General features: G+C 55.9%; 55 protein-coding genes and 2 tRNA genes (1 of these 57 running past the window's edge). 20 read left to right on the top strand and 37 right to left on the bottom strand.

The genetic code is table 11. The annotated features are described in order from the left end of the window. From serS to HPY71_00255, 7 genes are all read right to left on the bottom strand, one after another. Positions 1 to 396: the beginning of a serine--tRNA ligase gene (serS, locus tag HPY71_00285; GenBank protein ID NPV51947.1), read on the bottom strand. Its footprint begins 879 nt before the window's first position; only the first 396 of its 1,275 coding nucleotides appear in the window; the start codon lies at positions 394 to 396; its stop codon lies off the left edge, out of view. A gap of 904 nt (positions 397 to 1,300) precedes the next feature. Next, positions 1,301 to 1,391 (bottom strand) — tRNA-Ser (locus HPY71_00280). 166 nt (positions 1,392 to 1,557) lie between these two features. Beyond that, entirely contained in the window at positions 1,558 to 2,508 is a 951-nt protein-coding gene (locus tag HPY71_00275) for a pyruvate ferredoxin oxidoreductase (GenBank protein NPV51946.1), read from the bottom strand. A gap of 25 nt (positions 2,509 to 2,533) precedes the next feature. Next, complete coding sequence (gene porA, locus HPY71_00270) at positions 2,534 to 3,793, bottom strand: pyruvate ferredoxin oxidoreductase (protein NPV51945.1); 1,260 nt, start codon at positions 3,791 to 3,793, stop codon at positions 2,534 to 2,536. 53 nt (positions 3,794 to 3,846) lie between these two features. Then, positions 3,847 to 4,257 carry a 4Fe-4S binding protein gene (locus tag HPY71_00265; GenBank protein NPV51944.1) on the bottom strand — a complete coding sequence of 137 codons (411 nt, stop codon included), beginning with the start codon at positions 4,255 to 4,257 and terminating at the stop codon, positions 3,847 to 3,849. Positions 4,258 to 4,394: 137 nt separating this feature from the next. Beyond that, complete coding sequence (locus HPY71_00260; protein ID NPV51943.1) at positions 4,395 to 4,973, bottom strand: pyruvate synthase; 579 nt, start codon at positions 4,971 to 4,973, stop codon at positions 4,395 to 4,397. Positions 4,974 to 5,420: 447 nt separating this feature from the next. After that, positions 5,421 to 6,806, bottom strand: a complete 1,386-nt coding sequence (locus tag HPY71_00255; protein ID NPV51942.1) for a serine hydroxymethyltransferase — start codon at positions 6,804 to 6,806, stop codon at positions 5,421 to 5,423. Positions 6,807 to 6,958: 152 nt separating this feature from the next. On the opposite strand from HPY71_00255, the gene HPY71_00250 reads away from it, so the two are divergent. Continuing rightward, positions 6,959 to 7,813, top strand: a complete 855-nt coding sequence (locus HPY71_00250) for a hypothetical protein (protein ID NPV51941.1) — start codon at positions 6,959 to 6,961, stop codon at positions 7,811 to 7,813. 74 nt (positions 7,814 to 7,887) lie between these two features. Here HPY71_00250 and HPY71_00245 read toward each other — a convergent pair. From HPY71_00245 to HPY71_00200, 10 genes are all read right to left on the bottom strand, one after another. Beyond that, a tRNA-Ala gene (locus HPY71_00245) sits at positions 7,888 to 7,963 on the bottom strand. 203 nt (positions 7,964 to 8,166) lie between these two features. Further along, positions 8,167 to 8,823: an MBL fold metallo-hydrolase gene (locus HPY71_00240; GenBank protein ID NPV51940.1), complete on the bottom strand. Its 657-nt coding sequence runs from the start codon at positions 8,821 to 8,823 to the stop codon at positions 8,167 to 8,169. A 157-nt stretch (positions 8,824 to 8,980) separates the two neighbouring features. Then, on the bottom strand, positions 8,981 to 10,687 hold the full coding sequence (lysS, locus tag HPY71_00235) for a lysine--tRNA ligase (GenBank protein ID NPV51939.1): 1,707 nt from the start codon (positions 10,685 to 10,687) through the stop codon (positions 8,981 to 8,983). Between the two features lie 186 nt (positions 10,688 to 10,873). Beyond that, a complete protein-coding gene (greA, locus tag HPY71_00230; GenBank protein ID NPV51938.1) occupies positions 10,874 to 11,353 on the bottom strand; it encodes a transcription elongation factor GreA in 480 nt (159 codons plus the stop codon). 241 nt (positions 11,354 to 11,594) lie between these two features. After that, positions 11,595 to 12,815, bottom strand: coding sequence for a hypothetical protein (locus HPY71_00225; protein ID NPV51937.1), 1,221 nt, complete (start codon positions 12,813 to 12,815; stop codon positions 11,595 to 11,597). 270 nt (positions 12,816 to 13,085) lie between these two features. Further along, positions 13,086 to 13,988, bottom strand: a complete 903-nt coding sequence (locus HPY71_00220; GenBank protein NPV51936.1) for a quinate 5-dehydrogenase — start codon at positions 13,986 to 13,988, stop codon at positions 13,086 to 13,088. A 156-nt stretch (positions 13,989 to 14,144) separates the two neighbouring features. Continuing rightward, positions 14,145 to 14,669, bottom strand: a complete 525-nt coding sequence (locus HPY71_00215; GenBank protein ID NPV51935.1) for a transcriptional regulator — start codon at positions 14,667 to 14,669, stop codon at positions 14,145 to 14,147. A gap of 226 nt (positions 14,670 to 14,895) precedes the next feature. Then, the gene (gene dusB, locus HPY71_00210; GenBank protein NPV51934.1) at positions 14,896 to 15,897 is read right to left on the bottom strand and encodes a tRNA dihydrouridine synthase DusB; all 1,002 of its coding nucleotides are present in this window, start codon (positions 15,895 to 15,897) and stop codon (positions 14,896 to 14,898) included. Between the two features lie 39 nt (positions 15,898 to 15,936). After that, positions 15,937 to 16,755, bottom strand: coding sequence for a type III pantothenate kinase (locus tag HPY71_00205; GenBank protein ID NPV51933.1), 819 nt, complete (start codon positions 16,753 to 16,755; stop codon positions 15,937 to 15,939). Between the two features lie 83 nt (positions 16,756 to 16,838). Further along, positions 16,839 to 17,132: a TMEM165/GDT1 family protein gene (locus HPY71_00200; protein ID NPV51932.1), complete on the bottom strand. Its 294-nt coding sequence runs from the start codon at positions 17,130 to 17,132 to the stop codon at positions 16,839 to 16,841. Positions 17,133 to 17,626: 494 nt separating this feature from the next. Here HPY71_00200 and HPY71_00195 point away from each other — a divergent pair, with 494 nt between their 5' ends. Both HPY71_00195 and HPY71_00190 read left to right on the top strand, forming a co-directional pair. Then, on the top strand, positions 17,627 to 18,928 hold the full coding sequence (locus tag HPY71_00195) for an MBL fold metallo-hydrolase (protein NPV51931.1): 1,302 nt from the start codon (positions 17,627 to 17,629) through the stop codon (positions 18,926 to 18,928). A gap of 299 nt (positions 18,929 to 19,227) precedes the next feature. Beyond that, positions 19,228 to 20,673, top strand: coding sequence for an MFS transporter (locus HPY71_00190; GenBank protein ID NPV51930.1), 1,446 nt, complete (start codon positions 19,228 to 19,230; stop codon positions 20,671 to 20,673). Positions 20,674 to 20,733: 60 nt separating this feature from the next. Here HPY71_00190 and HPY71_00185 read toward each other — a convergent pair whose 3' ends face one another. The 5 genes from HPY71_00185 to HPY71_00165 all read right to left on the bottom strand — a co-directional run bounded on the left by HPY71_00185 (position 20,734) and on the right by HPY71_00165 (position 29,405). Beyond that, positions 20,734 to 21,909, bottom strand: coding sequence for a Gfo/Idh/MocA family oxidoreductase (locus tag HPY71_00185; GenBank protein NPV51929.1), 1,176 nt, complete (start codon positions 21,907 to 21,909; stop codon positions 20,734 to 20,736). Positions 21,910 to 22,176: 267 nt separating this feature from the next. Continuing rightward, complete coding sequence (locus HPY71_00180) at positions 22,177 to 22,977, bottom strand: hypothetical protein (GenBank protein NPV51928.1); 801 nt, start codon at positions 22,975 to 22,977, stop codon at positions 22,177 to 22,179. A gap of 67 nt (positions 22,978 to 23,044) precedes the next feature. Then, positions 23,045 to 23,722, bottom strand: coding sequence for a CpsD/CapB family tyrosine-protein kinase (locus HPY71_00175; protein NPV51927.1), 678 nt, complete (start codon positions 23,720 to 23,722; stop codon positions 23,045 to 23,047). Between the two features lie 35 nt (positions 23,723 to 23,757). Further along, the gene (locus HPY71_00170; protein NPV51926.1) at positions 23,758 to 25,224 is read right to left on the bottom strand and encodes a hypothetical protein; all 1,467 of its coding nucleotides are present in this window, start codon (positions 25,222 to 25,224) and stop codon (positions 23,758 to 23,760) included. A gap of 44 nt (positions 25,225 to 25,268) precedes the next feature. Further along, a complete protein-coding gene (locus HPY71_00165) occupies positions 25,269 to 29,405 on the bottom strand; it encodes a hypothetical protein (protein ID NPV51925.1) in 4,137 nt (1,378 codons plus the stop codon). Between the two features lie 400 nt (positions 29,406 to 29,805). Here HPY71_00165 and HPY71_00160 point away from each other — a divergent pair, with 400 nt between their 5' ends. The 3 genes from HPY71_00160 to HPY71_00150 all read left to right on the top strand — a co-directional run bounded on the left by HPY71_00160 (position 29,806) and on the right by HPY71_00150 (position 30,841). Further along, on the top strand, positions 29,806 to 29,949 hold the full coding sequence (locus tag HPY71_00160) for a hypothetical protein (GenBank protein NPV51924.1): 144 nt from the start codon (positions 29,806 to 29,808) through the stop codon (positions 29,947 to 29,949). A gap of 306 nt (positions 29,950 to 30,255) precedes the next feature. Beyond that, the gene (locus HPY71_00155) at positions 30,256 to 30,567 is read left to right on the top strand and encodes a hypothetical protein (GenBank protein NPV51923.1); all 312 of its coding nucleotides are present in this window, start codon (positions 30,256 to 30,258) and stop codon (positions 30,565 to 30,567) included. Further along, positions 30,542 to 30,841 carry a hypothetical protein gene (locus tag HPY71_00150; GenBank protein ID NPV51922.1) on the top strand — a complete coding sequence of 100 codons (300 nt, stop codon included), beginning with the start codon at positions 30,542 to 30,544 and terminating at the stop codon, positions 30,839 to 30,841. Before HPY71_00155 ends, HPY71_00150 begins: the two co-directional genes overlap by 26 nt. A 52-nt stretch (positions 30,842 to 30,893) precedes the next feature. Here the strand turns inward: HPY71_00150 and HPY71_00145 are convergent, their stop codons facing one another. Further along, on the bottom strand, positions 30,894 to 32,885 hold the full coding sequence (locus HPY71_00145; protein NPV51921.1) for a polysaccharide biosynthesis protein: 1,992 nt from the start codon (positions 32,883 to 32,885) through the stop codon (positions 30,894 to 30,896). A 761-nt stretch (positions 32,886 to 33,646) separates the two neighbouring features. Between HPY71_00145 and HPY71_00140 the strand changes: the two genes are divergently transcribed. After that, a complete protein-coding gene (locus HPY71_00140) occupies positions 33,647 to 34,159 on the top strand; it encodes a nitroreductase (GenBank protein NPV51920.1) in 513 nt (170 codons plus the stop codon). Between the two features lie 190 nt (positions 34,160 to 34,349). Here the strand turns inward: HPY71_00140 and HPY71_00135 are convergent, their stop codons facing one another. The 3 genes from HPY71_00135 to HPY71_00125 all read right to left on the bottom strand — a co-directional run bounded on the left by HPY71_00135 (position 34,350) and on the right by HPY71_00125 (position 36,423). Beyond that, the gene (locus HPY71_00135; GenBank protein NPV51919.1) at positions 34,350 to 35,501 is read right to left on the bottom strand and encodes a DegT/DnrJ/EryC1/StrS family aminotransferase; all 1,152 of its coding nucleotides are present in this window, start codon (positions 35,499 to 35,501) and stop codon (positions 34,350 to 34,352) included. Positions 35,502 to 35,674: 173 nt separating this feature from the next. Next, the gene (locus tag HPY71_00130) at positions 35,675 to 36,130 is read right to left on the bottom strand and encodes a type II toxin-antitoxin system VapC family toxin (protein ID NPV51918.1); all 456 of its coding nucleotides are present in this window, start codon (positions 36,128 to 36,130) and stop codon (positions 35,675 to 35,677) included. Further along, positions 36,127 to 36,423, bottom strand: a complete 297-nt coding sequence (locus HPY71_00125; protein ID NPV51917.1) for an AbrB/MazE/SpoVT family DNA-binding domain-containing protein — start codon at positions 36,421 to 36,423, stop codon at positions 36,127 to 36,129. Before HPY71_00125 ends, HPY71_00130 begins: the two co-directional genes overlap by 4 nt. Positions 36,424 to 36,874: 451 nt before the next feature. Between HPY71_00125 and HPY71_00120 the strand changes: the two genes are divergently transcribed. Both HPY71_00120 and HPY71_00115 read left to right on the top strand, forming a co-directional pair. Then, complete coding sequence (locus HPY71_00120; protein ID NPV51916.1) at positions 36,875 to 37,189, top strand: type II toxin-antitoxin system MqsA family antitoxin; 315 nt, start codon at positions 36,875 to 36,877, stop codon at positions 37,187 to 37,189. Positions 37,190 to 37,206: 17 nt separating this feature from the next. Further along, complete coding sequence (locus HPY71_00115) at positions 37,207 to 37,521, top strand: nucleotidyltransferase domain-containing protein (GenBank protein NPV51915.1); 315 nt, start codon at positions 37,207 to 37,209, stop codon at positions 37,519 to 37,521. Between the two features lie 1,148 nt (positions 37,522 to 38,669). On the opposite strand, the gene HPY71_00110 is transcribed toward HPY71_00115, so the two are convergent. Together HPY71_00110 and HPY71_00105 are read right to left on the bottom strand one after the other, a co-directional pair. After that, entirely contained in the window at positions 38,670 to 39,584 is a 915-nt protein-coding gene (locus HPY71_00110; GenBank protein ID NPV51914.1) for a nucleotidyl transferase AbiEii/AbiGii toxin family protein, read from the bottom strand. Next, positions 39,584 to 40,183 carry a type IV toxin-antitoxin system AbiEi family antitoxin domain-containing protein gene (locus HPY71_00105; GenBank protein NPV51913.1) on the bottom strand — a complete coding sequence of 200 codons (600 nt, stop codon included), beginning with the start codon at positions 40,181 to 40,183 and terminating at the stop codon, positions 39,584 to 39,586. The genes HPY71_00110 and HPY71_00105 overlap by 1 nt, the downstream gene beginning before the upstream one ends. Positions 40,184 to 40,304: 121 nt before the next feature. Between HPY71_00105 and HPY71_00100 the strand changes: the two genes are divergently transcribed. Beyond that, positions 40,305 to 40,733, top strand: a complete 429-nt coding sequence (locus tag HPY71_00100; GenBank protein NPV51912.1) for a hypothetical protein — start codon at positions 40,305 to 40,307, stop codon at positions 40,731 to 40,733. Here HPY71_00100 and HPY71_00095 read toward each other — a convergent pair. Beyond that, positions 40,720 to 41,040: a hypothetical protein gene (locus HPY71_00095; GenBank protein ID NPV51911.1), complete on the bottom strand. Its 321-nt coding sequence runs from the start codon at positions 41,038 to 41,040 to the stop codon at positions 40,720 to 40,722. The two genes, HPY71_00100 and HPY71_00095, sit on opposite strands and share 14 nt — an antisense overlap. Positions 41,041 to 41,401: 361 nt before the next feature. Here HPY71_00095 and HPY71_00090 point away from each other — a divergent pair, with 361 nt between their 5' ends. Next, entirely contained in the window at positions 41,402 to 41,686 is a 285-nt protein-coding gene (locus HPY71_00090) for a nucleotidyltransferase domain-containing protein (GenBank protein ID NPV51910.1), read from the top strand. Between the two features lie 376 nt (positions 41,687 to 42,062). On the opposite strand, the gene HPY71_00085 is transcribed toward HPY71_00090, so the two are convergent. Together HPY71_00085 and HPY71_00080 are read right to left on the bottom strand one after the other, a co-directional pair. Next, complete coding sequence (locus HPY71_00085; GenBank protein NPV51909.1) at positions 42,063 to 42,470, bottom strand: hypothetical protein; 408 nt, start codon at positions 42,468 to 42,470, stop codon at positions 42,063 to 42,065. Beyond that, positions 42,446 to 42,880, bottom strand: a complete 435-nt coding sequence (locus HPY71_00080) for a hypothetical protein (protein ID NPV51908.1) — start codon at positions 42,878 to 42,880, stop codon at positions 42,446 to 42,448. Before HPY71_00080 ends, HPY71_00085 begins: the two co-directional genes overlap by 25 nt. A 1,183-nt stretch (positions 42,881 to 44,063) precedes the next feature. On the opposite strand from HPY71_00080, the gene HPY71_00075 reads away from it, so the two are divergent. After that, entirely contained in the window at positions 44,064 to 44,513 is a 450-nt protein-coding gene (locus HPY71_00075) for an AAA family ATPase (protein ID NPV51907.1), read from the top strand. Positions 44,514 to 44,701: 188 nt separating this feature from the next. On the opposite strand, the gene HPY71_00070 is transcribed toward HPY71_00075, so the two are convergent. Continuing rightward, positions 44,702 to 45,064, bottom strand: coding sequence for a hypothetical protein (locus tag HPY71_00070; protein ID NPV51906.1), 363 nt, complete (start codon positions 45,062 to 45,064; stop codon positions 44,702 to 44,704). A 436-nt stretch (positions 45,065 to 45,500) separates the two neighbouring features. Between HPY71_00070 and HPY71_00065 the strand changes: the two genes are divergently transcribed. The 6 genes from HPY71_00065 to HPY71_00040 all read left to right on the top strand — a co-directional run bounded on the left by HPY71_00065 (position 45,501) and on the right by HPY71_00040 (position 51,119). Further along, complete coding sequence (locus tag HPY71_00065; GenBank protein NPV51905.1) at positions 45,501 to 46,202, top strand: ABC transporter ATP-binding protein; 702 nt, start codon at positions 45,501 to 45,503, stop codon at positions 46,200 to 46,202. A 6-nt stretch (positions 46,203 to 46,208) separates the two neighbouring features. Next, positions 46,209 to 47,444: an ABC transporter permease gene (locus HPY71_00060; protein ID NPV51904.1), complete on the top strand. Its 1,236-nt coding sequence runs from the start codon at positions 46,209 to 46,211 to the stop codon at positions 47,442 to 47,444. 17 nt (positions 47,445 to 47,461) lie between these two features. After that, positions 47,462 to 48,715, top strand: a complete 1,254-nt coding sequence (locus HPY71_00055) for an ABC transporter permease (protein ID NPV51903.1) — start codon at positions 47,462 to 47,464, stop codon at positions 48,713 to 48,715. Positions 48,716 to 48,765: 50 nt separating this feature from the next. Continuing rightward, positions 48,766 to 49,557: an outer membrane lipoprotein-sorting protein gene (locus HPY71_00050; GenBank protein ID NPV51902.1), complete on the top strand. Its 792-nt coding sequence runs from the start codon at positions 48,766 to 48,768 to the stop codon at positions 49,555 to 49,557. A 268-nt stretch (positions 49,558 to 49,825) separates the two neighbouring features. Further along, positions 49,826 to 50,800 (top strand): hypothetical protein, encoded by a 975-nt coding sequence (locus HPY71_00045; protein ID NPV51901.1) that lies wholly within the window; start codon positions 49,826 to 49,828, stop codon positions 50,798 to 50,800. A 64-nt stretch (positions 50,801 to 50,864) separates the two neighbouring features. Then, complete coding sequence (locus tag HPY71_00040; GenBank protein NPV51900.1) at positions 50,865 to 51,119, top strand: hypothetical protein; 255 nt, start codon at positions 50,865 to 50,867, stop codon at positions 51,117 to 51,119. 399 nt (positions 51,120 to 51,518) lie between these two features. Here HPY71_00040 and HPY71_00035 read toward each other — a convergent pair whose 3' ends face one another. The 3 genes from HPY71_00035 to HPY71_00025 all read right to left on the bottom strand — a co-directional run bounded on the left by HPY71_00035 (position 51,519) and on the right by HPY71_00025 (position 54,629). Continuing rightward, on the bottom strand, positions 51,519 to 52,511 hold the full coding sequence (locus tag HPY71_00035) for an AAA family ATPase (GenBank protein ID NPV51899.1): 993 nt from the start codon (positions 52,509 to 52,511) through the stop codon (positions 51,519 to 51,521). After that, positions 52,508 to 52,822 (bottom strand): hypothetical protein, encoded by a 315-nt coding sequence (locus HPY71_00030; GenBank protein NPV51898.1) that lies wholly within the window; start codon positions 52,820 to 52,822, stop codon positions 52,508 to 52,510. The genes HPY71_00035 and HPY71_00030 overlap by 4 nt, the downstream gene beginning before the upstream one ends. Positions 52,823 to 53,204: 382 nt before the next feature. Further along, positions 53,205 to 54,629: an ATP-binding protein gene (locus tag HPY71_00025; protein ID NPV51897.1), complete on the bottom strand. Its 1,425-nt coding sequence runs from the start codon at positions 54,627 to 54,629 to the stop codon at positions 53,205 to 53,207. A 533-nt stretch (positions 54,630 to 55,162) separates the two neighbouring features. On the opposite strand from HPY71_00025, the gene HPY71_00020 reads away from it, so the two are divergent. After that, the gene (locus HPY71_00020) at positions 55,163 to 55,486 is read left to right on the top strand and encodes a hypothetical protein (protein NPV51896.1); all 324 of its coding nucleotides are present in this window, start codon (positions 55,163 to 55,165) and stop codon (positions 55,484 to 55,486) included. Here the strand turns inward: HPY71_00020 and HPY71_00015 are convergent. Together HPY71_00015 and HPY71_00010 are read right to left on the bottom strand one after the other, a co-directional pair. After that, on the bottom strand, positions 55,432 to 55,890 hold the full coding sequence (locus HPY71_00015; protein NPV51895.1) for a DUF86 domain-containing protein: 459 nt from the start codon (positions 55,888 to 55,890) through the stop codon (positions 55,432 to 55,434). The genes HPY71_00020 and HPY71_00015 overlap by 55 nt on opposite strands. Then, on the bottom strand, positions 55,883 to 56,398 hold the full coding sequence (locus HPY71_00010; protein NPV51894.1) for a nucleotidyltransferase domain-containing protein: 516 nt from the start codon (positions 56,396 to 56,398) through the stop codon (positions 55,883 to 55,885). Before HPY71_00010 ends, HPY71_00015 begins: the two co-directional genes overlap by 8 nt. Positions 56,399 to 56,822: 424 nt before the next feature. On the opposite strand from HPY71_00010, the gene HPY71_00005 reads away from it, so the two are divergent. After that, a partial coding sequence (locus tag HPY71_00005; protein NPV51893.1) for a hypothetical protein occupies positions 56,823 to 57,671 on the top strand: 849 nt, incomplete at its 3' end.

Here is a 57,671-nt window from a genome sequence, read left to right as displayed (position 1 = left end):
GAACTCCCGTGGCTTACCCCAGCGCCTCACCTCGATATTCTCGGTCTCATCCTTACCCACCGGCACGCTCTCGTGCGGGATATTGGGGATTGCCAGCAAGAGCTCTATGATCCTGTCGTCCAGGGCTCTAACCCTTTCATCCATGGCCTTGATCTTATCTGAAACCTCCCGCATCTCGACGATCAGCGCGGAGGCGTCCCGCCCATTCCTTTTCATCTGCGCGATCTCCTCGGAGACCTCGTTTCGCCGGCGCTTTAGCTGCTCGACCTCATAGAGTGTCCCCCGGCGCTCCTCGTCGACTTGCAACAGCTCATCGAGGGGGGCATCCTCTCCCCTCTTGCGCAGTGCATCCCTTACTATATCAGGGTTTGACCTTATAAGCTTGATATCCAGCATCTATAGATCAGCTCCCTCACATGATCTTGCTACGCCGCAGCATCATGATATGTGCCACGGCGTAACGTCACGATATGATGTCAAGGCATGACGCCACGATATAAATTAAGATCATGAGTCATGAGACCCAACTTAGGGGAATCCCGCCTAAAAAATAAACCCCTCGCCCCGGTACGCCGCATGCAATGATATGCAATATTGCGGAGCACCAGGGACGAGAGGCGATAAAGTCTCCCGCGTTGCCACCCCAGTTTGACCCGGGTATATCGATCATGATCGCATAATCAATTCCGGGCCCACTCAATTCATCCTCATTAACGAGCCTGCCGCCCGTCACGGCTTACTCGAACCGGACCTGTCATATCTGATCCAGCATCTGATCCAACCTTCTGACTGATCCAGCCTTTCACCGTGCCGCTCCAGGGTGGATTCGGCTGCGTCCCTCCGCCGGTTCCCACCAACCCCGGCTCTCTGCCCGAGGGACCTCATCTATGTAAACTTGCCTTAAACTTATGCGAACCTACTTTTCCCCTTCATCGCGTTTATGCGCTACGTTGGTTATGCGCCACACCTGCTATGCGCTACGTTGCCACGCGCTGCACTCGCTATGCGTTGCGTTTGCGGCAGAGGCATTTGCGTGCTTTGCGCGTATACTGGTCATTCTATTGTCGCAGGTCAACCTACTTCACGGATTAACCACACAACGATTTGATTCACAACGATTTGATTATAGCAAAGGGTCCCGAGCATTGCAAGCACTTTAAATGCAGTCTGGAAGTCTGGGATGCCAGACCCCCATGCCGCATAGGCGGCACCACCAGAGGATGAAAACGGCTTTAGCTGGGGTAATATTTATTCTCTGGGTAGTGACCCCTGAATGCCTAAAAAACTAGGGGCATAAAAATGGCGGAGAGAGTGGGATTCGAACCCACGGGGGGCTCAGCACCCCCAACGGTTTTCAAGACCGCCGCATTCGACCGCTCTGCCATCTCTCCGCCCACTATTATACCATCACAAACGATGGATTCCAAGAGGCATTTTGCAGGTTTGCAGGTACAGGGTGCATCTCGTAGGACGCATCCTGTACTTGCAGGGCGCATCCTGCAGAGGCCATTTCATAAAGACCATACCATCTCCTAAAGCGGGGAGACGCGAGACGCCCTATTCACGAGGCATCATACCCGCCCCGCCCACCTCACACCTCTTTTGAAGCATCTCCCACCTGCGGTCCACGTCGGCCTGGATCTCCTCTATGATCTTCTCATTTCCGGGCTTGAATAGGTGGCGGAACCTACCCTGGGGCCTCAGCCACTCCGTAATGGGCTTTTTCTCCTTTGGCTTCACGGTTATCTTCCACACCCCGTTTTCTACCTCGTAGAGCGGCCAGAAGCAGGTATCCACCGCCTTCCTGCATATCTCGATGCTATCAGCGGAATCGATCTGCCATCCGAGCCGGCACGGGGCCAGGATATTCACAAAGGCCGGCCCCTCTACAGCAAAAGCCTTCCTAACCTTGGTTATGAGATCGTTCCAGTGGCTGATCGTGGTCTGAGCCACATATGGAATATCGTGGGCCGCCATCACAGCTGTAAGATCCTTGCGATACTGACTCTTGCCTCCCGTAGCCACCCTCCCGGCAGGGCTCGTAGTGGTCGCCGCCCCCCTGGGCGTGGCGCTAGACCGCTGGATCCCTGTGTTCATATATGCTTGATTGTCATAACAAATATATACCATATCGTGGCCGCGCTCCATAGCTCCAGATAACGCCTGAAAACCAATATCATAGGTGCCGCCGTCTCCCCCAAAGGCTACAAACTGAATATCCCTCTGGATCCTGCCCTGACGCTTCAGAGACCTGTAAGCCGCCTCAATGCCGCTCACCGTCGCAGCAACATTCTCGAAGGCGCTATGGATAAACGGGACATTCCAGGCCGAATACGGGTAGATGGTCGTGGTCACCTCCAGGCAGCCTGTGGCGCATCCTACTACCACGGGCGTGTCCACAGCCTTTAAAACCTGCCTCACGGCCACCGGCGCCCCGCACCCAGCACAGGCCCTGTGCCCGCCGGTGAGCAGCTCATCCTTGCGAGATAACTCCCTCAAATTGGCCATGGTATAATAACACCCCCTGTCTCCTTTATTCCCTTACCCCCAGGTAGCTGACACACTGGCCGGCCTCCCCGGTGGTCGCTATTGCCTGGAGCCTCTCATAAACCTTGCGAATTTGCTCCAGGTCAATATCCCTCCCGCCGAGCCCGTAGATGTAATTTACTATAACCGGCCTCTGCGTAGTATCGCGCGCGCCAGTATCGCGGGCGTCACGGTCATGCGTAGAACCACGCACAGGGCCATGCACAGAGTCATCATATACAGAGTCATCATATATGGGGGCATACATGGAGGCCTTGATGTCTATAAACACTGGCCCGCCCATGGTGGAGAAGGTATCAGAACGGTCGAGCACCGCGATGGCCTTCACGCCCGAAAGGACCCGGACGATTTCATCCCCGGGGAAAGGCCTGTAGAGCCGGATTTTGAGCACCCCCGCCCTGACGCCCTCTCGCCGCAGCTCATCGACTACCGCCTTCGCGGTCCCCGCGGTCGAGCCGAGCGCCACCACTGCCACCTCCGCATCGTCGAGCCTGTAGGCCTCAAACAACCCATAGCTCCGCCCCGAGAGCTTCCCATATTCCTCGCCGACCCTCCTGACCACTTCAGCTACGGGGACCTCAGCCGCGGCCTCCTGCCGCTTGTGTTCGAAATACCAGTCAGCGAAGTCCAGGGCTCCCACGGTTATCGGGTGGTCGACGTCCAGCAGCGAGTAAGCCGGTTCATACCCTCCTATGAACCCCCGGACCTCTTCATCCTTGAGCAGCTTGACGCTCTCCATGCCGTGGCTCACGATAAAGCCATCCATGCACACCATCGCGGGCAACAAGACATCCCTGGACTCCGCGATTCTGACAGCCTGGATCACGTTATCGTAAGCCTCCTGCGCATTCTCGGAGAATATCTGGATCCACCCGGAATCCCTGGCGCCCATCGTATCGCTATGATCGCAGTGAATATTGATGGGCGCGCTCAGAGCCCTGTTTACAACGGGCATAACTATGGGAAGCCTCAGGCCCGCCGCGATGTAAAGCATCTCCCACATCAGCGCAAAGCCCTGGGACGAGGTCGCCGTCATCGCGCGCGCACCCGCCGCCGCGGCGCCGATGGTTGCGCTCATCGCGCTGTGCTCGCTCTCGACGGTCACAAACTCGGTCTTCACGAGCCCATCAGCAACGAACGTCGAGAATATCTGCACGATTTCCGTCTGGGGCGTAATGGGGTAAGCGGCCACGACGTCGGGGTTGACCTGCCTCATGGCCTCGGCCACAGCCTCATTGCCCGTCATGGCAATGAACTTCACCGCTTCTCGCCCTGCCAATTCCCGCTCTGCTAGCTCTGCTACCACTTCACGCTCCCCCTTTCGCAGCCGGCTTTACCACAATCGGCTTTATCGCTGTCGGCTTCACCCCGGTTAGCCTCCCCGCCGGTTTCCTCATTCCCTTTCCCTCCATCTTCGGCCTCAGCCTCGCTCTCCAGCACCATGTTGATCGCCCTGACCTTAGACGGGCACTCGTGTGCGCATATGCCACACCCCTTGCAATGCTCCAGGTCTATGCCGGCCACTTTCCCATCCTTCACCTGGATAGCCGAATCAGGGCAGTAAATCCAGCATAAAAAGCAATTAATACACTTCTCGGGGTCCCAGACCGGGCGGTGGGTCCTCCATTCCCCGGTCTTATACCCCCTTGCCGTCCCGGGCTCGATGATGAGGCCCGCTATGGGCACATCCCTCCAGCCCTTTTCATCCATATTAACTCCATCATGCCATCTGTTTCCATTATTTCCGTTTCCACCCTTTACGTTTCCATTGTTTCCCTCGTTAACTTTATTCACTTCATCATCCACATCAACCCGGTTGTTTACTCCATTTCCCCTATTCGCCCGATTCACTCACCCCTCACCTCCTGGTAGGCCCGCTCGATGGCTTTGATATTGCCCTCCACGACGCCGGGCTTTGATCCAAACTTCTTCTCGAGCTTGCGCCTTGTATCCGCGACGAAGTCCTCGAGCTTCATGAGCCCGGTCGCACGGATCAGGGCCCCGATCATCGGGGTGTTGGGTATAGCCCGGCCAAGGCAATCCAGGGAAATCTGCATCGCATCCACCGTGAATACCTTCCCCGAGCGCACCCCCAGCTTCTTTCGCATTTCGGAGGGGTCCAGGGGGGTGTTTATGACGTAGACCGCATCCTCCGGCGCCCCAGCTGTAACGCTCCCCGTGCGTATCAAGGTGGGATCCAGCACCACAATTATCCCCGGGGAAGCGACATGACAGTGGACCGTGATGGGCTCGTCGCTGATCCGGTTAAAGGCCAGGACGGGGGCGCCCATCCTCTCGGGGCCGTATTCAGGGAAGGCCTGGATGTACTTGCCGGCAGCAGATGCCGCCTCACCGAGGAGAAGAGCGGCCGTCTTGGCGCCCTGACCGCCCCTCCCATGCCAGCGTATTTCCAAAACTTTTCCCATGCCCATGCCTGTGCCCATGCCCACAAACCCTCCTCACCGAAATTGGGTCCTGAGAATAACAAAAACCGTGAGCGTTAATAGAGCCTGACCAGTAAGCCCTGAGCCCGATAACGCAAGCACGGTCGCGAGATCGCGAGGTTGAACCATAACCATATCTATTCTACCACGAAACATATGCCAAACATGCATTTAAAAATATGCATAGTGACAAATTTCTTGGCGGTTTGCGCGTGGAGATGCCAAGATTCTTGGCAACTACTCAGTAACCCTGCCAATATTCTAGGCAGTTTACCCTGATCTAAGGTGAAAGTGCCAAGAATCTTGGCAGGTTACACGTAGAGGTGCCAGAATTTTTGGCAGTTTTGTCGAGTTTATAGGCTAATCTGCCTAATCTCTTGGCAGAGCGGCGGTGGGCCTGCCAAATTCCTTGGCAAGGGGGTGAGGAAGCTATAAGGAACTATAGAGTGGGAAGCTCTCACACAGAGCCTGAACCTTCTGCCTGGCTTCACCCATCGTCTCAGCGCTATCGGGGTTATCAAGCACCGACGAGATTATGCTGGCTATCTCCCTCATCTCTCTCTCCTTCATTCCCCGGGTTGTGACCGCCGGCGTCCCTATTCTTATGCCGCTCGTGGTAAACGGCTTCTCCGGATCGAATGGAATGGTATTTTTATTGACAGTTATACCCACATCATCCAGGAGCTTTTCGGCCCTCTTGCCGGTCAAGCCCTTCTCGATCAGGCTCACCAGCATCAAGTGGTTATCGGTGCCGCCCGATATAATCCTGAAACCCCGGGCCATCAACTCGCCTGCAAGGGCCCTGGCGTTTCTAACTACCTGGCCCTGGTAGGCCCGAAACTCCGGCGTCATGGCCTCCCGCAGGGCGACGGCCTTCGCCGCTATAACGTGCATGAGCGGGCCACCCTGGATGCCCGGGAAGACCGCCTGGTCGACCACCCTGGCGAAGCGCTCCTGGCAGAGAATCAACCCGCCGCGCGGGCCCCTTAATGTTTTATGCGTCGTGGTCGTCACAAATTCAGAGTAAGGCACGGGGCTCGGGTGGAGCCCTGCGGCCACAAGGCCCGCAATGTGAGCCATGTCAGTCATGACGTAGGCGCCGACTTCATCAGCAATCTCGCGTATCCTGGCGAAGTCGATGATCCTCGGGTAGGCGCTCGCCCCAGCCACGATCATTCTGGGCCTGTGTTCCTGCGCGAGGTTGCGGAGCTCATCATAATCAATGGTCTCGGTCTCCCGGGACACGCCATATGGAATGAATCTGAAATACCTCCCCGAAATATTGAGGTGCTGGCCGTGCGTCAGGTGCCCCCCGTGTGTAAGATTCAGACCGAGAACTGTATCGCCGACATTCAAGACCGCAAAATACACAGCGGTATTTGCCTGGGCTCCCGAATGCGGCTGCACGTTGGCGTGCTCGGCCCCGAACAGCTTCTTCGCCCGCTCGATCGCAAGGGTCTCGACAACATCAACAAACTCGCACCCCCCGTAATACCTCCGCCCCGGGTAGCCCTCTGCATATTTATTTGTCAGGGGTGACCCCTGAGCCTCCATAACAGCTCTGCTCACGAAATTTTCCGATGCGATCAATTCGATCTTGGAACGCTGGCGCCCTGTTTCATCCTCAATTGCCTTGGCGACCTCAGGATCGACCTTCCAGACTTCCTCTAACAATGGAATCACTCCTCTATGATTAAGCGACAGAAGATACCAACGAACACGGTCCGGCACCGCCCGGGCACCCCGGGAAGTTCCCGGGGAGTTGAATTTACGACAAACCAGGAAGCTAACCACTAATAGATCATTATCACTCATCAACATTGGATATTTTACTACATTGCCCCCCCAAACTCAAGATAATGAAATGAGATACAGGATAGCTAGATCGGCCGCATAATGCACACCATATAGTAAAGCAATAAGCAACTCAACCCCAATAATTAGGTAACAGGCAGGAGGGCGGGATAATGAACGGAACTTTTCTCAACTGGTTCTGGATACTGCTCCTGGTGTGGACCTTCCTCACGCCGGTCTACCGCCAGAAAAAGATCGAGCTTGCGCGCTATAAACTCATAAACCACTTCGAGCGCAAGAGGCGTTCCCGCGTCATCGCTATGATACATAGAATGGAGCTACTGAGCCTTTTCGGCCTGCCTCTATCGCGGCACATAGACATAGAAGACTCGGAACATATCCTCAGGGCGATACGCCTAACGCCTGATGACATGCCTATCGACATAATACTGCACACCCCCGGGGGCCTCGTGCTCGCCGCCGAACAGATAGCCCAGGCCATCAGGCGGCATAAAGCCAGGGTCACGGTGTTTATACCGCATTACGCGATGTCAGGCGGCACCATGCTCGCCCTCGCCGCCGACGAGATCGTCATGGACGAAAACGCCGTGCTGGGCCCGGTCGACCCGCAGCTCGGCAACTACCCGGCGGTATCCATCTTACGGGCCATCGAGCAAAAGGACAAAAACGAAGTCGACGATACAACCCTGATCCTCGGGGATATCGCAGCGAAGGCCATGGTCCAGGTGTATGAATTCGTGTTCGAGTTGCTCAAGGAGAAGCTGGATGGCGAACAGGCCGAGAAGGTGGCAAAGGCGCTCACCGAGGGGCGGTGGACCCACGATTACCCCATAACCCCGGATAAGCTCCAGGCCCTCGGCCTCCAGGTAAAGGTGGGCCTGCCGAGGGAGGTATACGAGCTGATGGAGCTCTACCCGCAGCCCGGGCAGCGAAGGCCATCTGTACAATACATACCCGTCCCCTACGAGCGGAGGGACGGGCCCGAGAGAAGGCCGCCGCCACGCTGATGCTGCCGGCGGCCAAGCTGCCGTATGTTGGCGCTGCTCTGTTAGGCATGAAAAAAAGCCGATAGAAATGAAAATGGTGGAGATGACGGGATTCGAACCCGTGGCCTCCTACATGCGAAGCAGGCGCTCTCCCAGCTGAGCTACACCCCCACAAAAGATCAGTGCTATGTCCTTTTTTGGCGTTTCCCGCATTCCTATATTGATTGTTGCTACGGTAACCGCTCCCTGCATCATATTAGCATAGAAAGAGGCACGAGTCAATAGCACCAAAGAAGCCGGCCACTAAGCTTATGGTATATTACGTTTTATTATGGAAAACCAGCATGGGTATGACTCATCCCGAAGCCATTGTGCTATGAGAAATTCCTCCAGAAACGAATCTCCGCTCCGATAGTCGTCTCCGGTCCGTGGCCGGGGTAGACGCGAGCTTCCTCAGGGAGCTTGAAAAGTCGTCCCTCGATAGACTGGATGAGCGCCTCCTCATCGCCGCCCGGGAAATCAGTGCGGCCCATCCCCGCCCGGAAAAGCGTATCGCCTGTGAAAACCTGTCCCGGACCTGGGACCGCATCCGAATGCGGGACCGAGACCAGGCAGATGCCGCCGGGGGTGTGCCCTGGCGTATGTATAACCCGTAGCCGCTCATCCCCAAATTGCACAACGTCCCCGTCGCGCAGCAGGATATCGGCCGGTGGGCCCGAAAACCCCGCCCTTCCGGGCCACATAAACCCCGCCAGATTCACGTCCGGCGAGAGCAGTGCCGGCGCATCATTCTCATGGATCGCGATCCTGGCGCCCGTCGCCCGCTTCAGGGCGCCGTTCGCACCGATATGGTCCGCGTGACCATGCGTGTTGACTATATATAAGCAGCTCAACCCCAGACCCCCGACCTCGGCCATGACACGCTCGGGCTCGGCGCCGGGGTCTATAATGATAGCTTCATGCGTCCTCTCGCAGGCCACGATGTAACAATTGGTCTCGAGCTCCCCGACAGCCAGGCACCTTACGAGCATACTCCCATCGCCCTCCGCGCCATCTTCCTGCCCTGCGGTCCACAGGTCTATAATCGAATGCCTATAATCAGTCTATAATCTATAATCCCCCTAAATCCCCCTACGACCTATGACCCTCCATTATCCTGCTATCCAGCCAAAATGGATCATTCCCGGCCTAACGCGGCCGCATAGTCGGGAATAGGATCACATCCCTTATGGAGCTCGAATCAGTCAGGAGCATGATAAGCCTGTCCACTCCTATGCCGAGCCCACCCGTGGGAGGCATGCCGTATTCGAGGGCCGTGAGGAAATCTTCGTCCATCATATGAGCCTCCTCATCCCCGGCCTCACGCTGGGCGAGCTGTTGCAAGAATCTCCCCTTCTGGTCGAGCGGGTCGTTGAGCTCTGAGAAGGCATTTGCAATCTCGCGGCCGCCGATTATCAGCTCAAAGCGATAGGTAAGCCTCGGGTCTTCCTTTTTCTTCTTGGCGAGAGGGGAAACCTCTATCGGGTAATCAATCACAAATGTCGGCTGGATGAGCGCTGGCTCAACCCGTTCCTCATAGATGGCAAAAAGGCAATTCCCCCATTTCGCATCGCCTGCAACCTCGATGCCGAGCCTGCGCGCAGCGTCCCGGGCCTCTGCATCGTCGCGGATTTCATTGAAATCCACCCCTATGGCCTCCTTGACCGCGTCTATCATGGTGACCCTGGGCCATGGAGGGGTGAGATCGATCACGCAGCCCGCACCCGCATCCCCTGTCGCGGGGCCAAAGCCAGAGCCAGAGCCAGGAAGATCAGTGATAGGGGTAATAGCAGCCTCGCTGCCGGTGGCGCCAGCGGCGTCGGTGGCGCTAAAATTATTGCAGGGAACCTTGCTCGTCCCCAGAGTGGCTATGCTCACGTGGTTGATCATATCCTCGCACAGTTTCATCATATCGGTGTAATCCGCGTAGGCCTGGTAGAGCTCGAGCATGGTAAATTCCGGATTGTGGCGCGTCGATATGCCCTCGTTTCGAAACACCCTCCCGATCTCATAAACCTTCTCGAGGCCGCCGACTATGAGCCGCTTCAGGTATAGCTCTATCGCGATCCTCAGGTAGAGGTCGATGTCAAGGGCATTGTGGTGGGTTATAAACGGCCGGGCCGCAGCACCCCCGGCTATTGGGTGCATGGCGGATGTCTCGACCTCGAGGAACCCCCGGCCATCCAGGAACTCCCTGATCGCCCGGATTATCCTGGTCCGCTGGATGAAGACCCGTCTGACCCCCGGATTGACTATCAGGTCGAGGTAGCGCTGCCTGTAGCGGAGATCGACATCCTTGAGGCCGTGCCACTTCTCGGGGAGCGGGCGAAGCGATTTTGTGAGGAGCTTGAATTCCTCGACATTGATGGTGATCTCCCCCCGCCTGGTCTTGAAGACCTTGCCGCGCACGCCGATGATGTCGCCGATGTCGAGGTCCGAGAAAAGCCGGTATGAGTCCTCGCCCAGCACATCAATCTTGGCATAAACCTGTATCCGGCCGGAGACGTCAAGTAGATCCGCAAAAGTGGCCTTGCCATGCCCCCGCATGGCCACGAGCCTCCCCGCGATGACAACCTCACCAGCCTCGCCGCCTTCCCGGCCATCCCGGCTCTGCAGACTTTGCAAGCTCTCGAAATTCTCCAGCACATCCGCGATTAAATGGGTTCGCTCGAACCTCCCCCCAAAAGGGTCTATCCCCGACTCCCTCAATTTGGCGAGTTTCCCCTTGCGAACCCGCATGAGTTCATTCAATTGCTCATTCGATTCCTCGCCCAATTGCTCGTCCAATTGCTCCGAACCCTCGCCGGCCAGACCCTCCTGGGCCAGACCCTCCCCTAAATCACCTTTGACATCCACCTGGCTTATCCACCTCGCACACCGGCCCTCAATATACAGGCCCACCACACAGGCTCACCATGCCCTATAAGCTCATCATACCTGGTAACCCCATTCCACCTATATCTACCCCGGGCCGTATTCACGCAGTCATGTCATTATGCGGTCATGTTATATGTTATGATATACAATTAATCCCCGCTGAAACTAGTCCCTGTTGACGTCCAGCACCTCGAATCTCAACGTCCCCACGGGCACATTCACCTCAACAATGGCGCCCTTCTTCTGCCCGAGAATAGCCTTCCCCACCGGCGACTCGTTGGATATCCTCAGGCGCGCAGGATCAGCCTCAGCAGAGCCTACGATCATATACTCAACCACGTCCCCCTCCTGGAGGTCCTTTAGTTTGACCCTCGAACCAAGCGCCACGGAATCCGTCGCGCCATCCTCGTCATCAATGACGCGCGCATTCCTGAGCAGCTTCTCGAGCTGGATTATCCTACCCTCTACGAAAGCCTGCTCATTCTTGGCGTCCTCATATTCGGAGTTCTCCGAAATGTCGCCGAACTCCTTCGCTTCCTTGATCCTCGCCGCAACCTCCCGGCGCTTTGTCGTCTTCAGATATTCAAGCTCCTTCTCCAGCTTCCGCAAACCCTCAGGAGTCAAGAGAATTTCCTTATCCCCCATAATGAACCTCGCTCCTTCGTCGTAGTTCCGCTATCCGCTATCACACCCGCCACACCAGCCCAGACATGTGGCAAGCCCGCCCATGAGGGCAGGCTGAACATTATGATATCCAGGTTTTGTCTATTTAATCATGCCATTATTATGTCAAAGGAGCTGGACCTTGTCAAGACTTATCGGCTTGCCTATTATTCCCTTAATATACTTCGCAAACCATATGCTGCTGATAACACGGCCACCTTCTCTATTTTGCATAGCCGCATTTCGCATGGCCGTCTTGCATCCCGCCGCGCATCATCGTGCCGCGTATCATCCCACCGCGCACCCCTCGCGAAATAGTCTGGCCATTCACCTTTGCCCCTGTAACCACGAAACCATGCTTCTCCGCTAGCCCGGTGACCTCCTCCACCCACCTCGCGAAGGCGATGTCGCCCTGCGGCGGCAAGTTATCAGCCTCCTCGACCCCCTCGAGGGCAAGTATCATGGGCTCGACCACGTAAGGGCTCCCCGTCTCGATCGGGAGCTCTATGGGGGGATCCATGCGAAAGTCGCCGGGGATTTGCAGTACGGCATCATCCATCACGTGCACACCTCCATATCCACACCTGGCGCCGCCATCGTTAATGGCACCGCCGCCGTTGAGCGGGGACGCTGCGGCATCAGCAGCGGCGCGCGACACATCCCTGCCCGGGAATATGCGAAATATGAGCGCACCCCGCCGGATCCTGAGTTCGCGCATAACCCCGGCCAACTGCTCTGAGGCGATGTCCGACGCGACAATCAAAATATCTGCGCGCTCGATCACGTCCCGAAATCCAGGATCCCCCGGCAGAGCAACCCTGGCCGCCAGCCCCGTCTCATGCAAAAGCCTCGCCGCAATGGCCCTGAGCCTCTCCGCGCTTTCCACCTGGAAATCTACGAGCGCGAGGTAGCGCACCCCCTTCGCCAGCAACCTTGAGCACGCAATGCCCGTCGCCGTCGCCGCACCGAGCACCACTATCCGGGCATCTACAGGGTCCACCTCGGCCGCCTCGTGGGCCGCGATCACAAGCCCCTTGAGCCCGCTGCCGATGGCCAGTCCGCGCCCTGTAGTAACGCGAACGCCGGACCCGTAATCTACCTGGATCCGGCGCCGCGCGAATATCGCATCCACCATGCCGACCCCAACCACTTTTGCCCCCACCCTCCGGGCCGCATTCAAGCCCTGCATAACCTTGCGACGTAAGAACTCGCCCGAATAGGTATCCATCTGGCGCAGGGTCAGGGGGCATGACACGATCCACCCCTCGGTTTCCCCGCCCGCCCTGGACCGCACGCCTGTGATTCGCGATGCGGGAAACGGCGGCACGAAACGCATGAGGCCCTCGACCGCCCGGGCATGCAGGCGCTTGAGGGCGGGAGGCTCGAGGACCACGCCCCGGACTCGGACCTCGTGAGGATGGGCAATGAACGCGAAGGTCTCCATCTGGCATCTATCCCGTCTATCTCAACCCCGTCTATCTCAACAAACAGACTATTTCCTCAGCAAATAGGCTATTTGCTCACCACACAAACTAATTATAGACTATTCTCTACGGACTATTTAGAGACTCCTATTATTTCCTATTACCTATTATTCATATTTTATTTAGAGATTTTTAGAGATTCCCGCCCTAAAAACAACCCTATATAAGGTTGTCTTCATCCTCTGTTGGTGCTTGTTGGCGCTGCCGCGGGCGGCGGCACGGGGGCCTACTCAATTCAAGTACTCAATCCTTGGGATGAACCCCACCTGCCCCATGAGTTCCAACACCTTCTCAACCCCAAGCTCCTCCGCCTTCTTCCCAGTAACGGCGGTGAGGACCGCCTCGAGCACGTTGGTCCCATATGACCTGCCGTCGAGCTCTGGCGTGCTGGTGACAAGCATCTTAACCCTTCTCTTCCTGAAAGCCTCAACATCATCCGCCGTCACCGTATTGGTTATGATGATCTTTCCCTCGAGCTTCTCGGGCATGTGGCGCTTTATGAAGTGGCAGTCTCCGCCGATTATATCTGCCCATTCATAAGCCTCTCTATATTTAGGCTTGATGACATCCTGCTCCTTCCCTGTCGGGTAGAGGTACTTTATTGGGATCCATGATATCACAGGCATCAATATCGTCGCGGCCAGATCCAGCGCGCGGAGGGACCTCAACCAGAAGGGTATCCCGAGCGCAAAGGCCAGATCGCCATAACGCATATTGCACCCGGACTCGGCAAGGGCTTCGGCCATTCCGAACCGGTCAATTGCGCAAACGACCAGGGCATTCCTGCCCCGGAGTTGAACCCCCTTCTCATCACGAATATATTCGACAGCTCTTCGTTCTATAATACCCTTCAGCCAACTCCCATCGACTATTGGCGTGTTTTCGGCGGCCCGGGCTATTTTTATGGAATCCCGCAGGAGATACCTCTTGTGTCCTGCAACAAAATAAAGATCAGTCCCGCCCATCCCAAATGCATCGACCTTGCCATCCAGGCTCTTGATTATATCTATGGCCCTGGCGATGTCCCCGTTTGTGCCGATGCGTTCAATGTGAACCTCCTCGCCCAGCACATTGACGGTCGCGGTATGATCCCTTTTGGATGAGCCAATGCTCACGCTGACAACCCGTTTCATCTTTCCCTGACCCACTCCCCCTGTACCGTCTTGCTCCCTTACACCACTCATAACTCATATGGGACTCATATCATGATTCGGCCTCCTGCGACATTTTGCAGCCTTCTATGGCCTTCTGTATGGCCTTCTGCGGACTAGCCTGGCCGTCTAGTCGCTTTAGCCGCGGAGCTCGCGGATGATGCCCCTGATCTGACCGGGATCCACATATTTGTCCTCTTTCATTGGAGACGTCCCGAGGATTATTGGTATTACCCGGTCTCCGAGTATTGACTCAGCGAGACCGACCCTGAGATCAGAGCCGAGGAAGATAACGGAATCGTAATGTTTCAACTTCATTATCAGGGCCATTACCTCGTTAAACAAATCAATGCCGCTCCGGTTTTTTACAAACGCCCACCTCTCCTCATCCGTTAGTATGAGGACGTAATCCACGCCCTCCTCCCTCGCCAGGGCCTCGAGCTCCGCCTTGTTTAATATGGGGAACCCCACAAGGGCAATCCTCCCCCCCTTCCTCACCTCGCCTAGGGTCTCGAGGCGGGAGATGAAGGTACGGTCGATGCCGAGCTTATCGGCGACCTCCTGCTGGGAGCCACCCCGACAGCGCATCTCGAGGATTCTATCAATGACCTTGTATATACGTTCTTTATCGATGAGCTTTTCACCGATCCGGACGAAATCCACCAACGCACCTCCCCTGCATGGCCCTGCATGTCAGCCCTCTAAATGCCAGCCCTTTAAATGCCTCTAAATGTTAGACCCGCATGCCGCAGTTTAGACCCGCATACCGTGGTGCGCGGCGCTACAGGCAATGAAAATATCGCCTGGGAATGAATAACTGGACAATTTTCAGGCTGAGCTAGCCACGCGCGCCGATAATGTTCACATTTCTGTGCACGACTACATTTTATCAAATCCCGCCGTAAAAGGCAAGAAAATCCTCCAGCAGCTTTATCATATCTCCCGCGCTCGTGGCAATATTTATGGCGTCCCTGACCCTCGCGGCACCACGAAGGCCCTTGAGGTACCAAGCGATATGTTTTCGCATCTGGAGGGCTGCCACTCGTTCACCCTTGAGGTCGACCTGCATTCCGAGGTGGCGGATAGCCATCCTTATGCGCTCCCCGGCACCAGGTTCGGGCAGTTCCTCGCCTGTCCTCAGGAAGTGCAACGACCTCTGGAATATCCAGGGGTTGCCAAGCGCCCCGCGCCCGATCATCACCCCATCGCAACCTGTTTCCTCGAGCATCCTCCTTACGTCTCCGGGCCCCTTTACGTCCCCGTTACCGATGACTGGTATGGTCACCGCGTTCTTTACGCTGGCGATGATATCCCAGTCGGCGAGCCCGGAATACAACTGATCCCGCGTCCGGCCATGCACTGCCACGGCGGATGCCCCGGCCCCCTCCACCGCCTTCGCAACCTCCACGGCATTCACAGTATGCCTGTCCCACCCTTTGCGCATTTTAACACTAACTGGAATGCCGCCAGCCGCCCGGACCACGGCCTCAACTATAGCCGCAGCCAGCCCGGGCTTTCTCATTAGGGCCACCCCCTCGCCGTTTTTCACGATCTTGGGGGTTGGACAGCCCATATTGATATCTATAATATCCGGCTCGAGCTCGCGCACTATTGATGCCGCCTCAGCCATGACCCCGGGCTCGCTCCCAAAAAGCTGCACAGCGACGGGACGCTCCTGATTGGAGAGGCTGAGCATCTCCAGCGTCCGCCTGTTGCCGAATACAAGGGCCTTATCGCTTATCATCTCGGTATATACAAGCGCGCAGCCCATCTCTCTGGCAATGAGCCGCGTAGGCAGGTCGGTGACGCCGGCCATTGGGGCCAGCACCAGCGGGTTTTGGATTTGGACCCCTGCTATACTGAATTCCGAGAATGCTTTTCCATCATTCATCATTCATCAATCCATCGATCGCCTCTCACCTGCCGCGCCTCACCCATTGCGCTCGCTGTTGTCATCGCATCCATCACGCCCGTCACGCTCATTGCGCTCATTGCGCTCATAGAGTATCCTCAGCCCATCCAGTGTGAGGTTTTTGTCCACCTTATCTATCTCCCGGGATTCGCTGGCTATGAGCTCCGCAAACCCCCCTGTGGCGACCACAAACGGGGCCGCCTGCATCTCCTGCTTGAAGCGCCGGATCATCCCGTCAACCTGCCCTACAAACCCGTATATTATCCCCGACTGCATGCTGACCACGGTATTCCTGCCGATGGCATTCCGGGGCTTCACCAGCTCGACGCGGGGGAGCTTTGCCGCCCTCTGAAACAGGGCCTCGCTCGATATGCCTATGCCGGGCGCTATGGCGCCTCCAAGGTACTCGCCCCTCGCCGAAATCGCGCAGAACGTTGTCGCAGTTCCGAAATCGACAACTATAAGGGGCCCACCATAAGCCTCATAAGCGGCGACAGCATTTACTATCCTGTCCGCGCCGACCTCCTTCGGATTCTCATACCTTATCACGATCCCCGTCTTAATCCCGGGCCCGACAATGAGGGGCACGATGCCAAAATACTTCCTGCACATCCCCTCAAGAGCCGAGATCACGGGCGGCACGACGCACGAGATGGCTATCCCGGTTATATCCAAAAATTTGAGGCCGCTGTAGCGGAAGAGATTATCGACCAGCATCCCGTATTCATCTGCCGTCTTGTACCTGTCGGTTGAGATCCGCCAGCTAACTGTAAGCTCCTTGCCCTGGTACACGCCCAGGACAATGTTCGTATTTCCAATGTCGATGGCGAGAATCAAGGGCACTCACCTCCAACTCCTTAAAAATGTCTTGACCTTAACCTAACCGCAGACAGCCCAAAACCAGGGATCTTGCTTAAAACCTAACCACGGCCAAAAATCTTGCTTGCCGCCTGCCACAGGATCAACGCGCCCATTCCCATGAATAACACCCCGGCGGCCGCCTGAAGGTATGCCGTTGGGATGTACCTGGATACAAACTGGCCCGCCGCCGCGCCCACAAGGGTCACGGTGACCAGTGCCAGGGAGGCGCCCAGAAAGATGGGTATAGGCGCCTTGTATTGCGCCACGAGGGTAAAAACCGCCAGCTGCGTTTTGTCCCCCATTTCAGCCAGGAGCAACATGCCGAACGTCAAGAAGAGAAGCTTCCAGTTCAAATGCGAATCACCTCTCGTATTAGAGGGCCTTGATCGCCCTTTTGGACCTACACCAGGCAGTCTACACCAGACAGTGGGCATTAATTTATTATAACCTTAAAGTTAAGCTGGAGAAACCTAAGCCGGGGAACCGGGGAATCCGAAAACGAAGAAGGCTTCGCCGGAACCCACCTTAATTCCTGCTTCAGCATCCCTACTTTAGCGCCCCGGTTTTGGTTTTCGCGTCCATGGGCTAGACGTGCATAAGCCGGGCGCATAGGTATCTGCGCAGGAAAAGACATAAGAAGCGACATAAATATTGGGCGACCCAAATATTATCGAATGGCTGGAGGAGTTCCCGGGCTGGCACAGAACTCAATCTTATGGAGAATCATCAGTAGAATGTGAGCGCCTAGGGGATTCTCGATAGCGGTCCTCGATAGCGGTCATAGAGGACCATGCAGTAGAGTATAGTAAGCTAAGCAAGCGGGATGGCAAGCGAGGGGAACGAAACCATGCATAGATTGGGTTATGCTGTAAACAGAAAACGCGCGCGGGCGATCTTAGTCATATTTGCCCTTATCCTCTGTGCACACCTTTATCTTGGGCCCGGGTGCAAATTCGAGCCGGCAAACACCGAAGCCGTATTCGCTGGTAACTCGCCCAGCTTATCCGCATCTGGCGCCTCACCGGGACTACCCGTCCTCAGCGTCCATTTCATCGATGTGGGACAGGGCGATTCGATCCTCGTAAAGGTGCGCGATGGCAAGACGATGCTGGTTGACGGCGGTGATACCGACGCCGGGGCGAGGGTCGTAAACTACCTCAAGAAACAAAAGGTAAGGCAGATAGACGTAATGGTGGCCACCCACCCCCACCTGGACCACATCGGGGGTTTGATCCAGGTCCTTACGGAGTTCCCCGTTAAAGGAGTCTACGACTCGGGAATGGTCCACACGACCCGGACCTTTGAGCGTTACCTGACCCTCATCGATAAGAAAAACATCCCATTTAAGCTCGCCAGGCGCGGCCAGGTCATCGATCTCGGCTCGAGCGTGCGCGCCCGTATATTGTCGCCGGCCGAGCCCCTTCCGGAAGACGCAAATAATTGCTCGGTCGTGATGAGGATTGAATATGGGAATATCGCCCTGCTCCTCGTGGGCGACGCAGAGGCTGCTGCTGAGGGGGAGATGATCAGCTCCCACCAGCCGCTTTCGGCTCAGGTCCTCAAGGTCGGCCACCACGGGAGCAGGACCTCATCAGCAACCATTTTCCTCGACGAGGTCAAACCGGAAGTCGCGATAATAAGCTGCGGGGCCGGCAATCCATACGGGCACCCGCACCCCGGGACCATCGCCGCGCTGGGTGCAAGGGGTGTGAAAATCTACCGGACCGATGTAAACGGGACCATAGTAGTGGAAACTGATGGCAAGGCCTATAGGGTAATACCCGAGCGCGCAAACGACAACGCGAATGGCAATGTAAACAGCAATGCTAAATCGGGCAACGGCAACACGGGCAAATCCCCGGTGACCGGAGATCCGGGAGCTTTTCCGGGGACTGGGGCTCCAGCGCCGCCGGCATCCCCGCCGTCATTATCAACGGAGCCCGGGGCCGGGGCATCGCCTGGGCCGGGGGCACAACCGCCGGCGCCGGCGCTAGTGGCCCGCTATGTCGCAAGTGCAAAATCGACAAAATTCCACTATCCCAGCTGTAAATACGCAAAGGCCATAAAGCCCGAGAATCTCGTAACCTTCCGTTCGCGGGAGGAGGCCATCGCCGCGGGCTATACACCGTGCGGCTTCTGCAAGCCGTAGAGTGTAATACCTGCAAGCCGTAAAGCTGTAATAAAGGATATACTATAAATATGCATGATAAGTTAAATATGCATGATAAATATACATGCGTAATATGCCCACGCCTCTAGAGGGGCGCGGGTGGTGGGCCTTTGTCGCGCCTTTGTTCCGCGCCATAGCATCCCTGGTGTTGGCTAAATGCCCACGTTTGCCGGGCAATACAGGGGCAGGGGTGCAGGCGTGTAGGGTTGGAGGCATACACCGAAATGAAAGAGGCAAGCCAACAGCAGGATCAAAAGGAAAGGCGAGAGGTGCACGAGATACAGCAATGGCAGGTAAACCGGTGGCGCACGCTTGCATCGGTCCTGGCTGCGACGGTGCTCGGGCCGATAGATGCGAGCGTGGTCAACATAGCCCTCCCAACCCTTGCGGCCACCTTCAAAGCGGACATGGCCACCATCGGCTGGGTTTCCATGGCCTATCTCCTGATGATAAGCAGCCTGCTCCTGTTATTCGGCCGCCTGGGCGATATGATCGGCTACAAGCGCGTGCTCCTCACCGGCATCGGGGTGTTCACATCGGCATCGCTCTTTTGCGGCGCGGCCGGAAACGTATACATGCTGATAGGGTTCAGGGCCCTGCAAGCCGTGGGCGCCGGGATGTTTATGGCGGTCGCGCCCGCTATAATAACTGCTGCGTTCCCTGCGGCCGAGAGGGGCAGGGCCCTCGGCCTCAACGCCATGACCGTTGCAGTAGGCCTGGCCTTTGGCCCATCGCTCGGGGGGTTTCTCGTCAACCATGTCGGCTGGAGGTCCATTTTTTATATAAACCTCCCGATCGGCATCGCAAGCCTCATCCTGTGCAACGCGTTTGTCCCGTCACCACCTGGTCGAACCCCCGGCCGCGCCCAGAGCGCCCAGAGGTTTGACGTGCCCGGCGCCGCGCTGGCCTTCGTAGGCCTGATAAGCCTCCTCCTCTTTGTCAGTAGGAGCCAGATATGGGGATGGACCTCAACGGCGGCCGCGATCACGGGCGTCACCGCCTGCGTGTCGGCTGTGGCCTTCATCTGGGTGGAGAGCCGCGTGGCGGAGCCAATGCTGCACCTCTCCCTCTTCCAGAGCCGCACGTTCTTCTTTGCGAACCTGGCCAGCCTCATGAACTACATGGCCCAGTATATAGTCGTCTTCCTCACGCCGTTTTTCCTCCAGGAGCAGCTCCTGCTGAACCCCGGCCAGGCCGGTCTCCTGATGTCGGCATCGCCCCTTGTAGTCCTGTGGGTGGCTCCCCTGAGCGGGGCCATCTCGGACCGTTTCGGGACAAGCTGGCCCGCCTTCGTGGGCGCGTCCGTGTCAGCCCTCAGCCTCGCCCTATTATCGGCTATGGGTACCACCAACCACCCGGCACGCCCGCTCGATATCGCCTGGCGGCTCGCCATCTTCGGCCTCGGGACGGGCATCTTCCAGTCGCCAAATAACAGCGCCGTGATGGGGGCGGCCCCGCGGCAACGCCTTGGCATCGCATCCGGCGTCCTGGCCATGACTCGAAATGTGGGCATGGTCCTCGGTGTGGCGACAGCGAGCGCTGTCTTTTCAAACAGGCGGGAGATATACTTCGCACGACTGAGCCGCCTGGGCCACGCCCTCCACGAGGCGAAGGCCGCCGCCTTTGTGGCCGGCCTTCGCGACGCCTATGCCGTGGGGGCAATCCTGCTCATGCTTGCAGCAGTCGCAAGCGTAGTGAGGGGGAGGATAGATAACCACAAATAGAAATGGGACGGGCCGGTCAGCCCATGGGAATCATGGGAACCGTGGGAACCATGGAATCGGTCAGTCCATCGAAACCCAGACACAGCCCTTCTTTGAGCTCTCGATGCACCTATTGATGAACCTCACCCCGGCGACTCCGGCCTCAACATCCGGGAAGTCGAGGTCCCCAGCGCTCAATGGCTGCCCCGCCTTCCTCTTGAGCAGAGCGCCCGCGAAGGCGGAATAGATGTTTGCGAAGGCTTCGTAGAAGCCCTCCGGATGCCCAACGGGGACCCGCGAGAACCTGGCCGCCTGGGGATACAAATAGCCAGCTCCCCTGGAGAGAATCTGCGCCGGCTGCCCGAGATAGGCCACCCTCAGGTAATTTGGGTTCTCTTGCTCCCACTCGATCGACCCTTTCGTGCCAACGATGCGAATCTTCAAGCCGTTTTCATGCCCTATAGCCACCTGGGAACACCAGTAGATGCCGCTCGCTCCATTATCGTATTTCACCAAAATCTCGGCGTTATCATCGAGCTCTCTGCCCTCGCCGAAGATATCCAGGTTCGCGCAGATGGATTTGATCTTCAGCCCGGTTATATAGGAGACTGTATTCTCGATATGGCTTCCGATATCTCCCACGCAGGCGGAACCACCGGACTGCCGGGGGTCCAGGCGCCAGACTGCCTGCTTCTGCCCGTCCTTTTCGATGGGCGCGGCGAGCCACTCTTGGAGGTACTCGCCCATGACCACCCTGATCTCCCCTATGTCGCCGCGGCGAACCATCTCCCGGGCCTGCTTTACCATGGGGTAGCCGGAGTATGTATAGGTTACGCCGAAGAGGAGGTCCTTTCCCCTGGCGATCCGGGCCAGGTCCTCGGCCTCCTCGACCGTGAACGTCAGCGGTTTATCGCAAACCACGTGAATCCCGCTGGTCAGAAAGGCCTTTGCAGCCGGATAATGGGCGTGATTCGGGGCCACGATGGAGACGAAATCGATCCCGTCCTCACGGGCGGCCTCCCCCTGAGCCATCTCCTCGAAATCCCTGTAAAGGCGGTCCGGGCTGATTCCGAGGGCCCGCCCGGTCGCCAGGGTATTCTCGTAATTTCTTGAAAACACGCCGGCCACCAGCTGCGCCTTCCCATCAAAGCTCGCCGCCTTCCTGTGGACGTCACCTATAAACGCGCCGGGGCCGCCCCCAACCATCCCGTAACGGAGAGTCCCCTCGTTCGACTGCATTTCTCTTCCTTTGACCATGATTTCATTCCTCCTGCAATTCAACGATCGCTACAGGCAATCACCATAATAGTCTGAAAACTACTCACCTACACAACCCGTCACCCGCCCTTTCCAATCCTAAACAACCCTAAAGCCCAGGGCCCATCCCAAATACTCCTCATATTCCTTTCCTTGATATATTCCTTATATACTTAATACTTAATACTTATGCTGCTATTACTTATGCTGCTATATTTATACTGTGCCCACCAGCAAATCCCTGCCATCCACCCAAAAAAGTCGCCCTTAACCCAGCGTAGCGCCCACCAGGCGCGCAAAGAACCCCTTGCGCCGCGAATAGGGCTTCGGGCTCTGCAGCGGCACATCCTCGCCGGCTATCACCTTCGCCGGGATATCCTCGACCATAGCCTCCGCCTGCTCCCGGCCCACCAGCCTCCTGGCCTCATTAAGGGCGGCGGCAAGGCGAAACGGCCTGTGCCTGCTTGAATGGGCATCGCTCGCAATGATCTGAACCATCCTGTGGGTGACGAGGACCTGCGCGGTCTCCAGCACCCGTCGCCCGAATTCCCCTATGAGGCTCCCCGCGTTTACCTGGGCCAGCGCGCCCCTCTCCACCAGCCTGTAAAGATTGTTTGGATCCCTGATAACATCCTCATTACGTTCAGGATGAGCTATGACGGGGGTAACCCCGTTGACAGCCAGCTCAAAAACCATCCGCTCCGCAGCCGCCGGTATGCCACCGAGGGGGAACTCAATCAAGGCGTATTTCCCTGCATTGCAAACGGAAGGCACCCTGCCTGATTTAATCGCCCCAACCAGGCCATCCTCAAAGAACACCTCTCCACCGGGCAACACCCTTATTTCGAGCCTGGAGCGGCTAAGCCTCTCCTGGAACTCTTGAACGCGCTCAGCCACTACCTCGCAGGAGTTTTCATACCTCCCCGCTATAACATGCGGCGTGGCTACAATGGTGGTGATGCCGTCCGCCGCAGCCTGCCGCGCCATCGCCAGGCTCTCGTCCCACTCTTTAGGCCCATCATCAAGCCCGGGCAGGATATGTGCATGGATATCAATCATACCAACCATGATCCAAACCCCCGTATAATCTAACCGCTCTTCCACAACATATCAGTTCGCCTGCAGGGCTTATGGGTTATTCTCCATAATAGTAGTAGTAATAATAATTGTAGCGGCCCTCGGGCTTTATTCCATTGACAACGACCCCGAGGACCCGGGCGTTGGCATTTTGGAGCAACGTCTTTGCCCTCATAACTCCCTCGCGGGCCGCCTGGCCGAGCCTCAGGACGAGCAAGACCCCATCCACCTTGGTGCCAAGCACCGCAGCATCGGTAACGGCCATCATGGGAGGGGTATCAAAGATCAAGAAATCAGCCTCCGCGTCAAGCGCCTCAACAACGCGGGTCATAGCTCCCGAACCGAGAAGCTCCGATGGGTTTGGAGGCAGGGCCCCGCTCGGCAGGAGCTTGAGACCCTCGACCCCCGTATCATGGAGCACCTCCAGGCCGGAGTTGCCCAGCAGGAGGTTTGTGAGACCTGTCCGGTTTGGGAGGTTGAACATCTTGTGCAGCTTTGGCCGCCTGAGGTCGGCATCGACGAGGATGGTGGATTTGCCTGCCTGGGCCACGGCGATTGCCAGGTTTGCAGCCACGGTGCTCTTACCCTCTCCTGGGGCAGTGCTGGTCACCGCAAGCGATCTCAAAGGGCTGTCAAGGCGCACAAACTGGAGGTTGGTTCTCAATGTTCGAAAAGCCTCCGAGACGGGCGACTTAGGGTCGCGCTCCATTATTAAGACGCGTGTATGGCCATCCATAACTTATCACCCCCATGCTTTCCATTTACGTCCCGTTACAGCCCGGGCTGGGCGCCCTCGTGGCCCAAATGCCCGCGCTTGCGGCGCCGGACGCGGTCCATGTGGGGTATAGTCCCAAGGACGGGCAACCCGAGGTATTTCTCAATCTCCTCAGGCGTCTTGAATGAATTGTCGATGTATTCCATTACGAATGCAAATCCGCAGCCGACAAACAGGGCGAGAAACGCCGCTATAGCTACATTTAGAAGCTTTCGTGGCTTAATCGGGCGCTCCGGGACTATGGCCGAGTCGATCTGCTGGATGTTTGCGAGCTTCATTGACTCCGTGATGCGCATCTCCTCATGCTTTGTGAGCAGCATGACATATATCTCCTCGGCAACGCGCTGGTCTCTCATGAGGCGTGCAAGGTCTATCTCAGTCTGCGGAAGCCGCTCGAGAGCCGCCTCCTTCCCCTTGATCAGCCTCCCTATGGCATCCCTTTTTGCCTCAGCCCCTATGATCTGAGCCTCAGCAGTGATCGCCCGGCCCATGAGATCCTGGTGGATAGGGTTGAGGGCCACCGTTTCGGCGCTCACGATCCGCGTCACCTCAGCGGACAGGCTCTTTTTCACCTCTTCGATCTCGGCCTTCAAGGCTATCACGGCCGGGTGCTTCCCAGTGTATTTCTCCTGCGCAGCCGCGAGGGATGACTCAAGCTCTGCGAGCCTGGCCTTGTACTCCTGCACCAGGGGGTTGAGGGATATGGTCTGCGAAGCCACGAGCTTCGGATCCTGCCTCTCAAGCTCCTTCCTCAATTGAGCAAGCGACGCCCTGGCCTCCTCTATATCCGTCTCAGCCTCGGCCTCGAGCTTCTGAAGGGAAGCTATCTCCTCGATCCTCGCCTTTGCCTCCTCCCCCGGCTCGATGACCACATGCGTTTTCTTGTATTCAAGCAACGCATCCTCAGCGCGTCCCAGGTTCTCCTTGGCCGTCTTGAGCTGCTGGCCGATGAACTCCCTCGCGCTCCGGGTCGTCGCCTGGTTTGAGCGCTGGTTCTCCTCGATAAACACATCCACAAGCGTGTTTGCAATCCTCGCAGCTTCGCCCGGATCGTCCGATTGCACGCTTATCCTGATGGCATCCGTCCCCTGGACCGGCTGGACGCTAACCGCGCTCTTGAGCCTTGCAAATGCCTCCGAGCCGACCGGCGCGTCCAGCCCGAGGCGCCTGACCACGTGCTCCATAAGGGTCCGGCTCTTGAGTATCTCCACATAGTTCTGCGCGGTTACCCCGGTTTGTCCGCCGAAGGCCTGCAAAAACGGCATATTTGCGGCCTCGGGGTTGTCCTTCACCAGGATCGTTGTGCTCGTCTCATAGATCGGCGTCATCCTGCCGCTTATAATGTAGCTGGCAGCAACCGCAGCCACCACGAGGATGAAGATGGACCACTTCCACCTCCACAGCGCACGCGCATATTCAAGCAGGTCTACTTCCTCGACGTTTGGATCTACCCCAACTCCCATTAGCTCCCATTCACCCCAATTTCTCCGCATGAAAACCCCACAGGTCAGGGCAAGATAAGGTCTTTCAGGAGTTTGAGACCTGACAAGAAGTTGAAAACCTTTGACCAGTCGGGCTTCTTCGTCTCCGGGACGTAGACGATGTCACCGCCGTTTATCACCGGGTTCTCCTTTACGTTGCCCTTGAACAGCAGGTCATCCATGCCTATGTTAACCTGCCGGGAGCTTGCGACCTTGCCCCCGCTGAATACACACACGGACTCCAGTGCAGCCCGGTCCGTCGGCCCGCCCGCAAGCGCTATCGCGTCCATGAGGAGAGCCCCCTTTCGCACCGTATAGATGCCCGGCTGCTTGACCTCGCCCACGACCAAGACTCGCCTCTCTGCCTCGGGCACCGAGATGATGTCGCCCTCCTTGAGCCTGTAGTCAGCGTCCCTTGCCCTTCCTTCGAGGATATCATCCACATTGACCACAAGCACGCGTGAACCCCCGTGCCCCTCTTCAACCATCCGCGTGAGCGAGACGCGCGAAGCATCCCCATCCTGTTTTATGCCGCCAGCCCTGGCTATGGCCTCTGTGAGCCTGCTGTTGGCCTTGAGGCGGTAAGACCCCGGGCTCGTGACCTGACCGAGCACCTGGACCTCGATGGCCCTGGGTATATAGATCACATCACCCTGGGATACCTGGCAATTCTCCGATTGCGGGTCGCCCGCGGCTATCCTGTCCAGATCGATATTCAAGACCGTCTTCTCGCCGCCCCGCCTCGTTGTAAGCGTCACACTGGTGGTATCGCCGTCGACCGCCGGGCCACCGGCCGCTGCAATGGCATCGAGCACCCGCATTTCGCCACGAATGGGATAGGTGCCGGGCCTCGCGACCTCGCCAAGGACCGTAACCTCCCGGATGCGCTCCGGCACAAAGATCGTATCCCCGTCAGCGAGCGGGGGGTTCGCGCCGCCGTCATCATCGCCGGTCAAAGCCCTCGCGATATTAACCACCCTCGCTGCCGGCCCCTTACCAGAGGACCCGTCGCCGGGAGGCTCGCCGGAGGTGCCCGCTTCCGGGGCGTGACCGGGACGCGTTAACATAACATTCTCAGGATCGCCGTCTTGTTTAAGGCCCCCGGCCCTGGCGATGGCATCCATAACCCGGCTCCTCGCCCTCAAGAGATAGACACCCGGGGCCTGCACCTGTCCTAGGACGCGTACCTGGATCGCTTTGGGGACGTAGACCACATCGCCCCTCTTAATTATGATGTTTCCCGAGCTATCCGCACCCCGCGAAAGCGCGTCCAGGTCGACTTTAAGGATTTGAGCCTGTGCGCCAGCGTCGCCAGCGTTGCCAGGACCGGTCATTCGCGTTACAGTCACGCTCGACGTATCGCCCTGGACGGTCGCCCCGCCGGCAGCAGCCATTACGTCAAGGAGGCGCGTCCCGGCGTAAACCCTGTAAACTCCGGGCTTTGCGACCTCGCCAAGGACGGACACCTCATTGGGAGCCTCGGGGATAAAGATCACATCCCCGTCGGAAAGCCGCTGGTTTTCGGCCGGGTCCCCCGAAAGCACCCCTTCCCAGCTGAGCAACTTCCCGGGGCGCCCCGGCTGCGTTAGCATTATGGCGGAGGTGCCTGCGTCAGGTTTGAGTCCTCCCGCTTCTCCAATTGCGTCTACGACCTTTGCATCCCTTCGCATAAAGTAGGTTCCCGGCGCCTGGACCTGGCCTAGCACCTGGACCTTTAATGCCTTAGGAACGGTGATAACATCGCCAGGGGCGAGCGCGGGGCTCCGGTCCGGGCCACCTTCCGGTCCATGCACCCCCTGCTCCGCTCCATGCACCCCCTGCTCCGGTCCCTGCCCATCCTGCGCTCTCTCCCTCCCCAGGAGCCTTTCCACATTTACGGTTATAACCTCATTTGACGCCTTCCGCATCAGGGCGACAGTCGTAGGATCCCCTTCCTTGCCGATCCCGCCCGCCTCTGCCAGTGCATCAAGTAGGCTGCTGCCCTTTTTCACCTGATAGACGCCGGGCTTCTGGACCTCCCCCAAAACCGAAACCCCGAAGAACGCCGGTGGGATGAATAGTATATCGCCATCCTCCAGTGTTACGTCCACCAGCGCCGGATTGGCCATAGCCGCCTGACCGGCCACGGTCGCCTCGCCTGCTTCCCCCGCACCGGCGGCGTTGACCAAAGCGTCGATATCGATTACGGTCCGGGTGCTCACCCCACCTCTCGTGCGCGTCAACGTCACATTCGTCCCGTCGCCGGTGGCCTTCACCCCGCCCGCCTTCGCGATGGCATCCGTCACGCTGCTCCTGGCACGCATGAGATAGGCGCCCGGGGTATAAACCTCGCCCAGGACCTGGACCCGGATAGCCTTAGGAACGCACACCACATCGTCGTCAACGAGCCGGAACCCACCACCCCTGCCCGTTTCGCTGGGGGTTTCACCAGAGGCAAGATCGAGATTCTCGATAAAAACGGCCTCGCCGCCCTGGGTCTTTCGCGTGATCCGCACGTTAGCGGTATCGCCCTCGGGGGTTGGACCGCCTGCCATAGCAATGATATCCACAAGCCGGGTCTTGCCCGCGCGGATCGGGTATACGCCCGGCTTTGCAACCTCTCCAATCACAGATACCTCCTGGATAAGCTCGGGGACGAACAAGATATCACCATCGGCCAGCTCGGGATTTCGCCTTTCATCGCCGCTCCCGAGCACCTCATCCAGGCTGAGCTGGGTAACGGAACCCTTATGCGTGAGCTGTATGCGCCCTGCATCCCCCTGGAGGGTGACGCCCCCTGCCCTGGCCAGGACATCGGAAACCCTGCTGCGCGCCTGAAGCCGGTAAACTCCCGGCGCCCCAACCTGGCCCAGGACCTGGACTCGTATCGCCCTGGGAACATAGATGGTATCTCCGTTCCTGAGAAGGTAATTCTCCCCGGGGCTCCGGCCCACGCCCTGGCCTGCAGCTTTATCCTGTTCACCCTGACCTGCATTCTGACTCACGTCATTCTGACTCTCGCTCTGGCCCATGTTCTGGCCTACATCCTGGCCAGGTTGACCTGCATCATACTGACCCGAAAGCCTGTCCAGATCGGCCTTGAAAGTTACAGTCATCTCGCCCTCACGGCGCACCAGCGTAATGCAGGTCGTATCCCCCTCAGGCGTCGGCCCTCCTGCCGCGGCGATTGCATCAAGCAGGCGGCTCCCGTCGTGAATAGGATACACCCCCGGGCGGTTCACCTCCCCGAGAACCGAGATCTCCCGCACCGCCGCGGGTACAAAGATGACGTCGCCATCCTCGAGGGGAATATTTGAGGCGAGATCACCGCCGGTCATGAGCTTCTCCAAATCCAGCTTAATTAGATTAATTGATGAAGGCCTGCGTTCATTTTGGGGCCGAGTCAGGGTCGCGCTGGAAGGGTCTCCATCAGGCTTCACCCCGCCAGCCCTCGCAACTGCATCCAGGAGGCGTGCTCCCCGGGGCAGGAGATAAGGCCCCGGGGCATATACCCAGCCCATAACCTGGACCTGTATGGTTTTAGGCACGAAAACGGTATCGCCATCCTGCAAGGGAAAACCACGCCCATCCATATCCTGCAGGGCCTTTGCCATATCTATCTTAGCGGACATCGCGCCCGAAGGCCGCATGCCTGATACCGTTATATTCATGTCATCGCCGCGCTCGGTCAGGCCCCCGGCCATGGCGATCGCGTCAGCCACCGTCTGGCCCTGCCTCAAGCCGTATACGCCAGGCACCTTCACCTCCCCCAGCACCCTAACGCTTATAACCCTTGGCTGCTTCAATATCACAGTCACGCTGGGGCGTTTGACGTATTCGGCGATCCCGGATGACATGTCGTCGCGCAACTGAGCTATGGTGCAACCGCTCGCTTGGATATCGCCTATGAGGGGGAAGGATACCTTGCCGTCCTGCCTGACGGTCACGACCGCGGCCAGGTCTTCATATCCCCAGACTGATATCTCGAGCACGTCCCCGGGGCCAAGCACGTAGTCATCGGAACCACCCGGCCCACCCCCACCGCCTGGATCGCCCGCGGCAGCCGCCGGTGCCCCCATATTAACTATGACGATGGAGGCGAACAATAAAAAAAGCCAGAGTCCTGGACGGAGCCAGCCCAGCAAACCGCCGCGCGAGCCCCTACAATGTATTCTACAGGGCATAATCCACCTGTTCTGCCAATGGAATCTCTCCATGCCTTTCACCCCAGCGATGAGAAGGAGCCCGTCCGTCCGCTGTTAGCGCGCCTGGAACCTAGGCCCAGGAATATCTCATAATACTGATACACATCCTGACTACACATACTGACCCACGGGATTCTACGACTAGCTATATGAATTTCTACATATCAAGACATATTCCTCTATGCGAAGAGAAATTTAACTATAAGCTAAGAATCTAACTAAAACCCTTGTTGACCTTATCCCCCAGCGGCCTGCCTGGACGACAGGTTTTGGCTAAATATTTTATTGCATAAGACAGATAATTTTATTTAGATTTAAGAAGGAGAATAATATGTCATATAGAATGAGTTATTATCAAGGTACAGGGTGGGGACTCCCTATGAAAAGCAGCCGGAGACTACGCCGCTGGTGGTATAAACAGCTTGCCATGAACTATGGAAGAGTCATGGCCTACCTTCTCACCATTATAATGGTATTCTCGCTAGTAGGATTGATGTACGTGCTGGCCCGCTTCATGGCGTAAAACTCAATCGCCGATTTCCCATTTACCTAAATAGGTAAGGGAATCCGCCTGCGCCCTCTGTGCTTGTTCCCCGCAATGTGCTTGTTCCCCGCAATGCACTTGTCCCCTGCAATTTACATAAGAAACATGCAGGAATCTCTCAACTAACGTCGAAAAATTGATTGACCAGGACATTATTATGCCCTGCCGAGGCCTCCACCAAAGCCTGATCATTAAAGCCTGATTATTAATGGTATTAAAGATGGCCTAGCGCTGTAATAGTTGGGGATATTTTCTGGGGGATATTTTTAAAGAGGTGAAACACATATGGATATCAGAGAAGAGCGTGCAGCTATGGATGAGAGGCGGCTTGCAGCCCTTGAGACCCTGTCATCGGTGGTGAGGTGGCTCAAGGAGACGAAACCGTCCGAGATATTTTACATTGAGGGCGAAGGCAAGGGGAAAACTCCGGCTCCCACCATGAGCGACGAGCATCTCAGGGTCATATGGCAACGGTGGGTCGCCAAGGCGAGCGATGTGATGGAGAGAAGCGCTATGATCCCGGACCTGCTCCTCTCCGACCTTGAGAGGCTCTTTAAAGGGACGAGTAAGGATGCCCAGGAGACAAGAACACCTTAACGCTGCCAAAATCCTGCTCGGGTATGCAGACCCGCTCGTCCACAAGCTAATGGACCAGTCGATCGAGAGGCTCGGCCCGAGGCATAGGTATGTTACGCATAACGTAGAATACATCCGGGCGATCCGGCAGCTCTTCGGGGAAAAGGCCGTGTTCGAGGCTACGCTGCATCTCTTGCAGGATTGGGGAATCATAGACGAAAGCGATTATGCTTTCGCACTGGTCAAACATCCCCGGCGGAGAAGGTCAACGGAGCCTCATGGATATCATGGATAAATAGAGTCTTATATGCGCTTTGGGGTAGAGCCTCGTCTATACCCCTGGGTGGTCAGCGGCCTGACCTCCCTTGGCTACTCGCTCCGGGATTGCCATTCCCCCGGGGGGTGCCGCTCGTCCCCGCCCTAAAATCGCCATTCGCCCAGTTCGTCCCGGCATCAGTCAACTGCCTTATCCAGCTCACAAGGGCATCCCCCGCGCCCTCGCCCGCGCCTGCGGTCGCGATCTGGCGGCAGGTTTCGAAGAATTCCTCGAGGGTCCCGTCGAAGGCCGGATTGCCCTTGGCGATGAATATCCGCTTATGCCGGGTAGCTACCGTGCCCTCCGCGGCCGTGAGAAGCTCCTCAAAAAGCTTCTCGCCAGGCCGCACCCCGACAAACTCGATCTTGATATCACGGTCCGGCTCAAACCCGGAGAGCCTGATGAGATCCCTCGCCATATCCAAAATCCTCACGGGTTGCCCCATGTCAAGCACAAATATCTCCCCGCCCTCCCCCATTGCAGCCGCCTGTATCACGAGTTGCACGGCTTCGGGGATGGTCATGAAATATCGCATCATATCGGGGTGCGTCACGGTGACGGGCCCTCCGAGAGCTATCTGCTTCTTGAAAAGCGGGACCACGCTACCCCGGCTCCCCAGGACATTACCAAACCTCACCGCCACAAATTTAGTCTTGCTTGTCCTGTTGAGCATCTGGATCACGATCTCGGCGGCGCGCTTCGTGCAACCCATTACGCTCGTTGGGTTTACCGCTTTATCAGTTGAAATCAACACAAATCTCTTGGCACCGTATCTATCAGCGGCCGAGGCTACATTCCAGGTCCCGAAGATGTTATTCGTCATAGCTTCGTCGGGATTCGCCTCCATCAAGGGGACATGTTTGTGAGCGGCCGCGTGAAATACCACATCCGGCCTGAACCGGCTAAAAACCTTGTCTATCTTATCCTGATCCCTTATATCGGCGATAACCGGGGCTATTCTGACATCAGGCCGTGTGGCCCTGAATTCCATCTCTATCTCGTATATGCTATTCTCGCCATGCCCCAAAAGAATGAGCTCCGCTGGGTTGAACCTTGCGATCTGCCTGGACAGCTCAGATCCTATAGAGCCACCAGCCCCTGTCACCAGCACCCGCTCGCCACACAGGTAACCGGCAATGCTCTTGAGATCCACCCTGATTTCATCCCGGCGCAGGAGGTCCTCGATCTGCACATCACGTATGGCCCTGACACTTACCTTGCCGTTGATGAGCTCGTACATCCCCGGCAGTGTTTTGAGGTTAACCCCCTGGCCTTTACATATTTCGACAATCTCCTTAACCACGCTGCCGGGGGCCGAGGGCATGGCTATTATAACCTCCCTGACGTTATGGCTCCTAATGATCCGGGGCAGGTCCCGGTGGGTGCCGAGAACGGGGAGGTCTGCTATCCTGTAACCCTGTTTAGAAGGGTCATCATCGATGAACCCCACGGCCTCGTACGGCAACTCCCTGTGGGAGCGCAACTCCCTCGCCACGATATTTCCGGCCTGGCCCGCCCCTATTATCAAAGTCCGTAGCCTGTGTGGCCCGCGCAGCCCCCGGAGCCAAATTTTGCTTCCACCATTGGAGCCATTGGTGGATCCACCGGTACCACCAGTAAGGCCCTTAGGGGCGAATTCGTGGCGAAAACGTATTAGGAACCTGATTCCCCCCACAAGGATGATGTTCAAGAGCCATATCAGGAGGGTAATGCTTCGAGGGAACCCCGTCTTCTGCAGGCTATGGAGGAAAAGCCAGTCCCCCAATGACGCGATAGTCCCTGCCTTGACAATGATCCATATCTCCCGGACGCTCGCGTATTGCCAGAGCCGGTTGTAGAGGCCGAAGATATAGTAACTTCCTATGCGAATCGGGATCAAAAAGGGAAGGGTGCGCGCGAACGTCCCAAAGAATTTCACCGGGATGACAAAGTCAAACCGGATCAGGAAGGCCAGTATGCTCGCGATTAGGATGCATATAAGGTCGCAGAATATAAGAAAGGCTGTCTTAAGGTTCCGGCTCATGACTATCCACCCCGAGCCCCCGCCCCCGCTTAATCACTTGATCATTGCGTTGCTGCCGCGATGTCATTATGTTGCTACCGCGATGTTGCTACCGCATTGCAGCTATGTCGGGCGCTCCCTTTATTATTCATCTTAAATCATTCAACCACTTAAATCATTTAGCCACCTAAAATTATTCGTCCACCCGTTTATCATTCCGAGTATCAATTATCGATCCGAACCTCTTCCCATTACGAGCCTCTTCCACTATTCGACATAAGTGGAATAATACCTCCTAAGATTTGAGAGGTTTCCACTTCTCCAGAACAGTTTCCACCTATCCAGAACAGAAATAGGGCAAAAGACCTGGTGCTGAGGCTGATGCTGAATGAACCCGGCAATCAGCCGGCAGCCTCCAACGTGTCATGCGGCAAAATCAGATTTTCAACTCATTCAGGATATGGTAAGATTTAAATACGAAACATGTGGGGATGCTGGCATGAGCACGTAGTTCAGGATGTAGTTCAGGGATGACAACACCCCACAAGGGAGGGTGCTGAGCGTGAGAATGAGAATAGGCTACCCGGGATGTCTGAGGAGGCTGGTTGCATTTGCCTGTGCCCTAGCAAATATAATATCTGTACCAGGAAAAAGCTCGAAAAGCCGGATGTGGATAGCTTTTCTCAATTCCTCGACAGGGTCCACCGAGCAGTAAAGGAATTTCCAAAAAAGATCGGTCCAGGCTATTTTTTATAATTATGATATGATAGGAGCGATTCTACATGGATACATATTCTATAGCCCTAATGAGGCGTAGCGTGCGTAGATATCTCGAAGAAGGCATACCTGATGATGACCTTGCCAAAATCTTAGAAGCCGGCCGGACAGCACCCTCAGCGGCCAACCGCCAGCCGTGGCGATTCGTGGTCGTCAGGGACCCAGAGATAAGACAAAGGGTGGCCCTTGCATGCAACGGGCAAACCTGGATGGCGGATGCCGCAGTTATACTTGCAGGAATAGGCGTGCCGAGCGAAAGTCAGAAGTGGTACGCTGTCGATGTGACTATCGCCATGCAAACCATGATCCTTGTGGCAAGCTCGCTCGGGTATGGAACTTGCTGGATCGGGGCTTTCGATGAGGATAAAGTGAAGGAGGTCCTCGGGATTCCTAGAGAAATGAGGGTTATCGCCCTCACACCCATAGGCAAGCCCGCTGAGACACCCCAAGCCCGCCCTCGCAAAGATAAGAGCAATGTCTTCTTCCTGGACGGCTTCGGGAAAGGCTTTACGTTTTAGCCATTATCCCGGGGATCCTAGGGCTCCGTTCGATGCAGCGCACTCTATACCTGGATAGAAGATGCAGCAGATGCGGGGAATACCTCAAAACGTATCTAACGAAAGCGTGAATCAAGCCAGATTATTGCAAGAATCCTCGAGTAGGCGCTCTATGCTCTGAATAAACTGCTGCATGACTACAAGTGCATCATCAATGAAACCACGCATCCCCCACCGCCCTCTCCAGCACCTCGGCCACATAGTCCATCTCCTCCGCCGTAAGATGGTTATGGAATGGGATGGCGATGCTGGTGCGCCCGGCGAGCTCGGTGATGGGGAAGTCTCCCTCTTTGAAGCCAAACTTGGCGCGGTAGAATGGCTGCAGGTGGATGGGGGTGAAGTACGGGCGGCAGCCGATCCCTGCCTCCTGGAATCGCTTCATGACATGGTCCCGCACGGCGGACTGGCGCTCAGGGATGGGCTCGCTCACGCCGACCCGAATCACATACACGAACCAGCTCATCCGCGTCACCTCGGGTGCCACGTACGGCAGGCGCACCCCCAGGATCCCGGCGAGCCGTTCCGCATACATCTCAGCCACGCGCTGCCGCTTCGCGACGATCTCATCAATGCGCGACATCTGTGCAACCCCGAGGGCAGCCGAAAGCTCGTCCATGCGGTAGTTGTAGCCCAGCCGCTCATGGGCCAGCCACACACCCGCCTCTCCCCTGCCCTGATTGCGCATGCTATGGCAGAGCCGCGCCACCTCATCGTCGTCGGTAACGATCATCCCGCCCTCGCCAGTCGTGATCTGTTTATTCGGGTAGAACGCAAACACCGCAGCATCAGAAAAGGCACCACTTCCAGCCTTAACACCCCTATATTCCGAACCTATAGCCTCGCAGGCATCCTCAATAACCACGAGCCCATGACACCTGGCGATCTCCCGGATCACGTCGAGGTGCGCAGGTTGGCCAAAGGCATCAACAGGCAGAATGGCCTTTGTCCGTGGGGTGATGGCGGCCTCTATGAGGCTGGGATCTATGTTGCCAGTATCGGGCTCGATATCCACAAAGACAGGTCTCGCCCGCTCATACAGTATGCAGTTGCTGGATGCGATGAAGCTGAACGGCGTAGTGATGACCTCATCGCCCTCCCCTATTCCGAACGCCCTCACCAGAAGGTGCAGGCCGCTGGTGCCGCTGTTCACGGCGATTGCATGCTTGCGCCCAACATAGTCCGCAACAGCTCGTTCAAACTCCACCATCTTCGGGCCGAGAGCCAGGATTGGGGAATGAATGACTTCATTGACGATGGTGATTTCCTTTTCGGTGATATCCGGTCGCGAAAGGTGAACTTGCACAAAAGGCGCCTCCTACCCGGTTAAGCCTATAATAGCCGCTGCCTCGCGGTTTTTCTGCTCTAAGGTAAGCCAAACGCTAGTGCGGGGTTTTCACGGACAGCACGATGCGCTTACGGTTCGGGTCACTCGGATTTTACCGCTCCTTTTGGCCAGATAGCCAAAATCTCCGCATATTATTTCCGCATATAATGAACCTTGACCTCTGCCACATCCCGCATCTCAGGATCGCCTGTCAGAAGTATGGCGCCCTTCTTTTGGGCGGTGACGATGGCGAATGCGTCAGCATATGATATACGATTTCTGATCTTTATACGTGCGGCATCAAAGACTGTCTCACCATCGGCTGGAACGATCTCTAAAGGCATGGCTTGAACCTGTCGTATAGTTTCGAAAGCGGTCCGCTCCCCGAGCTTTCTCCCCAGAATGTAGAACACCTCTCCAAGGTTTATGATATTGAGAAACACCTCTGGAGGCCCACCGGCCGGCTGAAATATGGATTCCAGGGACTCACCAGCTGAGGCCTCTCCCGTGCACCACATTAAAAGGTCTCTCACTATGCTGCCTGAAGGCTCACCTTGGAGCCATGCCAGGATGTCCCAGGAATCAAGGGTCACTCTAGATGGAGTCAAGGTTTTCGAACCCCCTTTGCGTTGGTCGACCTTCCGGAGGCCCTTCGCGGTGCCCCGATTTCGGAATCTCTCTGAACCTCGATCCGATGTTCAACTTCCAGATCGGCAATAAAGTCTTGACCCTTAAAGCGGCCATATAGGGCATCGACAGTTGCCGCACGCACGGGAGTAAGCAAGATCCCGCCTTCCTCCAGAGTAACTTTGAGTCTGGTTCCAACCCTAAGACCCGCTGCATCCCTAACCGCTTTTGGTATGACGACCTGCCCCTTTGATGATACATATGTGCCTTCCACTTTGGCCACCTCCCGGTTTTCTTACTCCATGGTAAGCCAAACAGGGCAAATAGTCAAGGGCAGCAATTTGGCGTATAGGAGGGTTTTCGGCACGTGAATTTCCGTAGATTTGCAGCAAATCATTATTAGCGGCCTTTTTATCCACGCGGGCATTGGGGCTGAAGTTAGCAGCATCGGACCCCCTGATGCTGCAGGCTGCAACACATCCCGCCAGAACATGCTGCGTAGTGCAGCATGCTTTTTAAAGATATGCTGCAAGATGCAGCACGTCCAGCCTCTTGTAACAATCTCTTGTAACAATGTGGCAACCTATATCATGAGTTAAGTTTAGTCTTAGTAGCCCCGCATGCTTGACACCCCTATTGTATAGGGTATAATGCAAGAGAAAAGTTATAGAATATATCAATAGAATGTTTAATACTTCCGGAATTGTTAAGAAAGAAGGAAGTCCGTGAGCAAGGCCTTGGCGAACACGAAAACCGGCTTGCAGCAAGCCGTAGATTGCAAAGCTCAAAAGCTGGTGAAGGCTGGAACAAAAAAAATTACTGTTGCGCCGTTGCCGCAATATAGTCCTACTGAAATTAAGGCCATACGCAATTCGTTGGAGCTGACACAATTGGTCTTCTCCAACATTCTCGGCGTATCCATCAAGACGGTCGAGGCTTGGGAATCGGGCAAAAACACCCCGCAGGGACCGGCATTGCGCATGATGGATATGCTCAAAAAGAATCCCGAACTGGTGCAACGGTATATTGCAATAATATAAAGAGGGAAGAGAGCAGCATGGTTGCAACTTTTGCGGAAGCTGCGACAGTCGTCCGCAACGCTATTATAAATAAATACCCGCAGATCAGCCGCGCATTCATATTTGGTTCCTTTGCCGAAGGTGCGCAAACCACCGGAAGTGATTTGGACGTGCTGGTGGAATTGAATGCTTCTATGGGGCTTCAATTCATATCCATGATACAGGACATCAAGCAGGCGGCAGGCACAGCGGTGGATGTCATTACTATCAACCAAGCCCGTGACTTGGAAAAAAAGTTCGGCTACGATATTTTGAGAAAAGCGAGACCGGTCTATGAAAGAGCAGAAAACTAAGATTATCCTCATGCATATCCTTCATGTATTGGATGCTGAGATCATTTGGGGATATCGCCAACAACGACCTGAAGAAATTCAAAGAAGTCATCCTCCATGAATTGCGAGTAATTAATCGAAGCCAGGACATCAGCAGATAAACGCGAAACCACCTAAAACCGCTCAACAGGGCGGCTTTTTTCATACCCAAATCAGGGTGTGGTTTTGCCATTTTTGTCCCCCATAACAAGAGTTCTTCAGTTAAAATGGATTCCTATCCAGCCCGTGCCAGCTGGAACTAGCGGAGGGCTTTAGCAGAGGGCTTTGCGATCCTGCGATCAGAAGATCCGTCAGATTCGCGGCCATCATGCGGACTGGACAGCTGGACAGCGACCAATGATGCCGACGCCCTCCTCTCAAAATCCTTTCCAGTTTATCGGTAGCCATAACGAAATCTTTCGCCCATGCAATAATCTTCAAGTCTGCCTCGCCCACATCCTCCGCGTGGAAAGAGATGTTGACTTGCTCTTCCTCGCCCGCTTCTCCCAGGAAGTAGTCAATCGTATATCCATACAACGCTGCTAGCCTGGCTAATAGGGTGCCGGCGACGTAATCGATCTCCTCGGCGGTGAGGTGGTTGTGAAGCGGTTATGGGCTCTCCCCTATACCGTACTTCACAAGAAGAGCCTTCGCCTCCTTCTCCCCCTTCTCGGTGAACCATACAGATTTTGCGCTCCGGCTCCCGTAGATCAGACCTTCCTCCGTAAGCTGGTTCAGGACCTCAAAGGGGTAGCCCTCCAGCTCCTGCGGGCGTCAAATGGAGGATCATCCTCCTGCCAGGAGGTAAGGTAGAGAAGCATCAAGGTAAAGTCTCTGATGGTCTTTTCTCCGAAGGTCTTTACTATGTTGAATGCCTCCCCGGAAACTCCGCGGCGCTATTTGAAAGGTAACACATCCAGAAGATGAGAGAACCGCGGAGACCTACTCTCTGGTATGCTTATTTTAGTGCAAAACAGCGCCGAAGGTGGCAGAGCCTCGTGGCAAGGGCAAGTATACCACAAAAACGTTTGGACGCTGAATCAAGGATTCTATATTCTCAAAAACCCGAGGATTAAACGTGCAACTATTGTCTAGGGAAAACCTGCGCTCGGCCACTTTCACGGCCGACTTCACGAATGGTTGCTTACGCTGACATATCGTCTTTGAGCTGGGTCCCAGGTGCCGAATATCTCTCGCTCATTAACAATGGCCTCGAAGACCGGCTCAAGAAATATGTAAACGATATCCAGTACCTCCACAAGACTAATCCTAATTCCAAGCCTACTACTCGCGAAGCGTGACCACCTTGTCTGAACATCTATCATGCTTGCCAGTTGCCTCACCTTTCGTAAGCTGTCTCCATCGAACGGGGTTCCACGATGCTGAAGCGTCTGGAAGAGAGCCTCCTGAAGGGTTCTAGCATCGAAGCTATACGTACTCGCAAGATAATACAGGTCGTAGAAATCCTTCATCCTGCTGTTTAGTTCCATTCGAGATATGATCGCATCTAGCTTCTCCGCTACAGTGGACTCCAGCGAGTACGTCAGGATGACCGGCTCCTCAAATCCATCCAACTGGGTTGGGATGGCCCTTTCCAATGGCATCGGTACAATCATATCCCCAATTCCCATATCGATATGAAAAGGCGTCCTCGTATTCTTGATGCAACCGATAAGACTCACCCTGACTCCATTGTACTCCCTGAACTCTGTAATGGATTCAATGCCTTTGATTTCAAAGATAACGTAGTCATTCCCTGTACTAGTCCCGATTATCTCGCGCACCACCCTCTCGATTATTACCGGGTCGGCGGGCATCCTTCTGGCCAAGAAGTCCACATCCATGGTTGGCCTACTTGTAAAACCGCTCAATGAGTACAGAAGCAAGCCTCCCTTGAGGATCAGATTGCTATGATGCCTTGACCGCTGCAGCCTCCTCAGAAACTCTTCCTGACAGAATAGCTGCAGTATTAGTTGAACGGTCCTACCAGAGGTTCTGGACTTGCTCCTCAACCTGTCGATCACCGACTGGGCGATGTCTGGCATCAAAGCCACACTCCCATCAGGTCATGGACTTTCCTTTGGATTCGGAACCTTCTCGCATATTCCATGAGCCTCGATATGTTCTTCCGCCCATCCTTGACGTAAGCCTGAATTGCCTTGCCTACAGTCTCTGCATCCATCTTGGCTGAATGGCGGATCACATCGCAGATCGTCCTCTCTCTGTCATAGATACGCACCTTTATCCCATTCATCTCAGCATGAGCAAGGCCGATTGCAAGGCACTGAGGTTCAATGAAATGAGCTTTGATCGGCGGATACTCAAGTTTGACCTTCTTCCTATTGATCCGCTTATCAACCGCAATATGCCATATACCGGGGGTCCGATCGGTATACTGGTAGTAGTAAAGCGCATTATCCATACAAAGAATGGCATCTGGAAGAAGCCGGAATATAATCTCGAGGTCATCCTTTCGCCCGTCCTCAACCCACTCGTACACACCACGTTTGATACGGGCAATGCGTTCTGTTCCGATCAGATCTGCAATATAGCTACTATGAATACCTTCTTTCAGTATCTCACCCGTAGTAGCTATATTGCCCCGGGATTTGAATATCTGCTTTACCGTCTTATACTTATCCATACTCATCGCCTTGTCATAAGTATCTGCGGAACGCGTCGTGACGCAGATAGTTCTAACATACTTATACCATATCGGAACCCCAGGATCAACTCACCTGGCTGAGATGCTGAGATGAATATACGTGAAAACAGCACCTGGCATTGACGATCGAGATCGAACGCACGTTGATGACCGGACGCACCATGTAGTGTGCCACACCACGTCCCCGGGCCTGCCATCCCGCGAGAGACGCTTCCCAACACTTCCGCAACGCCTGATCCCCGAATTCGATAGCAGTTGGATACTCAAAGAGGCTGAAATGCACATGGATGTAGCTGCGATGACACCGACCGCCCTAAACAAGCCTCCCCGGGCGGCCAACCGCCTATGCCTCCCCAACGACCTCTCCTATGCCATATTTCTCGAGAAGAGCCTTCGCCTCCTTCTCCCCCTTCTCGGTGAACCATACAGATTTTGCGCTCCGGCTCCCGTAGATCAGACCTTCCTCCGTAAGCTGGTCCGGGGTCTCGAAGGGATAGCCCTTCCAGCTCCTGTCCCTATACGTTCTTAATAATGGCCGCCGGGATGCCGGCCACCACGACTCTTGACGGCACATTCCTAATGACTACAGCGCCGGCTCCAACAATAGACCATTCGCCAATAGACTTCTGCGGGATGACTGATGCACCCACCCCGAGATGGCTCCCCTCTTCAACCGTAACATTCCCGGAAAGGTGGGCCTCTGGGAAAATGTGGGCAAAGTCTCCGATGGTGCAATCATGGTCAACAGAACAGCAAGTGTTCAGGATAACGTGTTCCATCACCCTCGCCCCTGCATTTACGACGGACCCAGGCATCACGACCGTGCCGGGCCCCAATGTAGAACCCCGTCAAAGTTCCTGTCCGCTAATTCCCTGATGAGCAGGTGGGAGGTAGTTGAGTGGATCGGATGGTGTCTATCATGCATGATCTATCATGCATGACCCACGGAACGGGTTGGTACAGAATCGTGATATATTTCAGCCTTCACCCTGAAAGCGTGATGTACATCAGTGGATGCTTCCTATGCGTGACCCAGGGAAATGCTGCTGGGGGCATTTACGTACATCAGTGGTGCTTTCCCTGTTTAGCACAGGGAAAGGCGGCATATGAGGCTGGGAGGCTGCGATCCTGGGGGGTGGGTTTCTCAGACGTAACCCTGCCATCTGCGGCTCTTCCAGTTGACACGAGTAATGTCCAATAGTACACTTAAATCCTGAAGGGTCCCATTTTGGCTCTCATGCCACTGGCAAAGCCCGTCCTGATTCGGATGTGGACTTACTGGTCGTTGAGAGAACACCATTCTCCCCAGGAAGAGACCGCCGCAAGGAGATGACCCGATTGTGGCGGGCGCTTATCAGGTTCCCGATCGCCAAAGACATTTTGGTTTATAGTCCCGAGGAGGTGGAACGCTGGCGCAATGCGCGCAATCACATCATCGCGCGGGCGCTGCGGGAGGGGAAATTCCTTTATGGCAGATTATGAGTCCGGGTCGTCCACGTCCTTGCAGAGGGCACGGCTAGACTGACCCGACCAGGTCGGCGGGAACCGCTCCCGACACCCACCATGACTTCTGCTCGCGGAAAACATCGAGGTTATTCCTCCAGAGGTCCATGGAAATACACCTCCTGCACACGCCACCGGGATCATGCCGAATCCCGGGAACACGCGGCACCGGCACTGGAATCTGTGCTCTGATGAACAGTATTGACATTGAAGTGATAAAAATGCCTGCAATTATCATATTGAAAGATAGAAAATTGTCAAGCCCTGCACCGGCAGTCCGGGAGTGCTGCGGGGGTACGCCGGGGAAGTTGCTAAACTCACCTATACCACAGGACCCGGCGAAGCTCCCCACTCATTATCTCAACGCGGCCTCCCGAATCATCTGGCGAAGACGATTTTTCAGGGCTCTTGCATCAGTGGACAGTTCATCATCTGCCGCCATTCCGTACTCCTTCCATAGCCAAATGATATCGGAATAGAGTTCTTGCACGGCCTCGTCCCGTGTAGCTCCTGAGCTGACCAGGTTTAATTCAGGTATTTCGAATGTTACCTGCTGGTCTTCGAATACGGGAGTCACCTCGACTGGCTCTGCCAGCGCAATGGTCCCTTCGGGAGTCTCAACCACCTCAAGCCAAAATGGTCGAAGATCAAGCGGGCGGATATCAGTTACGTCAATGATTTTCTCAGGAAAGCCATTCATGTCAAGCTCAACCCTGCCCGTGACATGAACTACATCCCTCAAGCTCCCCACGACGATACCCACCAAACGAAGGATCTTTCTCCTCCACGTTGTGTCAGGAAACAACTCAACTCCGACACCGCCTGACTGTCGGCGGCAGACAATATTCGCAAGAACTCCAGATATTTATCCATGACCGCCGTCCGCCTATCAGTCTCCAGCGGCAAACGCATGTGCCTGGGCCTTGCTAGTGCAATATCGGCAGTATAGACGCTGTTGTGTTCCGCAACCCTGATCAACCGGTATTCGTTCAGAATCTCACTCGGTACATGTACCTTTCTCCGCCCATTATATCGTAACTCCGCCATCGCGATGTAGTAGACGGTTTCCTGCACACCCCTAAAAACATCCGCAAGCAGAGAGAGGGGTACCCCATCTCTTACTTCTTCGCCTTCTATGCTTATTCGCAACCCATGCTCAACCATGGCTACCACCTAACCAAAGCATAAAATCATCCTCTTAGGCGTGACTATGATTGTCAAGAGAACTCGATATTCACACCATATTATTTTATTCTCCCCCGCCGTTTCAAAACCATCTACCGGCAGCATGTGGTTGCTCTTGCTACAATTTCATTCGCCATGGATCGAGATAATCCTGTCAACCTCAGCCTCCAATTGGATAAGATATTGCGGCGCCGGGGACACGACTAGCCCAGGAACAGCCACAGCGACGGCCGCAGCCGGCGTCACTGGCTTAGTGGACTGATGTCCTTCCCGAGCTTAGCAGCCTCGGCGCGTAAGGACTCCCAAGCGATATACACGGCTCCATAGCAAATCGCGTCCGTTGCCGCGGTAAAAAGAAGCATGTGTTGCGTCCCTCCACCATAGCGCACAAATGAACCATGACTAGTTGCTAACATATGAAAAACTAGTCCCAGCCTTTAAATACGGTAACATGGACACAGACCTCCGTATCACGAGGAAGGATCCGGACAATCCACGCGTGCGTGATCGCGTTCATCCTTCGCAACAGCTACCTCGGTTCGCGCGTCTTCATCCGCGGCCTGATCGGCCGGCTGCGAGGGAAGTTGAGTTGAAGACTCCGAGTGGTCCTTTGGCACTAGCAGTGGATCGGGCAACCATCGAAAACCGGGGGACGGGGTCTTGAACCGTTCCTCATTTTTGGCTGCTTTCCCGCCTTCAATAACCTGCTGCCACACGGAGCACTGGAAATTGCCTCCCTTCTCCAGCCCAGATTCTTGCTGTCTAACTAGGGTGTAGAAGCCGATCTAATTTGACGTTAGAATGAGGGAAAAATCCAACTGAAGATGGCAGCGATCCGGAACTCGGGAGTACGGTACCCGGGATTTTTTGTTTTATGGAGGGGTCGGAGGAAGAAGGATGGTAGTTTATGACGCAGAATATGGAGCATTAAGTGTTAGGAAGCGTTGGATAGAGGGGTGGATATGAAGAGGCGAGAAGGCCCACAACCTCCTCGCCAAACCCCAAAAAACACCCATGCCTATCGTAATAGCACTGGCTAAATCTATCAAGGACTACCTCGACGCATATTCGACGAAAAGACCGGATATCAAGGTAGATTGCTCTAACTGTGACGTTGTGATGAAGGCATGGTGAATCCGGCAGCGGAAAGACAACGAGTGTACGGGCATTTATCTCAAAGCTGAACCCCCAACTCTTCAAGGTGGTATACATGCCGCTATCCTTAGTTACGGCTGTAGACTTTTACCGGCACCTTGCGGTGGCGCTAGGGCTGATTCCCCGGTTTCGGAAGGTTGACCTATTTCATGATATCCAGGGACATATCGCCCATTTAGCCTATCAGAAGAACACGGTACCCCTCATCATAATTGATGAGGCTCAGGCGCTCCATACTTCTGTCTTGGGGGACCTGAGGGTGCTTTTTAACTTTCAGCTAGACTCGAAGAACCTTGCCATGGTTCTCCTGGTTGGGCAACCCTATTTTGTGGCCCAGCTCAATTTGCATGTACATGAGGCATTGCGTAACCGCATAGTGGTTCACTATGAGTTTAAAGGCCTGGATAAGTCTGAGGTAAAGGATTACATTACCTCCCTCCTAAAGGAGCATCAATGCGGGTTTTGAACTTCGTGGGCTGGACCCCCACGAACAGCCCGAAGATAGAGGAGTTGGTGGTTTCGCCGGGAGCCAGAGCCGCTGACACACGGAAAGACCTTGTCAAGATGGTTGTGCAGTGACTAAGCAACGTGTCCCGATGATAGCTGGACACTTTCTCCAACGTCAGCTATGACTTACCCATACTACCCTACCCTTCAGCAAGCCCCGGAGCCGTCGGGATTCAACCCCTCCGCCCTGAGCTCCTCCAGCGCCTTCTTACACTCCTCATCGGTGTAGTGTTGCTGGGCCTTGTGCAGTTTTACGGCGCTCACTGCGTCACTCTCCGCCATGCCCGCGCACATAAGGTAATGTAGTGCCGCTATTAGCTCGAGTTCACGAGCGCTCTTGCTGTTCATTCGCATCAAGAACTCAGGATCGACGCCGATCTCTGCATCCACGCCTGACCGGCAAGACCCTTTCACAAGCGTTTTCCCACCATGTGAGAGGGAATATTCATAAGAGATGTAGCCAGAGGGACCACTAGTAGCATGCTCGACAAGGAGATCTAGCGCTTTCATCTCCTCGAGCTCCGCTGCCAGCGTTTCGGAATACGGTCCGAAAAAAGGAATTAGAAAGAATTAGAAGGTGTCCGGCAGGGAATTGCACAATAACTGAATCTGCAGGAGATGCCACACACATCGTGGGTCTTACGTTAGGCGATCACCAATCTGCTGCCTCTGCGTAGCAATTTCATGATTTGGCTAATTCCGTTCTTGGTGATACTCAGTGCAGCACTCAATCGTGCGATGTCGTGACATGGACAGACGAGGGTGTGGAGGGTATCTGGAGGTATAGCACAGGTATGGCACGAGTGATATAATAGATGACACGAGTGATATAATAGTGCGATGAGAAGGGTGGCTGTCCGGAAGCCGTTCAGCATTTGTTCAATCGCGCTGCTTAATCGCGCTGCTTGCTGCTTAGAATGAAACCGAGCGGAGAGGGGACATGGGAGTGGCGTTTTTAGAGCTAAAAGGGGTAAAGAAAGACTATCGTCAGGGCAGGTTGACGGTGCCGGCGCTCCGCGGGATCGACCTGGAGATCGAAAGGGGAGAGTTCACCGCCATTGCCGGGCCGTCGGGTTCGGGCAAGACGACGCTCTTGAACCTCATCGGCTGCCTGGACATACCGACGGAGGGCGTCATCCGCCTCGACGGGAGCGAACTGTCCAGGTTATCCAAAGCCCAGCTTGCCGATATCCGGCGACGGAGGATAGGATTTGTGTTTCAGTCGTATAACCTCATCCCCGTCCTGACCGCGTATGAGAACGTCGAATTCTCCCTGGCTCTGCTCGGTGAGGGCTCGACTGCTGATGAGGACTCGACTGCTGTGAAAGGCCGGGTCATGTGCATCCTTGCCGACGTGGGGCTCAGCGGGCTCGAAAACCGCAGGCCGGGCGATCTTTCCGGCGGTCAGCAGCAGCGCGTGGCCATCGCCCGGGCCCTGGTAAAGGGGCCGGACCTGGTCCTTGCCGACGAGCCCACGGCCAACCTCGACTCGGAGACAGGCAAGGCCATAATCGAGCTGATGCTTGAGATGAACCAGAAGAAGGGGACCACGTTCATCTTCAGCACCCATGACCAGATGGTGATGAATTATGCCCGTCGGCTGGTGACCGTCCGCGACGGCCGGATCGCCGAAGACAAGAGGAGGTAACAGGCCATGCGTTACCTGCTCAAGCTGGCAGCGAGGAACCTGTGGCGGCAGAAGCGCCGTACGTTCCTGACGTTCCTTGCGATTGCCGTGGGCCTTGCGGCGCTCATCGAGGTCGACTGCATCATGGCCGGCGTCGACCGCGATTCCATAGATAATCTCATCAGCCTGGAGACCGGAGACGTGCGCATTCAAGCTCAGGGTTATTCCGCCGAGCGGGAGAGTCTTCCCATCGATCGCACCCTGGATCCTGATGCGGTGCTCGCCGCGCTGCAGAGCGCGGAGGGGATACAGGCGGCGACGCCGAGGCTCGTATTCGGTGCCCGTCTCAACACCGGCTGGGAGGAGATCCCCGTGATGGGTGTGGGGATCGACCCCGATCGCGACGGGCAAGTGTTCACGTTGGCCGAGTACGTCGAGGGCCGGTGGCCGGCGCGGGGCGCAGCCGAGGCGCTCCTGGGGTACGACCTCGCGCGCGTGCTCGAGCTTGCGCCGGGCGACAGCTTCACACTCGTTACGCGCACCCGTGACGAGGCGTTTCAGGCCATCGACCTCACCGTGGCCGGCCTCATCAGGAGCCCTCACCCGCAGGTGAACAGCAGCCAGGTTTACCTGCCGCTCGACGTTGCAAGTCAAGCTCTCGCGCTGGGCAGCGCGGCGACGGAGGTCGTTCTGAAAACACAGGATGGCGTGCGGGTCGAGGATGTGTCCAAAAGTGTGCGCGCTGCCTTGGAGGACACCGGCATATCCGGCGAGGTGCTCACCTGGCGGGAGGCCGCCAGGGACTTTCTCGCGATAAGCCAGAGCAAACAGGGGTTCAGCGCCTTGCTCATTTTCATGATACTCATCATCGCCGTGGTGGGCGTGGTCAACACCATCCTCCTCGGGGCCATGGAGCGCGTCCGCGAGATCGGGATGATGAAGGCGATGGGCATGACGGCGAGGGAGATCGTGCTCCTGTTCATGCTTGAGGCCACAGGCATAGGCGTGCTGGGTTCGATCACGGGGTGCCTGATCGGCATAGCCGGCAACGCTTACCTGGTGAACCACGGCATTAACGTCCTCAAGGGATATCAAGACCTCGACATCGGCTACCCGATCGCCGGGGTCATCCGCGGTGCCTGGAACTGGCCCACGATTGGAGGGGCTTTCTTGCTGGGCATCGTGGTGAGCTGGGCGGCAAGCTACGTGCCTGCCAGGAGAATCGCAGCCCAGGACCCGATCGTCTCGTTGCGCCAGGGTTAGCATTGGGGGTGAAGATCGTGAGCCTAATGCGTATAGCGTTCCGTAACCTCGGAAGAGCCCGGGCGCGCACCGCGCTCAGCCTGGTTGCGATCGCGGTGGGCGTTTTCGCGGTGATACTCACGAAAGGAACCATCGACGGCATCTTCGACATGATGATAGGCAACTCCATCAGATTCACCTCGGGTCATGTGAGGATCGTCGCCAGGGAATACCCACTGAAGGAGCGGCTTCTCTCGCTGAACTATCCGGTGGACGGGTTTCAGGGCGAAGGCTATGAGTCGGTCGTGAATGCATTCAAAGAAATCCCTCTGGTGTCGCAGGTGGTGCCACGCCTCCGTTTCGGCACCATGGTGGTGGGTAGGGGCGAGGAACTCGAGGGCCTCATGGGCATGGGCGTGGAACCGCAAGCGGAAGACAGGCTCATCGGGTTATCCCGCTACCTTGTCAAGGGACGGCTGCTGCGCTCCGGGAAGCGCGAAGCCATCATGGGCCAAAGGACCCTCGACAGGCTCGGCCTCGAGGTGGGCGACAGGTTCACCCTCATTTTCAATACCGCGCTCGGTTCCCTCAAGGGCTACACCTTTGTGGTGGTTGGCTCGGTCAAGAGCGGCCTGCCGTACCTCGACGATGGCCTGGTGTTTGTGCCGCTCGACGTCGCCCAGGCTATGCTCGACATGGGGCCCGCCGTGACCGAGGTGCTCGTGATGGCGAAGGACGAGGCCAGAGTACCCGATCTGTTGCGCGACGTCGAGGGGGTGCTGAAGGCAAGGGGCGCCGACGCCCGCTACGTAGCTAAACCCTGGTACGAGCACAGCGAGATGATGAGGATGTCGCAGGTGGCAAAGACGGCATACAACTTCGTCTACTTCTTCATCCTATTCCTTGCGGGCTTCGTGGTGATCAACACCATGCTGATGATCGTCAACGAGCGACGCAGGGAGATAGGCATGCTGGGGGCCCTGGGCCTGCGGCCGGGGCAGATCCGGCGGCTCTTCTTGCTCGAGGGTGGCGTAATGGGTGTCATGGGAAGCGCCATCGGGGCATCACTGGGCGCGATAGCTCTCAAGACGTTGGCCCGCGTTGGGATACCCATCCCCGGGATGTCCTCCCTCGACAAGGTGTTCATGATATCTTCGACGTTCTATCCAAGGTTCAGTTCGGACGTCATTGCCTTCGCGTTTGTCGCAGGGATAGCGGTGACGCTGGTCGCGGTCTCCTGGCCCAGCGCCCGGGCTGCCAGGATCGAGCCGGCGCAGGCGCTCAGGACCTGATAGAGTCGAGAACGACATGGATTCAATGGATTCACAGGGAGGAAGCGAACATGAGGATCGGGACGGGGATCAGGATGAAGATCGGGCCTCTGATGGCGATGGCCCTCCTGGTGGCACTCTCTCTCGCTCTTACCGGGTTTACGGGGGCGGATGCGGCGGCGGACCTGACCGCGAAAGAGATCGTCGCCAGGATGGATGCAAATGCATACATGGCCAGCGCCCACCTGGTGGCGAAGCTCGTCATCCGGGCCGGCAGCCGCGAGATCACGAAGGAAATGGAAGGATGGGTGGTCGGGAATCAGAAGGCCATGGTGACCTTCCTCAACCCTGGCGATCGCGGGACGAAGTACCTCAAGCTCGGCGACGAGCTGTGGATGTTTTTCCCCGACGCCGAGGACCTCGTGAAGATCTCAGGCCACATGCTCAAACAGGGCATGATGGGGAGCGACTTCTCGTACCAGGACGCCCTCGAGAGCGAGAAGAAGGGCGAACTTTACGAGTTCAAGCTGGCCGGGGTGGAGACATACGAGGGAGCCAGGTGTTACGTGCTCGAGGCCACGGCGCTTCCCGGCAAGCAGGTCTCCTACCCGAAGCGGAAGATCTGGGTTGACAGCGAGAAGTTCGTGGCGAGGAGAGAGGAACTCTACGCGGCAAGCGGCAAACTCCTCAAGGTCTCGCGGATCGAGGAGGTCAAGGAGAAGGGCGGGCGTACCTACGCGAGCAGGGTGGTCATGGAAGACAAGCTGAAGCGGGGCTCGTCCACGACCCTCATAGTCGAGCAAGTCGATTTCGACGTGAAGATACCAGGCGACCTGTTCTCGCTGAGGAACTTGATGCGCTGATCTCGAGGCGGTGGACGATACTATGAAAACGACGAAACGGTATGCTGTGCACAAGTCAACCGGGCGGGGGGGCTTGCCCCTGCACAGGGGTCTACGTCGTCCTGTGGTCGCGGTCTGTCTTTGCCTTGCCGCCGCGTTTGTGCTTTCGCGCGGCACGGCGGCCGCGCAGTCCGCGATGGATGCGACCACGCTACCTGAATTCCAGGTGGGCGGAGAATGGCAAACAGGTGTATACGCTGTCCAGACTCAGGGTTCGTGGTCGAGCTCGATGGAGTCCATGCTCAGATTGAAGTTGCGGCTCGGGGACTATCCCTGGAAGCTTTACGTAGATGTGGGGACGACGCTCGGCCGCGCGCCCGGAGCCGGCGGCGACTGGACCGTGACGACCGAGTTGGAGCGGGCATACCTCAAGGTCTTCCTGCCGTGGGCCGACCTCAGCCTCGGGAAACAACAGATTAGCTGGGGCGTGGGATACGCCTGGTCGCCCACGGACGTCTTCAACCCGCCGGACGCGCTGGACCCCGGGGGCTTGCGCCAGGGCATGGACGCGGCCGTCATCAAGGTCCCGGCCGGGCCCTTGGCTTACTGGAGCCTCGTCGCGGCCCGGAACGACCGCAGCTCCATCCAGCAGGGCAGCGGCGCCGCGTGGCAGTACGGGGCGAGGTATCACGCAAACTGTGGCGGCACCGACTGGTCTCTCGCGGCTGTGAGAGATACGCGCACGACCATGGTAGGGACGGACGCCAAGGGTGATCTGGTGGCCGGGGACCTCGCGCTCGGATGGCATGCCGAGATCGCTCACCATGCGCCGCACGACGGGTCGGGCCCGTGGGTGGAATGCGTGCTCGGCGCCGACCACAGCTGGGGCGGCGGAAAGATCGTCTGGGCCGGAGAGTACTTCTACAACTCACGCGGTGCTGCAACGCAGGATTCCTACGATTACGTATCGTGGCTCGCAGGCGACCGCACTTACCTGGCTCGCCACTATGCGTTCACCCAGCTAACATACCAGCACGACGAGTTCACATCCGTCTTGGGCTCGGTGCTCGCAAACCTCGTCGATCGCAGCGCCGTCCTGACCGCAGGGACGAGCATGCTTCTCGGCGACCGGTGGAAACTTTTGTTGTCAGCGAGTGCCCTTGTGGGGGGACCGGGCGGCGAGTTTGCGGGTGGAGCCGTCCCCGGTACGTCCACCAGAAGGCCCGACATGGTGTTGAAAGCCCAGGTCGCGTATAGCTTCTAGTCGCAAGTTCCCGGCCCTGAAAGAGGCTTACAGATAAGCCACCCGATGGGACCCGTACCTTTTTGTGCAGGAATATCGGCCGCACCTGAACCCGGGATTTCATATACCTCATGGGCCGCTCAACTTGATACTTCCGTCGAGTTCGTTCGAAGATATCCTTCAGTGGATACTCCTCGCCATCCACCAGGTTCGTGACAACCGGGTAAACCCCGTCCCTATGCTCGAGCTTGCGAAGCTCCTCCTGATCTACCCCATAAACGTAAAGCGAACCTACGTAGTAATCCCGAATATACGAGAATTGACGAACGGGAACCGGTGAGAACTCAGAATCGGGATAGCCATCAAATCTCCTAGCGAAGGAACATCCCCCCTGGCCTAGATATTCGACACTCACCCCTAAAGTGCCTTCTCAGATAATTGCGACAATACCTTCAGACTGGCCGAACTATACCAGACAATACTATTCCGTCGACCCGCGAATTATAGGCTTAGCCAACCATTGTTTCGGGGGCATAGACGAACTCATTTGAGCCATCGAGCAGTACTTTAGCAACGGGTAAGGACTTTCTCCAGGGCGGACACCAGTAGACTGTTGCCGATGCAATTCTGGACCGTCTGGTCCATAATGCACACAAAATTATCTTGAAGGGGGAATCCATGCGGGTACCGGGGCGCGGACCCGGTAAAGGAAGTGGTCCACGGCGCTGGAAAAAGACGACTAAATGGCAGCGGCTTCGATTGTCTGCAGAATCTTCAACGCCAGTTCTTTGAAATTGCGATAGCAATCTTGCACGGCAGATGTATGCGCCCCAATTGCGCCGTCGGCCGGCTTTAGGAAAAACATCGGCTTTCGCGCCTCCATGGCCAGGGGCATCAGGCTGCGATAATGCTTGACCTGAGCCAGGCAATAAGGGTCGTTTGCCACGTCCGGAGCTTCCTCTGTTTCCGATGCCAGGACAGAATGACGATAAACCAGAGGAATTCTTGCCATCCAGCGCTCATAAGCCTGCACAGGGCGGTCTAAACGAATAGCATACTGCTGGATGACGTAGCCTTTCGGCTGCATTCCCTCCGGAGAAGGAAGACTTAACGCTGGTTCCGGGTTCTGGTCATAGCGTTGCTTCCACTCCTTGCGCCAGCGCCGCAACGTTGGCCCCAAATTGCGCAGCCCTTGTAGTGAGAAGAGATCCGGCGCCAGAGGCACAATGACAAATTCCGCCGCGATTAAAGCTGCCCGGTTAATGGCACCCAGATTGGGGCCGACATCGATCAGGGCCAGATCGGAGCCTTGCTCCTCCGCGCCTTGTAAAATCAGGCGCCAAAAAGCTGAGATAACCCGAAAAGCTCGTTCCTTGCCATCTAGGCAAGCAGGCCACTGCGCACTTAGATCATCCTCAAACGTAGATAGTCCTAAATCGCCAACAATTAGCCCGATGTTATCAGCGATATTTTCAACATACGAACGATTAATATCCCCGGTTCCCCCAAGAATAGGTTTAATCGCCCCTAAAACTGTTTGCGGATGCTCACCATCAGGCCAGAGTTCTTCCAGGCGATCGTCATCCAGAAACATCGAGGTTAGATTTGCTTGCGGATCGAAATCAGCAGCAATTACCTTGTATCCTAGATCCGCATACATCCAGGCCAAATGATAGACCAATGAAGTCTTTCCAACTCCGCCTTTGTTATTGAAGAAAGCAATCGTTTTCATGCTAATCTCTCCGCACGGTGACCAAGACTCCGGCTGAATTGTTGTAGAGCAACCAGTGGATAATCCGGTCGTTTTTGCTCAATCGGCAGCCGGATATCGCTGGCAATAGAGATATTGGCCGTAAGGATCTCATCCAACTGCCGGAGTAAATCTGGCAGTGGTCTGCTTATTTCTTTTTGATGCCGAATGGGATCGGTTAGCTCCGGACCATCCAAACGGAGAAATTGCACATATGCCCCTGGCAGCCAACGCAACGGATCTTTGGCGAACAATAGGATTGCGGCCACATTGGGAATTCCGTCCTTTGTCAAGAATCGTATTCCCAGATGCATCTGCTGGAAGCAAAACCCTCTTGGCCATTCTTGGGTAGGGAAGGAGAACCCCAAAAAGGTTTCAGTATTTCGCGAACATCCAGGTCAAGAAACTCGGCGATAATCTGTTACTCTCTTGCCTGTCTTCCCCTATTCTTATTCTATGACCGAATGGATATTCCTGCCTCTATTTGTACCATGAACTTGAACCGTGGCGTGGCTATATGATTATGGGAAATCTGACTTTGGCCGGGACAGCCGAAATTCATAAGGACCAATCAGGATGCCTGTACAAATGGGGCTTGCTGCTGCCTTTCGCAAGCTCCAAAGCCAAGTTTGCAGGAGCCAGCCTAATAAGTCCTAAGGGTCCTCGAGCAATCTCCTAGCCCAGGAACAGCCGCAGCGGCACCACGAGCGTCCGGTCGTCGCAGAGGCGGTGAGTATTTCTGCTTACGATGATGCGGGCCGCCGGCGAGAACCTGCGAGTAAAGTGCTCGAGGCCGCGAAGTCCGCGTGAGTCGAGGGGATCGCCCCTGAATTTCACCTCGACAGCCAGTAAGGCGCCGCCGCAATCCACGACGAAGTCCACCTCGCGGTCCCGGTCCCTCCAGTAACGAATGTCTCGCAGGTCATGACGCTTCAACTCGGCAAACACACAGATCTCTGCGAGGCGCCCCCACCCGCCCGTCTGGTCCAGATCGGCCGGATCGACGCGCGCGAGCGAGAGGTAAAGCCCCGGGTCGATGGCGTATACGCGCTCGATGGACCGCGCTTCAGCCTCCACAGAGGTTGCGAATTTCGACAGAAGATATAAAAGCCCGGCCGAGCTTAAGGAGCGAAGGTAGCCAGCTACCGTCGAATACGGTGCTCCCAGGTTCCTGGATGCTTCTGAAATGTTCATGAGGGCGCCGCTCTGGTTGTTGGCATATAGAAACAGCCTCTGCAGGAGGTGCAGGTCCGTCGCGCCAAAGACCGGCCCGATGTCGTGAAAGAGCGTCCTGTCCACGACGCTCTCCAGGAAGTAGCGGTCCTTGTAGCGCGGTGACTCAGCAAGTATATACTCGGGGAAGCCACCCTCAAGGAGGTAGAGCCTCAGTGGCAGCTCATCCAGAAGGACCGTCCCGAATTCCTTCTCTACCTCTTGCAGCCCGGCGTGGAGTCGCGTTACATCAAGATGCCTGTAAAACGCCGCCCAGGTCTCGCGAAGCGACGTATGTGCCTCAGTAAGCCTCGGCTCCGTGCCTCTCAAGCTGGCGGCCTCAGATAGGCAGAATGGATAGACCTGGACCGCGGATATCCGTCCGGCCAGGCTCTCGCGCGAACGCTTCTTCAAGAATGCCGCAGCCGAGCTCGTGCACACGAACCGGAGTGGATACTTCAGGTCATAGTAGCGCTTTACATAAAGCTCCCAGTCATCCAGGGCTGTCACCTCGTCAAGGAACACGTAGAATGTTCCCTCTGCGCCACGGAGGTCCCGCTTCGCCGCAAAGTGCTCGAAGTAGTCTTGTATGTCCTTGAAAAGCGTCTCCCTGTTGAGATATGGGTCGTCTACGGACACGTACAAGATGTGGCTGGGCGGGATCGCAGACGTCAGAAGATGAGCGATTGCCTGGTAGATGAGGGTGGTTTTGCCGACACGACGGGGACCCTCCAGAAGAAGGACCTCCCGCTGGGTGGCAAGGTGCTCTGCGATATGATCATAGTACAGCCTACGAACGGACCCGACCAGGTCGGCGGGAACCGCCCCCGACACCCACCATGGATTCTGCTCGCGGAAAACATCGAGATTATTCTTCCAGAGGTCCATGGAGATACACCTCCTGCACGCGTCAACAGGAACATATCAAATTCTGGGCACGCACGGCCCCAGCACTGAAATCCATGCCTTCATTAACAGCATTAACATTAAGATGATAAAAATGCCTACAATTATCATATTGAAAGATAGAAAATTGTCAAGAACTGCACCGGCAGCCTTTCGCCTGTGGTAGCTATGCTTTCGCCAGATTCAGAAGCCCGCTTTACTATTTCATGCTTGCCCATACGATTCACCCTGTTACAGATATCTGCGGCATCCACCGCGGCGCAGATATTTCTAGTCGTAAGCTATCTCCATCGAACGGGGTTTCACGATGCTGAAGCGTCTGGAAGACAGCCTCTTGCAGGATGTTCGCTGAATGTCCCGGCATGGCACAGGCTGCCGGACATTCCTTCGCTATACTTGATATGATAGAACTCATGCGCAAATGCGGGGTGCGTGCAGAATGCAGGTTGCCCGTTGCATGCTGGAGGATAATCAGGTATAGTTCTTGTAGACAGGCCTAAGAGGAGAGATCATTTATGAATGCCGATGGCAAGAATGAACCGTCAAGGACCCTGGATGAGCTCCTGAAGGCAGCCGATGCCGCTACGCTGCGAGAACTCGTGAACCATTTCCTGGCAAATGGGCCACACCTGCAGCGCGAGTGCATCGACTTCCTTATGGCACGCCTCGACCTGACGCCCGTAGCAGAGGCGAATGCTAAGGCTGAGGCCATGTTCGCTCTCTGGAACGAGCTCGAGCCGGACCTTGCGGACCTCGACCGCTATGGAGGCGGGCCGGAGGAAGTTCAAGACAACGTTGCCGAACTCCTACAGTCACTAGCTGTTTCTTTGGTGATATAACCAAGAAGGCGGTTTAGAAGGAGCCTAACATCGCCAAGATCATTTCTGAGAATGTCCCACATCTCTTTTTCCTCGATACGGGCATAGTCGTGCACCAATCTATTCCGATATCCGGCCATCCCTCGTACCCTGCGCACCACTTCGGGTTCAAGGACCCCGCCACTCTCCAGCAGGTCAAAAATCTCTCTGTAATTGGCCGGATTGCCAAGGCCCGCTTTCACCACTACGTGACGCCCCAAGTCCAAAACAGCCTGCAAAGCTCGACGTAGGTGATGTTCGGCAATGGCAAAGTTGTCCGGATTTGCCGCGAACTCTTCCCAGGATAGAGTAGCCAGAGTCTCCAAGCGGGCAATAGAAGTCCGAATCAGTTGCGCGTGATCGGCCACTAGTTGTTTGTTAAACATGTCGCGCTCTTGCCTCCTCCTGTGCCGCCTCCAAGATCTCCCGGAAATTCTGTTCGTACATGGGTTGGAGATCCATGTAGTCGCGAACAATGATGTCTTCCGCGTCCGTGCGGGCGTCGAAGCTGGACTCATAGAGAACATGCCCTGTATGAATGATCTCAAACTGCAGCGGCAAGCGCGCAGCATTGACTACCACAAGATCAACCTTACGGCCTGCAATTTCCTGTAAACGGTCAATTATAGCAAGACGCGTAAGTGTCGGTAGCTCCTTGCCCTTTGGCAGCAACACAGCTAAGTCAATGTCGCTATCTGGCCGGGTCTCTCCCGTCGCCTGGGAACCAAAGAGGTAAATAGCCACTGGTTCAAGTTCGAGAAGTCTTGAAGTGAGGCGTTTAAAAATAGTACTTAAATCTTTACTGGTCTCCATCATAGGGTAAACCCCCCTTGGGATAGTGATATAGAATTCAAGGAGTAGGATACCTTCAAGTAATAGCTTTTTTTGAAACATAATGCAATATTCTTGCCTTCCTCGCTCAACATACTATCGCTCCTGTTCACCTAGAACTGCTGCCCCTGTAAGATTATACCACAACTAAGCTTTCTGTCTCAATAGGAGGCGCAACAGAGTCAGAACCGAGACCATTTACACAAAATAATTCTTAGCACGCATAACCCTTGGGATAGGTAGCGGTGAGGTTGTTAGTTAGGCGGTGAGTATCCAACATTTGCCGCTAAACAAAGTAGCTAGCCCTGTGCTACCATTAAGGTAAGCAAAAACCAAATAATGGAGGCACAGCATGATGACGGCTAGCTACGCTATAATTATACGCTTCACCCACCCCAGCACGCAACAGCAAGAATATAGGTTGAACTTCGAGGCACCAGCCCTACCTATGTTTTTACCTAATTCAGGCTCATCTGGAGCAGGTTTTATGGATAATGCAGAGCAGGCTGTTATAGAGATTGCAAATCAGATACAACGTGCGCTCTTTGTTCAGCATCTGAAGTTGATTGACGCGCAGGTATGTGAGAATCTATCCCATCGGAGCCCTGAGTGTCAGGTTGTTCGCGACGGGTACACATCCTTAAAAGTCGCTACCAGGTTCGGTGTGGTCAATGTGGAACGTCAGGTATTGGAGTGTAAGACTTGCGGTGAGCATTTCATCCCCATGAATGCTCTTCTCCCTGAACACAATGGGATAGTCATCACCAGGGGGCTCCAAGAGATGGCTTGTCTGTTTTCGCTTTTCTCGTCATATGAGGGGGCTGCGCGCCTTTTGGGACAGATCTCTCACGACCCCGATGTCTTGTGTGCTCGGGAGGTGGAGAATTTGGTAAATCAACATGGGTCTATTGTAAGACAACAGGAGGCGGAAAGAGCCAAGGTTATGGAGAATACCCCTGATGTAAAACCGGAAGCGGCTTTCCAGCAGTTGAAGGATATGTCTCCATCGCGGAGGAAGGTCTGGCCGGAGGATGTTCAAGAAGCGGTGAATCGCACGCTTGAGCGGCCTGAGATAGAAGAGGTTCCATTTGGTTTACCAAAGAGGGACTGGGATAGGATTTTAGAATACGTGAGGGGAAGTTGGCACTCAACTAAAGAATTAGACCCCTTTCTATTAGCTAATTTAGGGCCTAAACCCCAAGAAGGAGAGGTGGTAATCTTCGCGGACGGGATTGTCATCCATGGTAGGGGTTCATGTAAGCGTCCGGAAGAGACCATAGTAGTTTTACGGATGGGGGATAGAGGTCGGTATTTCAGCGGGGCCAGAGATGAAGTA

This window comes from Bacillota bacterium, from assembly GCA_013178125.1.
Classification (GTDB): domain Bacteria; phylum Bacillota; class SHA-98; order Ch115; family JABLXJ01; genus JABLXL01.
The sequence above is the reverse complement of the archived record's forward strand: the minus strand, read 5'-3'. Positions and strand labels throughout refer to the sequence as shown.

Coding starts and splice junctions, on each gene's coding strand:
- HPY71_00275 (NPV51946.1), bottom strand. CDS start 2,508: ATGGCCAATTTGAGGGAGTTATCTCGCAAGGATGAGCTGCTCACCGGC.
- porA (NPV51945.1), bottom strand. CDS start 3,793: ATGACGGGCAATGAGGCTGTGGCCGAGGCCATGAGGCAGGTCAACCCC.
- HPY71_00265 (NPV51944.1), bottom strand. CDS start 4,257: ATGGATGAAAAGGGCTGGAGGGATGTGCCCATAGCGGGCCTCATCATC.
- HPY71_00260 (NPV51943.1), bottom strand. CDS start 4,973: ATGGGAAAAGTTTTGGAAATACGCTGGCATGGGAGGGGCGGTCAGGGC.
- HPY71_00255 (NPV51942.1), bottom strand. CDS start 6,806: ATGAGTGATAATGATCTATTAGTGGTTAGCTTCCTGGTTTGTCGTAAA.
- HPY71_00250 (NPV51941.1), top strand. CDS start 6,959: ATGAACGGAACTTTTCTCAACTGGTTCTGGATACTGCTCCTGGTGTGG.
- HPY71_00240 (NPV51940.1), bottom strand. CDS start 8,823: ATGCTCGTAAGGTGCCTGGCTGTCGGGGAGCTCGAGACCAATTGTTAC.
- greA (NPV51938.1), bottom strand. CDS start 11,353: ATGGGGGATAAGGAAATTCTCTTGACTCCTGAGGGTTTGCGGAAGCTG.
- HPY71_00225 (NPV51937.1), bottom strand. CDS start 12,815: ATGGAGACCTTCGCGTTCATTGCCCATCCTCACGAGGTCCGAGTCCGG.
- HPY71_00220 (NPV51936.1), bottom strand. CDS start 13,988: ATGAAACGGGTTGTCAGCGTGAGCATTGGCTCATCCAAAAGGGATCAT.
- dusB (NPV51934.1), bottom strand. CDS start 15,897: ATGAATGATGGAAAAGCATTCTCGGAATTCAGTATAGCAGGGGTCCAA.
- HPY71_00195 (NPV51931.1), top strand. CDS start 17,627: ATGCATAGATTGGGTTATGCTGTAAACAGAAAACGCGCGCGGGCGATC.
- HPY71_00185 (NPV51929.1), bottom strand. CDS start 21,909: ATGGTCAAAGGAAGAGAAATGCAGTCGAACGAGGGGACTCTCCGTTAC.
- HPY71_00180 (NPV51928.1), bottom strand. CDS start 22,977: ATGGTTGGTATGATTGATATCCATGCACATATCCTGCCCGGGCTTGAT.
- HPY71_00175 (NPV51927.1), bottom strand. CDS start 23,722: ATGGATGGCCATACACGCGTCTTAATAATGGAGCGCGACCCTAAGTCG.
- HPY71_00170 (NPV51926.1), bottom strand. CDS start 25,224: ATGGGAGTTGGGGTAGATCCAAACGTCGAGGAAGTAGACCTGCTTGAA.
- HPY71_00165 (NPV51925.1), bottom strand. CDS start 29,405: ATGCCCTGTAGAATACATTGTAGGGGCTCGCGCGGCGGTTTGCTGGGC.
- HPY71_00160 (NPV51924.1), top strand. CDS start 29,806: ATGAAAAGCAGCCGGAGACTACGCCGCTGGTGGTATAAACAGCTTGCC.
- HPY71_00155 (NPV51923.1), top strand. CDS start 30,256: ATGGATATCAGAGAAGAGCGTGCAGCTATGGATGAGAGGCGGCTTGCA.
- HPY71_00150 (NPV51922.1), top strand. CDS start 30,542: ATGCCCAGGAGACAAGAACACCTTAACGCTGCCAAAATCCTGCTCGGG.
- HPY71_00145 (NPV51921.1), bottom strand. CDS start 32,885: ATGAGCCGGAACCTTAAGACAGCCTTTCTTATATTCTGCGACCTTATA.
- HPY71_00140 (NPV51920.1), top strand. CDS start 33,647: ATGGATACATATTCTATAGCCCTAATGAGGCGTAGCGTGCGTAGATAT.
- HPY71_00115 (NPV51915.1), top strand. CDS start 37,207: ATGGTTGCAACTTTTGCGGAAGCTGCGACAGTCGTCCGCAACGCTATT.
- HPY71_00110 (NPV51914.1), bottom strand. CDS start 39,584: ATGCCAGACATCGCCCAGTCGGTGATCGACAGGTTGAGGAGCAAGTCC.
- HPY71_00105 (NPV51913.1), bottom strand. CDS start 40,183: ATGGATAAGTATAAGACGGTAAAGCAGATATTCAAATCCCGGGGCAAT.
- HPY71_00070 (NPV51906.1), bottom strand. CDS start 45,064: ATGAAAGCGCTAGATCTCCTTGTCGAGCATGCTACTAGTGGTCCCTCT.
- HPY71_00060 (NPV51904.1), top strand. CDS start 46,209: ATGCGTTACCTGCTCAAGCTGGCAGCGAGGAACCTGTGGCGGCAGAAG.
- HPY71_00050 (NPV51902.1), top strand. CDS start 48,766: ATGAGGATCGGGACGGGGATCAGGATGAAGATCGGGCCTCTGATGGCG.
- HPY71_00045 (NPV51901.1), top strand. CDS start 49,826: ATGGAGTCCATGCTCAGATTGAAGTTGCGGCTCGGGGACTATCCCTGG.
- HPY71_00035 (NPV51899.1), bottom strand. CDS start 52,511: ATGAAAACGATTGCTTTCTTCAATAACAAAGGCGGAGTTGGAAAGACT.
- HPY71_00025 (NPV51897.1), bottom strand. CDS start 54,629: ATGGACCTCTGGAAGAATAATCTCGATGTTTTCCGCGAGCAGAATCCA.
- HPY71_00020 (NPV51896.1), top strand. CDS start 55,163: ATGAATGCCGATGGCAAGAATGAACCGTCAAGGACCCTGGATGAGCTC.
- HPY71_00015 (NPV51895.1), bottom strand. CDS start 55,890: ATGTTTAACAAACAACTAGTGGCCGATCACGCGCAACTGATTCGGACT.
- HPY71_00010 (NPV51894.1), bottom strand. CDS start 56,398: ATGTTTCAAAAAAAGCTATTACTTGAAGGTATCCTACTCCTTGAATTC.